46 protein-coding genes and 1 pseudogene (1 of these 47 running past the window's edge) are annotated in these 57,671 nt (G+C 64.8%); 27 read left to right on the forward strand and 20 right to left on the reverse strand.

Features of this window, described 5'->3' with window-relative positions; translation table 11 throughout:
• The first annotated feature begins 191 nt into the window (after positions 1-191).
• Together AYB31_RS05305 and AYB31_RS05310 are read left to right on the forward strand one after the other, a co-directional pair.
• Positions 192-959, forward strand: a complete 768-nt coding sequence (locus AYB31_RS05305; RefSeq protein WP_068826494.1) for a hypothetical protein — start codon at positions 192-194, stop codon at positions 957-959.
• A 17-nt stretch (positions 960-976) separates the two neighbouring features.
• On the forward strand, positions 977-1,639 hold the full coding sequence (locus AYB31_RS05310) for a glutathione S-transferase family protein (protein WP_068826496.1): 663 nt from the start codon (positions 977-979) through the stop codon (positions 1,637-1,639).
• A gap of 42 nt (positions 1,640-1,681) precedes the next feature.
• Here the strand turns inward: AYB31_RS05310 and AYB31_RS05315 are convergent, their stop codons facing one another.
• Positions 1,682-2,164: a GAF domain-containing protein gene (locus AYB31_RS05315; protein ID WP_068826498.1), complete on the reverse strand. Its 483-nt coding sequence runs from the start codon at positions 2,162-2,164 to the stop codon at positions 1,682-1,684.
• Positions 2,161-3,051 carry an ATP-binding protein gene (locus AYB31_RS05320; protein WP_068826500.1) on the reverse strand — a complete coding sequence of 297 codons (891 nt, stop codon included), beginning with the start codon at positions 3,049-3,051 and terminating at the stop codon, positions 2,161-2,163. Before AYB31_RS05320 ends, AYB31_RS05315 begins: the two co-directional genes overlap by 4 nt.
• Positions 3,052-3,145: 94 nt before the next feature.
• Here AYB31_RS05320 and AYB31_RS05325 point away from each other — a divergent pair, with 94 nt between their 5' ends.
• A complete protein-coding gene (locus AYB31_RS05325; protein ID WP_068826502.1) occupies positions 3,146-5,464 on the forward strand; it encodes an ATP-binding protein in 2,319 nt (772 codons plus the stop codon).
• On the opposite strand, the gene AYB31_RS05330 is transcribed toward AYB31_RS05325, so the two are convergent.
• From AYB31_RS05330 to msrB, 3 genes are all read right to left on the reverse strand, one after another.
• On the reverse strand, positions 5,448-5,915 hold the full coding sequence (locus AYB31_RS05330) for a MarR family winged helix-turn-helix transcriptional regulator (protein WP_068826504.1): 468 nt from the start codon (positions 5,913-5,915) through the stop codon (positions 5,448-5,450). The two genes, AYB31_RS05325 and AYB31_RS05330, sit on opposite strands and share 17 nt — an antisense overlap.
• The gene (locus AYB31_RS05335; protein ID WP_068826506.1) at positions 5,912-6,397 is read right to left on the reverse strand and encodes a glutathione peroxidase; all 486 of its coding nucleotides are present in this window, start codon (positions 6,395-6,397) and stop codon (positions 5,912-5,914) included. The genes AYB31_RS05330 and AYB31_RS05335 overlap by 4 nt, the downstream gene beginning before the upstream one ends.
• Positions 6,398-6,522: 125 nt before the next feature.
• Positions 6,523-6,918, reverse strand: coding sequence for a peptide-methionine (R)-S-oxide reductase MsrB (gene msrB, locus AYB31_RS05340; protein ID WP_068826823.1), 396 nt, complete (start codon positions 6,916-6,918; stop codon positions 6,523-6,525).
• A gap of 144 nt (positions 6,919-7,062) precedes the next feature.
• Here msrB and AYB31_RS05345 point away from each other — a divergent pair, with 144 nt between their 5' ends.
• The 5 genes from AYB31_RS05345 to AYB31_RS05365 all read left to right on the forward strand — a co-directional run bounded on the left by AYB31_RS05345 (position 7,063) and on the right by AYB31_RS05365 (position 11,897).
• Positions 7,063-8,274 carry a pyridoxal phosphate-dependent aminotransferase gene (locus AYB31_RS05345; RefSeq protein WP_068826508.1) on the forward strand — a complete coding sequence of 404 codons (1,212 nt, stop codon included), beginning with the start codon at positions 7,063-7,065 and terminating at the stop codon, positions 8,272-8,274.
• Between the two features lie 16 nt (positions 8,275-8,290).
• On the forward strand, positions 8,291-8,743 hold the full coding sequence (locus tag AYB31_RS05350) for a hypothetical protein (protein WP_068826510.1): 453 nt from the start codon (positions 8,291-8,293) through the stop codon (positions 8,741-8,743).
• Between the two features lie 89 nt (positions 8,744-8,832).
• On the forward strand, positions 8,833-9,705 hold the full coding sequence (htpX, locus tag AYB31_RS05355) for a protease HtpX (RefSeq protein WP_068826512.1): 873 nt from the start codon (positions 8,833-8,835) through the stop codon (positions 9,703-9,705).
• A gap of 107 nt (positions 9,706-9,812) precedes the next feature.
• A complete protein-coding gene (locus tag AYB31_RS05360) occupies positions 9,813-11,033 on the forward strand; it encodes a transporter substrate-binding domain-containing protein (RefSeq protein WP_068826514.1) in 1,221 nt (406 codons plus the stop codon).
• 96 nt (positions 11,034-11,129) lie between these two features.
• On the forward strand, positions 11,130-11,897 hold the full coding sequence (locus tag AYB31_RS05365) for a DODA-type extradiol aromatic ring-opening family dioxygenase (RefSeq protein ID WP_068826516.1): 768 nt from the start codon (positions 11,130-11,132) through the stop codon (positions 11,895-11,897).
• Between the two features lie 32 nt (positions 11,898-11,929).
• Here AYB31_RS05365 and AYB31_RS05370 read toward each other — a convergent pair whose 3' ends face one another.
• From AYB31_RS05370 to AYB31_RS05395, 6 genes and pseudogenes are all read right to left on the reverse strand, one after another.
• Positions 11,930-12,814, reverse strand: a complete 885-nt coding sequence (locus tag AYB31_RS05370) for an alpha/beta fold hydrolase (protein ID WP_068826518.1) — start codon at positions 12,812-12,814, stop codon at positions 11,930-11,932.
• Positions 12,811-13,242: an acyl-CoA thioesterase gene (locus tag AYB31_RS05375; protein WP_082805202.1), complete on the reverse strand. Its 432-nt coding sequence runs from the start codon at positions 13,240-13,242 to the stop codon at positions 12,811-12,813. Before AYB31_RS05375 ends, AYB31_RS05370 begins: the two co-directional genes overlap by 4 nt.
• Before the next feature lie 84 nt (positions 13,243-13,326).
• A complete protein-coding gene (locus AYB31_RS05380) occupies positions 13,327-16,128 on the reverse strand; it encodes an ATP-binding protein (protein WP_068826520.1) in 2,802 nt (933 codons plus the stop codon).
• Between the two features lie 162 nt (positions 16,129-16,290).
• Positions 16,291-18,019, reverse strand: a pseudogene (locus AYB31_RS05385) (DEAD/DEAH box helicase).
• A gap of 412 nt (positions 18,020-18,431) precedes the next feature.
• On the reverse strand, positions 18,432-19,187 hold the full coding sequence (locus AYB31_RS05390) for a spermidine synthase (protein WP_068826522.1): 756 nt from the start codon (positions 19,185-19,187) through the stop codon (positions 18,432-18,434).
• Complete coding sequence (locus tag AYB31_RS05395) at positions 19,184-20,152, reverse strand: AraC family transcriptional regulator (protein ID WP_068826524.1); 969 nt, start codon at positions 20,150-20,152, stop codon at positions 19,184-19,186. The genes AYB31_RS05390 and AYB31_RS05395 overlap by 4 nt, the downstream gene beginning before the upstream one ends.
• Positions 20,153-20,258: 106 nt before the next feature.
• Between AYB31_RS05395 and AYB31_RS05400 the strand changes: the two genes are divergently transcribed.
• From AYB31_RS05400 to arsJ, 9 genes are all read left to right on the forward strand, one after another.
• Complete coding sequence (locus AYB31_RS05400) at positions 20,259-21,602, forward strand: flavin-containing monooxygenase (RefSeq protein WP_068826526.1); 1,344 nt, start codon at positions 20,259-20,261, stop codon at positions 21,600-21,602.
• Position 21,603: 1 nt separating this feature from the next.
• Positions 21,604-22,530 (forward strand): bile acid:sodium symporter family protein, encoded by a 927-nt coding sequence (locus tag AYB31_RS05405; protein WP_068826527.1) that lies wholly within the window; start codon positions 21,604-21,606, stop codon positions 22,528-22,530.
• Positions 22,530-23,333 carry an SDR family NAD(P)-dependent oxidoreductase gene (locus tag AYB31_RS05410; RefSeq protein WP_068826529.1) on the forward strand — a complete coding sequence of 268 codons (804 nt, stop codon included), beginning with the start codon at positions 22,530-22,532 and terminating at the stop codon, positions 23,331-23,333. Before AYB31_RS05405 ends, AYB31_RS05410 begins: the two co-directional genes overlap by 1 nt.
• Positions 23,330-24,058 (forward strand): sulfite exporter TauE/SafE family protein, encoded by a 729-nt coding sequence (locus tag AYB31_RS05415; RefSeq protein WP_068826530.1) that lies wholly within the window; start codon positions 23,330-23,332, stop codon positions 24,056-24,058. Before AYB31_RS05410 ends, AYB31_RS05415 begins: the two co-directional genes overlap by 4 nt.
• A gap of 9 nt (positions 24,059-24,067) precedes the next feature.
• On the forward strand, positions 24,068-25,861 hold the full coding sequence (locus AYB31_RS05420; RefSeq protein ID WP_068826532.1) for an N-acyl-D-amino-acid deacylase family protein: 1,794 nt from the start codon (positions 24,068-24,070) through the stop codon (positions 25,859-25,861).
• 746 nt (positions 25,862-26,607) lie between these two features.
• Complete coding sequence (locus AYB31_RS05425; RefSeq protein WP_068826533.1) at positions 26,608-27,951, forward strand: class II 3-deoxy-7-phosphoheptulonate synthase; 1,344 nt, start codon at positions 26,608-26,610, stop codon at positions 27,949-27,951.
• A 145-nt stretch (positions 27,952-28,096) separates the two neighbouring features.
• The gene (locus AYB31_RS05430; RefSeq protein WP_068826535.1) at positions 28,097-28,441 is read left to right on the forward strand and encodes a metalloregulator ArsR/SmtB family transcription factor; all 345 of its coding nucleotides are present in this window, start codon (positions 28,097-28,099) and stop codon (positions 28,439-28,441) included.
• 38 nt (positions 28,442-28,479) lie between these two features.
• On the forward strand, positions 28,480-29,484 hold the full coding sequence (locus AYB31_RS05435; protein ID WP_068826537.1) for an ArsJ-associated glyceraldehyde-3-phosphate dehydrogenase: 1,005 nt from the start codon (positions 28,480-28,482) through the stop codon (positions 29,482-29,484).
• Positions 29,485-29,493: 9 nt separating this feature from the next.
• On the forward strand, positions 29,494-30,717 hold the full coding sequence (gene arsJ / locus AYB31_RS05440; RefSeq protein WP_068826538.1) for an organoarsenical effux MFS transporter ArsJ: 1,224 nt from the start codon (positions 29,494-29,496) through the stop codon (positions 30,715-30,717).
• On the opposite strand, the gene AYB31_RS05445 is transcribed toward arsJ, so the two are convergent.
• Complete coding sequence (locus AYB31_RS05445) at positions 30,714-31,610, reverse strand: LysR substrate-binding domain-containing protein (protein ID WP_068826539.1); 897 nt, start codon at positions 31,608-31,610, stop codon at positions 30,714-30,716. The two genes, arsJ and AYB31_RS05445, sit on opposite strands and share 4 nt — an antisense overlap.
• A gap of 105 nt (positions 31,611-31,715) precedes the next feature.
• Between AYB31_RS05445 and AYB31_RS05450 the strand changes: the two genes are divergently transcribed.
• From AYB31_RS05450 to AYB31_RS05460, 3 genes are all read left to right on the forward strand, one after another.
• Complete coding sequence (locus AYB31_RS05450; protein ID WP_068826541.1) at positions 31,716-32,672, forward strand: DMT family transporter; 957 nt, start codon at positions 31,716-31,718, stop codon at positions 32,670-32,672.
• 161 nt (positions 32,673-32,833) lie between these two features.
• Entirely contained in the window at positions 32,834-33,583 is a 750-nt protein-coding gene (locus AYB31_RS05455; protein WP_068826542.1) for a M48 family metallopeptidase, read from the forward strand.
• Positions 33,584-33,613: 30 nt separating this feature from the next.
• Positions 33,614-34,096 carry a hypothetical protein gene (locus AYB31_RS05460; protein WP_153020640.1) on the forward strand — a complete coding sequence of 161 codons (483 nt, stop codon included), beginning with the start codon at positions 33,614-33,616 and terminating at the stop codon, positions 34,094-34,096.
• 36 nt (positions 34,097-34,132) lie between these two features.
• Here the strand turns inward: AYB31_RS05460 and AYB31_RS05465 are convergent, their stop codons facing one another.
• From AYB31_RS05465 to AYB31_RS05480, 4 genes are read right to left on the reverse strand one after another with little or no spacing between them, the layout of a single operon-like run.
• Positions 34,133-35,338 carry a winged helix-turn-helix domain-containing protein gene (locus tag AYB31_RS05465; protein WP_068826546.1) on the reverse strand — a complete coding sequence of 402 codons (1,206 nt, stop codon included), beginning with the start codon at positions 35,336-35,338 and terminating at the stop codon, positions 34,133-34,135.
• Positions 35,335-35,805 (reverse strand): DUF3291 domain-containing protein, encoded by a 471-nt coding sequence (locus tag AYB31_RS05470; protein WP_068826548.1) that lies wholly within the window; start codon positions 35,803-35,805, stop codon positions 35,335-35,337. Before AYB31_RS05470 ends, AYB31_RS05465 begins: the two co-directional genes overlap by 4 nt.
• 20 nt (positions 35,806-35,825) lie before the next feature.
• Positions 35,826-36,776, reverse strand: coding sequence for a DMT family transporter (locus tag AYB31_RS05475; RefSeq protein ID WP_068826550.1), 951 nt, complete (start codon positions 36,774-36,776; stop codon positions 35,826-35,828).
• Between the two features lie 27 nt (positions 36,777-36,803).
• Positions 36,804-37,031, reverse strand: coding sequence for a DUF1127 domain-containing protein (locus AYB31_RS05480; RefSeq protein WP_068826827.1), 228 nt, complete (start codon positions 37,029-37,031; stop codon positions 36,804-36,806).
• A gap of 97 nt (positions 37,032-37,128) precedes the next feature.
• Between AYB31_RS05480 and AYB31_RS05485 the strand changes: the two genes are divergently transcribed.
• Positions 37,129-37,983, forward strand: coding sequence for a LysR family transcriptional regulator (locus tag AYB31_RS05485; RefSeq protein WP_068826552.1), 855 nt, complete (start codon positions 37,129-37,131; stop codon positions 37,981-37,983).
• A 126-nt stretch (positions 37,984-38,109) separates the two neighbouring features.
• On the opposite strand, the gene AYB31_RS05490 is transcribed toward AYB31_RS05485, so the two are convergent.
• Positions 38,110-38,862: a sulfite exporter TauE/SafE family protein gene (locus AYB31_RS05490; protein ID WP_068826554.1), complete on the reverse strand. Its 753-nt coding sequence runs from the start codon at positions 38,860-38,862 to the stop codon at positions 38,110-38,112.
• 99 nt (positions 38,863-38,961) lie between these two features.
• Between AYB31_RS05490 and AYB31_RS05495 the strand changes: the two genes are divergently transcribed.
• Entirely contained in the window at positions 38,962-39,918 is a 957-nt protein-coding gene (locus AYB31_RS05495) for a LysR family transcriptional regulator (protein ID WP_068826556.1), read from the forward strand.
• Between the two features lie 189 nt (positions 39,919-40,107).
• Here the strand turns inward: AYB31_RS05495 and AYB31_RS05500 are convergent, their stop codons facing one another.
• Both AYB31_RS05500 and earP read right to left on the reverse strand, forming a co-directional pair.
• Complete coding sequence (locus AYB31_RS05500) at positions 40,108-40,683, reverse strand: elongation factor P (RefSeq protein ID WP_068826558.1); 576 nt, start codon at positions 40,681-40,683, stop codon at positions 40,108-40,110.
• 34 nt (positions 40,684-40,717) lie between these two features.
• Positions 40,718-41,863, reverse strand: a complete 1,146-nt coding sequence (earP, locus tag AYB31_RS05505) for an elongation factor P maturation arginine rhamnosyltransferase EarP (RefSeq protein ID WP_068826560.1) — start codon at positions 41,861-41,863, stop codon at positions 40,718-40,720.
• A gap of 211 nt (positions 41,864-42,074) precedes the next feature.
• On the opposite strand from earP, the gene AYB31_RS05510 reads away from it, so the two are divergent.
• Genes AYB31_RS05510 through AYB31_RS05530 form a run of 5 tightly spaced genes read left to right on the forward strand, consistent with a single transcriptional unit; the run spans position 42,075 to position 57,646 of the window.
• Entirely contained in the window at positions 42,075-51,923 is a 9,849-nt protein-coding gene (locus tag AYB31_RS05510) for a VCBS domain-containing protein (protein WP_068826562.1), read from the forward strand.
• Positions 51,924-51,941: 18 nt separating this feature from the next.
• Positions 51,942-53,474, forward strand: coding sequence for a TolC family protein (locus tag AYB31_RS05515; RefSeq protein WP_068826564.1), 1,533 nt, complete (start codon positions 51,942-51,944; stop codon positions 53,472-53,474).
• A complete protein-coding gene (locus AYB31_RS05520) occupies positions 53,458-54,213 on the forward strand; it encodes an efflux RND transporter periplasmic adaptor subunit (protein WP_068826566.1) in 756 nt (251 codons plus the stop codon). Before AYB31_RS05515 ends, AYB31_RS05520 begins: the two co-directional genes overlap by 17 nt.
• Positions 54,210-55,550 carry an efflux RND transporter periplasmic adaptor subunit gene (locus AYB31_RS05525; protein ID WP_068826568.1) on the forward strand — a complete coding sequence of 447 codons (1,341 nt, stop codon included), beginning with the start codon at positions 54,210-54,212 and terminating at the stop codon, positions 55,548-55,550. The genes AYB31_RS05520 and AYB31_RS05525 overlap by 4 nt, the downstream gene beginning before the upstream one ends.
• The gene (locus tag AYB31_RS05530; RefSeq protein ID WP_068826570.1) at positions 55,550-57,646 is read left to right on the forward strand and encodes an HlyD family efflux transporter periplasmic adaptor subunit; all 2,097 of its coding nucleotides are present in this window, start codon (positions 55,550-55,552) and stop codon (positions 57,644-57,646) included. The genes AYB31_RS05525 and AYB31_RS05530 overlap by 1 nt, the downstream gene beginning before the upstream one ends.
• Here AYB31_RS05530 and AYB31_RS05535 read toward each other — a convergent pair.
• Positions 57,643-57,671, reverse strand: the 3' portion of a protein-coding gene (locus AYB31_RS05535; RefSeq protein WP_068826572.1) for a metal ABC transporter solute-binding protein, Zn/Mn family. Its footprint extends 850 nt past the window's final position; 29 of the gene's 879 nt are visible here — the last part of the coding sequence; the start codon falls outside the window, past its right edge; its stop codon occupies positions 57,643-57,645. The two genes, AYB31_RS05530 and AYB31_RS05535, sit on opposite strands and share 4 nt — an antisense overlap.

Below are 57,671 nucleotides of genomic sequence, written 5' to 3' on the forward strand. Positions count from 1 at the left end.
CTTTCTGCGTATTCGCTTGCGCTTATCCGCTGAAAGTGGCGCGCATTCTATGGAGCCTTTCGATAAGCGTCAACCTCCATTCAAAACTTTTTCTAAATCAAAGACTTCGCCCCATAAACTGACACAGTGCTATGAGCATCTCGGCCAACACACTACACTCGAAGAAAAAACAGCGTACGGGAGGTTCAACGGTGTCCCCACTCGTCATCACTGCCTTGATCATCAGCGGCATAGTGGTGTTGTTCGCCATCGGTTACATCAACCACATGGTGGAGAACAACAAGCTGGAAAAGGCCCGACTCAAGGCCGATCTGAATGATCGGGTGCGGCGTAGCCGTGATGTCTCCGAAAACATGCCGGGGCAATTGATGAACCCTGCGCTCAAGCTGCTGCTCAGCCGCTTCGAGTTGCAACATAGTGAGCGCCTGCAGGCACTGGACAAGCAAAATGCCAACCTGCGCAATCGCATCGCCGAACTGCGCGAGCAGGTGGCCAAGGGCGACGACATTCCCGTGCGCAACCCACCGCAGCAGATCATGACCGAAGCCAAGGCCAAGGACATTCGCTTCCTGCTGGAAAACTTCCACGGCCAGATCACTCGTGCGGCTCAGGAGCGCCTGCTGCCAGCCAACGAATGCAAGCGCTGGCTGGGCGAGATCCGCCACATGCTGGTGCAGGTGCATACCGAGTTCTTTGGCAACCTGGGCCAGCAGTCCATGCAACAAGGTCAGCCCGGCCAGGCCCGCCTGGCCTATGAGCGCGGTGTGCAGTACCTGCGCAAGCAACCGGACGCGGAGCGCTACAAGTCCCAATTGCAGAAGTTCGAGCAGTTGCTGGCACGCGCCAACGCCGTGGTACTGGAAAAAGCCAAGCCCGCGGAAGATGAATCCAGCGAACTGACAGAGGGCCTCAAGTCTCTCGAAGAAGACGACTGGAAGAAGAAGAACATCTACGACTGATCGCCCAAGGAATCCCGATGAGCCTGATCGTCTACGGCGCGCCGCTGTCGCCGTTCGTACGCAAGTTGCGCCTGTGCCTGCTGGAAAAGGGGCTGGATTACCAGCTGGAAATCATCACTCCCTTCGGCCAGCCTGACTGGTACTGCGAGCTCAACCCACTGGGCCGCATCCCCGCCTTTCGCGATGGCGACCTGACCCTGGCAGACTCCAGTGTGATCTGCCAGTACCTGGAAGAGCAGTATCCCCAGTGTCAACCACTGTTCGGCCACAGCGCTGCGCATAAGGCCCAGATACGCTGGCTGGAAAAATACGCGGACTATGAACTGGTGCCACTGTGCACTTTTGGCGTATTCCGCAATCGCCTGCTCAAGCCGATGCTGGGTCAGGTCTGCGACGAAGAAATCGTACTAAGCGCACTCAACGACAAGCTTCCCAGGCACTTCGACTATCTGGAGCAGTACCTGGGCGATGCTCAGTACTTTGTCGGCGATCGCCTCAGCCAGGCCGACCTGGCCATCTACTGTCAGTTGCAGAACATGGAACATGGCGGCGAAACGCCGGACGCCAGCCGCTGGCCGGCGCTGGTCGCCCACTATGCGCGGATCAAGGCCCGCGAGTCGGTACAAAGCGTGCTGCCCGGCGAACTCAAGGTCATCGCCAAGATGAGCGGCAAGGCCTGAGCGACCTTGCCATCAACATGCCCGGCGCAAAGCCGGACCAGGTCAGCAGTCGCTCAAGCGCAGGAAAATAGCCACCAGCTCCTCGATGCCCACCTGATCCTGCGCGCTGAAGCGCGCCAGGCTGGGACTGTCCAGATCGAGCACACCAATCAGCCGCCCTTCCTTGACCAAGGGCACTACCAGTTCGCTGTTGGAAGCACTGTCGCAGGCGATGTGACCTGGGAAGGCATGTACATCCTCGATACGCTGCGTCTGCCGCGTGCGCGCCGCCGCACCGCATACGCCCCGAGCAAACGGAATGCGCACGCAAGCCACCTTGCCCTGGAATGGCCCCAGCACCAGCTCCTCGCTGCGCGCCAGATAGAAACCCGCCCAGTTCAGCCCCTCCAGCTCATGGAACAGCAGCGCTGCGAACTGCGCGGCGTTGGCGATGAAGTCACGCTCATCGGCCAGCAACGCCTCCAGCTGCGCCGCCAACAGCTCATAGCCGTCGCGCCCCTGTGCAATCTGCTGCAGATCGATCATCGCGCCACCTCCAGCAACTGCTGGCCAACCCAGCTGCGCGCGAACTGATAAGCGCAGCGACCATTGCGATTACCTCGCCCGAGCGCCCAGCGAATGGCCAGGATCTCCAGCTCGTGACTCCACTGCCACTGCAGTCCGGCCTGCTTAGCCAGGGTACCGATCCAGTGGCGCACGACGGCAAGGAAGTGATCCTGAGTGAAAGGGTAGAAAGACAGCCACAGGCCGAAACGATCGGACAACGCGATCTTGTCCTCCACCGCCTCGCTCGGGTGTAGCTCGCCTTCGACCCGCTGCCAGTTGTCGTTGTCGCTCTCCTTTTCTGGCACCAGATGGCGCCGGTTGGAGGTGGCGTACAGCAACAGGTTGTCCGGCGCGCGCTCCAGAGAGCCGTCCAGCACGCTCTTCAGCACCCGGTAATCACCCTCGCCGGAGTCGAACGAGAGATCGTCGCAGAACAGCACGAAGCGCTGCGGCAGTCCGGCCAGGGCTTCGACCACCTTGGGCAGATCGGCCAGGTGGTCGCGCTCGATCTCGATCAGACGCAGCCCCGCCTGTGCATGCTCAGCCAGTAAGGCCCGCACCAGCGAGGACTTGCCGGTGCCACGCGCACCCCAGAGCAAGGCGTGGTTGGCCGGCAGGCCGCTGACGAACTGGCGGGTGTTGCGCGCCAACTGCTCGCGCTGTGCGTCCACGCCGACCAGATCGGAAAGGTCCAGATCCAGGCTGACCTTGAGCGGTTGCAGGTAACCGCCCCGCCCTTCACGCTGCCAGCGGGCGGCGATTACCTGCTGCCAATCCAGCGCCACCCGCACTGCGGGCAACAGCGGCTCGATCCGCTCCAGCGCCGCCTCGGCGCGCTGCAGAAAACTGTGCAACTGGGAATCCACGACTCACTCCTCATATCTAGCCAGACCCTGCCGGCGCAAGGGTCCGATGGGCTATGCTTGGCAGGCATCTAGTCAAGGATCAGATCAGCACTCCATGGATATTTCCCTCACCCACCGCCTGTCGTTCAAACAGGCCAGTCTGACGGTGCTGGTGGCCTTTATCCTGGGGACATTGCTGAGCGTGATCCAGATCGGGCTGGATTATGCCAGCGAAGACGCCTCCATCGACCGGGAAATCCATTCCCTGCTGGAAATCAGCCATAACCCGGCGGCGCGCATTTCCTACAACATCGACGCCGAGCTGGCCCAGGAGCTGGTGCTCGGCCTGCTGCGCTCCCCGGCGGTGATGCGCGCCGAAATCGTCGACAACAGCGGCCTGGTGCTGGCCTCGGTGGATCGGCCTCCGGCGCAGAGCGGCTACCGCGTGTTTAGCGACTTCCTGTTTGGCGAGCGTCGCCAGTTCGAAGATCCACTGTTCGTCAGCCATGCCCCTGGCGAAGCCCTCGGCGTTCTGCGCCTGGAGGTAGATACCTTCGCCTTCGGCAGCGACTTCCTGCGTCGCGCCCTGCTCACCCTGCTGACTGGTTTCGCCCGCAGTCTGCTGCTGTCGCTGATTCTGCTGGTGTTGTTCTACGCCATGCTGACCAAGCCCGTGGTCGGCATCATCCGCGCGCTCAGCGACCGCGACCCGCGCCGCGACCTCGGCCCGGTGCCCTGCCCGCCCGGCCACGAGCGCGATGAGATCGGCATCCTGGTCGCGGTAACCAACCAGCAACTGAGCAACACCCACCAGGAGATCAGCCAGCGACGCGAGGCCGAGGATCGCCTGACCCAATACCTGGCCGAACTGGAAAACATCGTCTCGGCCCGTACCGCCGAGCTCAAGGCGACCAACGCCCGCCTGACCCTGTCCAACCGCGAGCTGGAACAGGCCCGGGCCACCGCCCTGGAAATGGCCCATGTGCGGGCTGCTTTCCTGGCCTACATGAGCCACGAAATCCGCACCCCGCTCAACGGTCTGCTGGGCATGCTGGCGCTGTCTCTGGACGGACCACTGACCAGCGAACAGCGCCAGCAGCTGTCCATTGCCCACGACTCGGGCAAGGTACTGGTGGACCTGCTCAACGACATCCTCGACCTGTCCAAGTTCGAGGCCGGCCAGCTTGAACTGGAGCAGATTCCGTTCGATCTCGGCGCGCTGGCCGAGGACACCGCCAGCCTGCTGTCGCAGAATGCCGGCAACAATGTCGAGCTGACCTGCCTGATTGACCCTCAACTCCCGGCGCAACTGCTCGGCGATCCGACCCGGGTGCGCCAGGTGGTCAGCAACCTGCTGTCCAATGCCCTCAAGTTCACCCGCTTCGGTCGCGTCGACCTGCGCATCGAGCCTACCGCCAAGGGCATCCGCATTACCGTCAGCGACACCGGGATCGGTATCCCCGAAGAGGCGCAGAAGCGCATCTTCCAGCCCTTCATCCAGGCCGGAGCCGGGATCACCCGCCAGTTCGGCGGCACCGGCCTGGGCCTGGCCCTGACCCGCCGATTGTGCGAAGCCATGCAGGGCGAACTGACCTTCAACTCCCAGGAAGGCTTCGGCAGCCAGTTTTGCGCCGAACTCCCCCTGAGTAGCCATGCCCCTGCGAGCAGCTGGCCCAGACTGCAGGGACGAGTAGTGACCCTGTGCGCGCCCGGCAGCGGCCTGGCCGAGCAGCTGGCCAGCTGGCTACCGCACTGGGGGCTGGAACAGCAGCGGCGAGCCCCGGATACACCCGCCAGCGAGTTGCAAGCCGAACTGCTGATCTGCGATAGCGCCGAACGCCTGGCGCAACTGCGTCAACAACTGGCAACGCCCTTGCTGCTGGTTTCGCCCTATGGCGCCTTCATCCACTCCGAGCAGGCCGAACGCCTGGCGCCTTTCGCACAGCTGGCCAGACCGCTGGCCCGCAACACCCTGCATCAGACCCTGCAGAGCCTGCTGGAGCCGCTGCGGGCAGGTAGCAGCCAAGCACCAGCCGCACCCCAGGAGCGTATGCACCAGGCTCGCGTACTGCTGGTCGAGGACAATGCGGTGAACCAACTGGTCGCCAAAGGCATGCTCGGCAAACTGGGCTGCGAGGTAGCAGTTGCGGCCCACGGCGGCGAAGCCCTCGACTACCTGGAGCGCAATGCCGTGGACCTGGTCTTGATGGACTGCAACATGCCGATCATGGATGGCTATGAAGCCACTCGGCGCATCCGTCAGAGTGGCCGCTGGCCGAACCTGCCGATCATTGCCCTGACCGCCAATGCCTTGCCGGATGAGCGCGAGCGCTGCCAGGCGGCGGGCATGAACGACTACCTGGCCAAACCCTTCCGCCGCGAGGACCTGGCCGCCCTGCTGGACAGCTGGTTGCCGCTCACGACCGCGAGCTGAGTAGCTGCAATAGCTGCCCCAAGTCCTCGCGCAAGCCGTCAAGCTGCTCAAGTTCTACGCCGCTCTCGCAGAGCAGGCGAGTCTTCAGCGGCAGCACTCGTGCCTTCAACGCCACGCCTTCGTCAGTCAGGGCCAGACGCAGCTCACGCTCATCCGTCGCCGAACGTCGGCGCCGTACCAAGCCCAACTGCTCCAGACGCTTGAGCAGCGGAGTGAGCGTGCCGGAGTCGAGCATCAAACGCTCGCCCAAAGCCTTGACCGTGGCCTGCTCGGGCGGTTCGGCCTGCCATTCCCACAGCACCAGCATGGCCAGGTACTGCGGGTAGGTCAGGCCCAGCTCGTCGAGCATCGGTTTGTACCCACGGATCACCGCACGCGAGGCAGCGTAGAGCTTGAAGCACAGCTGGTTGTCCAGGCGCAGCTGGGCGTCGATGTTCAGCGGCTGGTTCATTGCAACAGGGCTTCGATCTCGCTGGTCAGCTCTTCAGGCTTGGTGGTCGGGGCAAAGCGCTTGACCTGGCTGCCGTCGGCACTGATCAGGAACTTGGTGAAGTTCCACTTGATGCCCTTGCTCCCCAACAGGCCCGGTGCGCGATCCTTCAGCTGCACATAGAGCGGATGGGCCTCGCTGCCGTTGACGTCGATCTTCTTGAACAGCGGGAAGCTGACACCGAAATTCAGCTCGCAGAACTCGCTGATGGCCCCCTCGTCGCCCGGCTCCTGCTTGCCGAACTGGTTGCAGGGGAAACCCAGCACCACCAGCCCCTTGTCCTTGTACTGCTGCCAGATGTTTTCCAGCCCCTTGTACTGCGGAGTGAAGCCGCACTTGCTGGCGGTATTGACCACCAGCACGGCCTTGCCGCCGAAGTCGGCGAGGGTTTTCTGCTCGCCTTTGATGGTGGTAACGGGGATGTCGAAAAGTTTGTCGCTCATGTCTGCCACTCCGCATGGACAAGAAAAGTCCCGACAAGATAGCGGGCAATTTAATTGCGTGCAATTTATCAAGCTCAACATAAGGCCCGGTGATACACGGGCCTCAGCAAGCCAACAGCAATGGGCTAAGCCCGCGGTACCAGCTTCAGCGAAACCGAGTTGATGCAGTAACGCAGCCCGGTCGGCCGTGGGCCATCAGGAAAGACGTGGCCCAGGTGGGCATCGCACTTGGCACACTTGACCTCGATACGGTGCATGCCGTGGCTGAAATCCTCCTTCTCGGCGATCACCTCGTCATTCACAGGCCGGAAATAGCTCGGCCAGCCACTGCCGGAGTCGTATTTGGCGTCCGAGTCGAACAGCGCCTCACCGCAGCAGGCACAGTGATAGATGCCCGGCACCTTGCTGTCGTGATATTCGCCGGTAAAGGCACGCTCGGTGCCGCCCAGGCGACAGACGTGGTACTGCGTCTCGGAAAGCTCTTCGCGCCAGGTTTCCAGGGGTTTGTCGATCTTTTCCACGGGGTACTCCTCATCGGCAGAAAAATGCCCGGTCGATACCTTTTCCGGGTGCCGGGCCACACGTATCATGCGTGCCTCTTTGGACGCCAGTCTGCCCGCAGCGTTACAGACAGGCGCGCAGCATTCGCATCGGGATACAGCATCATGCAGGTCAGCAAATCGAACAAGCTCGCCAACGTCTGCTACGACATCCGTGGGCCGGTGCTCAAACACGCCAAGCGTTTGGAAGAGGAAGGCCAGCGCATCCTCAAGCTGAACATTGGCAACCCGGCACCGTTCGGCTTCGAAGCCCCGGAGGAAATTCTCCAGGACGTGATCCGCAACCTGCCCACCGCGCAAGGCTACAGTGACTCCAAGGGCCTGTTCAGCGCGCGCAAGGCAGTGATGCAGTACTACCAGCAGAAGCAGGTAGAAGGCGTTGGCATCGAGGACATCTACCTCGGCAACGGCGTCTCCGAACTGATCGTCATGGCCATGCAGGCCCTGCTCAACAACGGCGACGAAGTGCTGATCCCGGCGCCCGATTACCCGCTGTGGACCGCCTCTGTAGCCCTCTCCGGCGGCAAACCGGTGCACTACCTGTGTGACGAGCAGGCCGGTTGGTTCCCCGACATCGCCGACATCAAGGCCAAGATCACCCCGAACACCAAGGCCCTGGTGCTGATCAACCCGAACAACCCCACTGGCGCGGTGTATTCCAGGGCCGTACTGGAAGAACTGGTGGAAGTGGCCCGCCAGCACAACCTAGTGCTGTTCTCCGACGAGATCTACGACAAGATCCTCTACGACGATGCCCAACACATCTGCACCGCCTCCCTGGCCCCGGACGTGCTGTGCCTGACCTTCAACGGTCTGTCCAAGAGCTACCGCGTGGCCGGTTTCCGCTCCGGCTGGGTGGTGATCAGCGGCCCGCGACACAAGGCCCAGAGCTACATCGAAGGCATCGACATGCTGGCCAACATGCGCCTGTGCGCCAACGTGCCGAGCCAGCACGCGATCCAGACTGCCCTCGGCGGCTACCAGAGCATCAACGACCTGGTGCTGCCCAACGGCCGCCTGCTGGAGCAGCGCAACCGCACCTGGGAGTTGCTCAACGACATCCCCGGGGTCAGCTGCGTCAAGCCCATGGGCGCGCTGTACGCCTTCCCGAAGATCGACCCCAAGGTCTGCCCGATCCACAACGACGAGAAGTTCGTCCTCGACCTGCTGCTCTCCGAGAAGCTGCTGATCGTCCAGGGCACCGCCTTCAACTGGCCCTGGCCCGATCACTTCCGCGTGGTCACCCTGCCCCGCGTCGACGACCTGGAACAGGCCATCGGGCGCATCGGCAATTTCCTCAAGACCTACCGCCAGTAACGGAAGACGGCAGCCCATGGACCTGCAGATCGACGAGTTCTACAAGGATGCCGCCGCCGGCATGCTGCTGCTCTACCAGGCCTTCCCGCGCAAGGTAGCGCTGTACGTGGAAGACCTGATCGGCCGCGAAGAGCCCGACGAATTCGGCCTGCCCAGCAAGCGCCACCAGGCCTGCCTGGGCGCCCTGCTATGGCTGGCCGAGGAAGGCTATATCCGCTACGACTCGACCATTGCCTACGACGCCCTGGATCAGGCCGTACTCACGGAAAAGGGCTTCATCCGCCTGTCCCGCGGCATTCCCCACGCCCTGCCGGAAGGCGACAGCCAGCCCGCCGGCGTACGCCGGGTGCGCGCCACCCTGGCCTGGCAACTGCGCGAAGCGCTGGCCCAGCAGAACAGTGAGAAGGTCGCGCGCCTCACCCGCCTGCTGTTCGAAAGCGCGCTGAGCCCGGCAAGCGACATAGTTTGAAATAGAGCCTTGGTTGAAGCCGGAGCGGTCGCCCCCTATATAGCTCGCATACTTAGACCGTCTCTCGCCCTGAGGAGAAATTTCCTACCATGATGCGCATCGTGTTGTTCCTGGCCACCAACCTGGCGGTGCTATTGATCGCCAGCGTCACCCTGAAACTGCTCGGGGTCGATCGCTACACCGGCCAGAACTACGGCAGCCTGCTGGTTTTCTGCGCCGTATTCGGCTTCGTCGGCTCCTTCATCTCGCTCTTCCTGTCCAAGTGGATGGCGAAGATGGGCACCGGCACCCAGATCATCACCCAGCCGCGCACCCGCCACGAACAGTGGCTGCTGCAGACCGTCGAGGAACTGTCCCGCGAGGCCGGCATCAAGATGCCGGAAGTCGGCATCTTCCCTGCCTACGAGTCCAATGCCTTCGCCACCGGCTGGAACAGGAACGACGCCCTGGTGGCGGTCAGCCAGGGCCTGCTGGAGCGCTTCTCTCCGGATGAAGTGAAAGCCGTACTGGCCCACGAGATCGGCCACGTCGCCAACGGCGACATGGTCACCCTGGCGATGATCCAGGGCGTGGTGAACACCTTCGTCATGTTCTTTGCGCGCATCTTCGGCAACTTCGTCGACAAAGTGATCCTGAAGAACGAGGAAGGCCACGGCATCGGCTATTTCGTCGCCACCATCTTCGCCGAACTGGTGCTGGGTATTCTGGCCAGCATCATCGTCATGTGGTTCTCGCGTAAGCGCGAGTTCAAGGCCGACGAGGCTGGTGCCCGCCTGGCCGGCACCGGCGCCATGATCGCCGCACTGGAGCGCCTGCGCGCCGAACAGGGCGTACCGGTGCAGATGCCCGACAGTCTCACCGCCTTCGGCATCAACGGCGGCCTGAAAAATGGCCTGGCCGGCCTGCTGATGAGCCATCCGCCGCTGGAAGAGCGCATCGCCGCGCTGCGTCAACAGCGCTGATTCACAACAGCAACGCAAGGGCGCCCCAGGGCGCCCTTGTCATTTCCGAGCAATGCCGAGGGCGCTTGCCTAGACTGGCGTGAGAACCTCGCCCACAAGAGGCCGGCATGCGCATATTTCTGTTCATCTGCCCCCTGCTGCTCAGCACCACATTGCACGCCACCCAAGCTTCACCCGTCCGTCTCGATACCAGCGCCGAGGAACCCTACCAGGTGGTGGTCGACGGCGAGCTCAGCGGCCTGTCGGTCGGTGTGCTCGAGTGCATCTTCGAGCGCCTGCAGCAGCCCTACAGCATTCGCCTCACCTCCTTCAGTCGCGCCCGACAGAACGTCAGCAAGCAGGTCGCAGACGGTTTCTTCAGTTCCGCACCCGACAGCCAGGTAGATGGCTACGCCCAGCTCTCCGCCCCGCTGCTGATCGAGAAGTGGTACTGGTATGCCCTGGATCCGCATCTTCTCAACCGCCCTATCTGGGACAACGACCTGCGCATCGGCAGCGTGCTCGGCAGCAACAGCCTGACCTGGCTGGAGTCTCGCGGTATCCCCGTAGTGCAAAAGGTGCCACGCCTGGAGCAACTGCTCGCCCTGCTCCAGCGCGGACGCATCGACCTGCTGCTGGCCGACGGTAATGTCATGAACAGCCTGCTCGAATCATCCCCCGAGGAGCCACGGGTGCTGCAGCGCTTCGTACGCTACTCGCCGCTGGGCGTGTATTTTTCCCATGAGTTCCTCAACCAGCACCCGGATTTCCTGAAAGCCTTCAACCGCCAGGTGGAAGGCTGCGCGCCCCGTGGCACGCCGCTGAGCGCTGCCGAACAGACTTATCTGAGCAAGCTGGTCAATCGCCACCTGGCCCGCTGGGGCAAGCACCCGGACCTGCTCGAAGCCCTGCGCCACAACGATCTCGGCAGCAACAGCGAGGAGCGCATCCGCGAACTGGATCGGCAATGGATGCGCGAACGCCTGCTGGAGGAAAAACCGCTGATCAAGCGCCTGTTGCAGGCACAACCGTCCAGACTGCTGGCCAATATCACCGAACAGTACCGGCCATTGTTCAACGAGATATTCATCAGCGACAGCAGTGGCCAGTTGGTGGCCATCAGCGAAGTCACCAGCGATTACTGGCAGGCTGACGAGGAGGACTTCCAGCAGGCCAGTCGTCTGCCGCCAGGCCAGGTATATATCAGCGACATCGAGTACGACGGCTCGACGCAAAGCTTCCAGAGCAAGGCTTCTGCACCGCTGTACGATCCGGATGATGGCCGCCTGCTTGGTGTCATCAGCCTGGGCATCAATATTGAAACGGCCTTCGGTGACAACCTGCCCTGAGCCAACCATCGAACCTATCGATCAAAAAGCCGAGAAACCTGCGTTATTCATCGAAGGTCTAGCGCGAGACAATGGCGTCACTCAGAGGAGAACGCCATGCCGCCCAGCCTTTTCATATCCCACGGCTCCCCCATGCTTGCCCTGCAGCCGGGCGCCAGCGGACCGGCCCTGGCCAGACTGTCCGCCGAACTACCCCGCCCACAAGCGATAGTGGTGGTTTCCGCACACTGGGAGAGCGACGAACTGCTGGTCGGCAGTGCCGCGCAGCCAGCCACCTGGCACGACTTCGGCGGCTTCCCCGCCGAGCTCTATGCCGTGCGATACCCGGCCCCGGGCTCGCCGCATCTCGCCGAGCAGGTTCGTCAGCTACTTGCTGCCGCTGAACTCCCGGCGCGCCTGGATGAGCAGCGCCCACTGGACCATGGCACCTGGGTGCCACTGTCGCTGATGTATCCCGAGGCCGACGTTCCCGTGGTCCAGCTATCGCTCCCCAGCCGCCATGGCCCAGCCCTGCAGGAGCGCGTCGGCCGCGCCCTGCGTAGCCTGCGCGAACAGGGCGTGCTACTGATCGGCTCCGGCAGCATCACCCACAACCTCGGCGAGCTGGATTGGCGCGCCGGCCCGGAAGTCATCGAACCCTGGGCAGGCGAATTCCGCGACTGGATGGTCGCCAAGCTACAGGCTGGCGATACGGCCGCCCTGCTCGACTACCGCCGCCAGGCACCCCACGCCAGACGCAGCCACCCCAGCGAGGAACACCTGCTACCGCTGTATTTCGCCCGCGGCGCCGGGGATGCGGTGCGCATCGAGCACAGCGGTTTCACCTATGGCGCGCTGGGCATGGATATCTACAGCTTCGCCTGAGCCGCCAAGCGCGGCGCCGGGCACCGCAGGCGCTAGGCATGAGCAGCCAGGAAGTCCGCGAGAAACAGCTCGGCGCAGTTCCACAGAATCGACAGATGACCTTCGTCCGCAAAGAAGCGATAGCGAGCCTGCGGCAGTTCGCGCGCCATATGCTCGGCCATGACTGGCGGCACATTGCGGTCCTGCCCGCCCTGGTACAGATGCACCGGCATCGCGATTTCGCTGGCGGCAAAACCGCGCGGCAAAGCGATCAACCGTACCTCCTGCTGAACACCGGCGACACCCGGCCGATAGGCCTCGGCCAGGCTGCTGGCGAACAAGTCGGCCAAGTGCGTTTGAATCGATATGAAGCGCCGATCCGGCTCGGTCAGCATGCCTGCCAGCTTGTGCAGCGCCGCCAGCGGATCGCCAAGGAACATGCGCCGATCCAGCCCTAGCATCGGCGCCGTCAACGCCGGGTACAGACGAGCTAGGCCGAACAACAGCCTGAGCGCCGGATGTTGCCCGCGACGTAGCGCCGGTATGTCCATCGGCCCCATGCCTGCCACCAGGCCGGCGAAACTCAGTCGCTCGCGCAAGCGCAACGCGCACGCCAATGCATAGGGCCCACCGCAGGAAATACCGAGGACGCCAAACCGGGCCAGGCCGAGATGCTCCGCCAGCTGCTCCACGTCGGCGGCCCAGGACAGGATGCTGCGCTGCGGCTGCGGGCTGGAGCTGCCGACGCCAGGGCGATCGGCGGCAATCAGACGCACACCGAGACGGCGCGCCGGCTCATCGAGCAAGGCCGCCTGCAGGCGGCAACCGGGCAAACCATGAAACACCAGCAACGGCGCCCCATCCGCACAGCCGTACTGCTGATAGGCCAGCTCGCGACCATCCTCGAGCACAGCCATGGCCAGCGCTTCTCGGTTCATTGCGACTCCTCGCAGCTCCAGAACGGCTCGGCCAGCTCACGCACCCGCTCCGGTAACGCCAAGGACTGCCGCAGGCGCGTGTCGATATGCACACCCACCAGAGTGGCGACGGCGGCGAGACTGCCATCCGGTTCTCGGCGCATCTCGTGTCGAAAACGGATCGACTTGCAGCCCACCGCCAGCACGCTCGTGCGCACGCTCAGCAGATCACCCGCCAACAGCTCACTGCAGTAGCGGATGTGCTGATCGGCGGCCACCATTCCACGCCCGCTGTCGCGCAGAGCCGCCGGAGTCAGCCCCAGCTGGGCAAATAGAGCCCAGGTAGCCTCATCGAACCGGCCCGTGTACCACATGACATTCATGTGTCCCATATGGTCGCAGTGCCAGGGATAGACCGCACCGCGACAGGTCAGAAGCGCCTCACTCACTCGAACTCTCCTCACTGGCCACCCCGCCGAAGCGGGTGCATGGAGAGTTTGCAAGCCGCCCCCGACAAAGTCGTCAGCAAAGGGTCAGCTTTCGGTCAAAGCCTGGGCCTCGCACAGTACCGGCACCTGCGCTGCTGGCGGCAACGTGCGACAGAGGCTGCGCAGCGCCGCGATGTCATCTGCGGCCGGCTCTGGCAAACGACTCAGGGCCAGCAGCGCGAGTAACTGGGTCCCTGGCGCGCCCTGCCCACAGGCTTCGGCCAGGGCCTGACGCAGCCAGTGCTCAGCACTGTCGTGGTCGCCGCTCGCCAGCGCCGCGCGAGCCCGCAGCAGCCACAACTCCGGTAGACGCGCACGCTCGCCCAGGCGCAGCGCCAGCACCTCGGCCTCTTCGATCAGCGCTAGCGCAGCCTCCTGCTGCACGCCGAGCAGCAGGGCCTCGGCGGCGAAAGCCAGCATCTGAACGTGACCGGCAAGCATGCCGAGTCGCTGCAGGGTAGCCCCACCCTCGCGAATGCACGCATAGCCGGCTGCGGGCTCTCCAGTCTGCGCCATAACCCAGCCGGAGAGGATGCGCCAGGCTCCGGCTGCCTGGGGCAGGCCGTAGCAACTATGCAGGTGCGCCAACTCATCCGCTCGCCTGGCGACCCGCACAACATCCCGTCCGAGCAGCAGGTCGAGCATGCCGGCACAGCGGGTGGCCACCACCAGCGACACCGGCTGAGCCAGCTCCTGCGCCCGCACCAACGCTGCCTCGGCGAGCCCGGAGGCCTGCTCGAACAGCCCCAGCGGCAACAGGTGCAGGGCCAGGTGACCAAGCATGGTCACCAGCGGGTCGACCATGAAACGCTGCCGTGGCAACCGCTCAGCCAGGGCCTGGCCAAGCTCGATACCACGCTCCAGCAACTGCCGCCCGCGCTCATGCTCGCCCAGCACGGCACAGACCATGCCGCCCAGATGGCATGCCGCGATATCCAGAGCCGGTTCCGCCAGTCGATCCGCCAGCTCAGCCACACGCTCGCTCAACCGCCGCGCAGCCTGGTATTCGCCTCGGCCGTAGCGCACCTGGGCAATGCCAGCCAAGCCCCAACCAAGCTGGGCCGAATCGGGCATACGCTCGGCCAACGCCTGGGCGAGTGCATAGAAGTCGCTGGCCTGGTTCGAAGCCATGCCGTGCAGTTGCGCGCTAGCGACAGCGCCCTTGAGCAGCAGATCCAGCTGCTTCTCGGCCAGGCACTCGGGATTGCCGAGCTGCTCCAGCAGCCCCAGAGCATGTCGAACAAATTGCAGCGCCTGCAGCGGCGCAAAACGCTCGAACGCCCCTTCGGCGGCGTGAGCAAGCTGCTCTACGGCGGCGGGCAGATCCTTGCCCTGCTCGAAGTGCCCGGCCAATTCGGCCGCCATCGGCAGGCCCTTGGCCAGCAGCACCGCTGCCACGGCCCGATGTAGCTGCGCCCGACGTACAGCGTCGAGGTGCAGATAGAACACCTGACGGTAGAGTGCATGCCGGAAGGCGAAACGCCCCTCCAGCGTACCGTCGCTCAAGGCCACCAGCTCCTGCGCGACGAGCCAACCGTGCCCGCTGGTCAGCGCCTGACAGGCAGACTGCAGCCGGGCCTCGTCGCGACCGAGGACGGCGGCCAGCACGCCCACGCGAAACTCCGCACCACAGACGCTGGCCACTTCCAGCATCGCGCGCGCCTCGCCGCCCAGATGCTCGACCTGACGCCGCAGCAGGCCATCCAGATCGCCGGGTAGCGGCCAGTCCGGCCGCGTACCGCTGGCATGCAGATCACCCGCCAGACTCTCGACGAACAGCGGCAAACCACCGCTACGCTGGAAGAGCAGCCTCGCCATCTCGTCGCCCGCCTGCAGTCGGGGGTGGCGACGGGCGAGATATTCGGTCACTTCGTCGAGGGAAAAAGCTTGCAGAGCGACTTCCTCGCTCAGGCCTCGCAAGTTGAGATCGTGACGCACGCTGGCGAGCGGATGCCCGCTATCCAACAACTCACCCGCACGCAGACTGCACAGCAGCAGCAATTGCGCCGGCTCGCGGCGCCTCGCCAGGTATTCGAGCAGTCGCAGGCTGGCCGTGTCGCACCAGTGCAGATCCTCCAATACCAGCAACAGCCGCCGCTGACTGCTGTACCGGGCCAGCAGCTCGGCCATCTCGCGCAACATGCGCTGCGAATTGGCGCCGCCACAGGCGCTGCGCAGCGTCTCGTGCTCGCCCGCTGCACACAGCCAGGGCAACTGCAGCAGCCACATCGGCGCCACCGTGCGCAGCAGGGAGACAAACTGGCCATCACGGCGGCTCAGCTCGCCCAACAGCTCCAACCAGGGCAGATAGGGTTCACCACTGCCGAAATGCTCGAGGCACTGACCACGTACGCAGAGCGTGTCCGTGCACTCGGTGATGAAAGCTTCCAGCAAGCATGTCTTGCCGATGCCCGCCTCACCGGTGATCCATACCAGTTGCCGCCCCGTCAGGCTGCGCTGCCAGGCGCGCTGCAACTGCTGCAGCGCGGAGCCGCGGCCAATCAGCGGATGGTTGGTCGGCGGCAGTACCGGTAAGCCGATGAAGCGATACCCCTGGCGAGCGGCGGTCTCGATGAAGCGAGCCTGCCGCGGGTCGTCGCCCAACGCCTGACGCAGCGCGCTGACGGCGGTCTTAAGTGCTGACTCGCTGACGTGCCGATGCCCCCAGACAGCGTCCAGCAGCGCTTCCTTGCTCAGCAGGCGCCCCGGCTGGCGAGCCAGTTCACAGAGCAGCGCCAGAGCCCTGGGCTGCAGCGCGACCGGCCGCCCGTCGTGACTCAGACGCGCGTTGGCCTCATCCAGCTCGAAGCCGGCGAAACACAACTTCAGGGGCTTTTCCGCTGCCATCAATTCCGCTCTGCCTGGTCGATCCGGAAAATACTGTTGGCCACCCGCCGGACTGTCAACGCGCTCGTAACAAGGCCATTCCCCTCACGCCTCTTAGGCTCAGGGCGACACAGCGCCATAAAAAAGCCCCGCATAGGCGGGGCTCTCTTTACAGCACGAGGATCAATCCTCGCGGTAGCGACGCAGCTTCAGGGCCTTGCCGGCGACGCGGGTGTCCTTGAGCTTGCCCAGCAGGCGGTCGAGGCCGTCTTCCGGCAGCTCGATCAGGCTGAAGGTCTCGCGGATCTGGATGCGGCCGATGGCGTCGCGCTGCAGGCCACCCTCGTTGAGGATGGCGCCCAGCAGGTTCTTCGCGGCGATGCCGTCGCGAGTACCCAGGGCGGTACGGCAACGAGCCTTGCCTTCGCTCGGGCCGGCCATCGGGCGACGGTCGCGGAATTCGCCACGCTCGCCGCGCTCGTGCGGACGATCGCCACCGTCACGCTCGCGACGCTCGCGCGGGGCACCGACGCCCGGCACCAGCGGCTGCTCGCGCTCGACGCTGGCCAGATCCAGGGCCTGACCCTTGGTGGCCAACTTGAGCAGGGCCGCGGCCAGGGCGCGCGGGCTGCAACCGATGTCGCCGACCAGACGGTCCAGCAGCTCGCCGTGGCTGGCTTCGGCGTCGGCCACCAGCGGCGCCAGGCCGTTGGTGAGCTTCTTGATGCGGGCGTCCAGCACCTGCTGGGCGTTCGGCAGCTTGACCTCGCCGACCTTCTGCCCGGTGACACGCTCGATCACCTGCAGCATGCGGCGCTCGCGCGGGGTTACCAGCAGCAGGGCGCGACCTTCACGACCGGCGCGGCCGGTACGGCCGATGCGGTGTACGTAGGACTCCGGGTCGTACGGCATGTCGACGTTGAGCACGTGGGTGATGCGCGGCACGTCGATACCACGGGCGGCCACGTCGGTGGCGACGACGATGTCCAGACGGCCATCCTTGAGCGACTCGATCACGCGCTCACGCTGGTTCTGGGCAATGTCGCCGTTCAGCGCGGCGGCCTTGTAGCCCTTGGCTTCCAGGGCGGCAGCCAGGTCCAGGGTGGCCTGCTTGGTGCGCACGAAGGCAATCAGGGCGTCGAATTCCTCGACTTCCAGCAGGCGGGTCACGGCGTTGATCTTCTGATCGGCGTGAATCATCAGATGCGCCTGCTCGATGCGCGAGACAGTCTGGGTCTTGGCAGCGATCTTGACGTGCTGCGGCTCGCGCAGGTGCTTCTCGGCAATGGCACGGATGGAATGCGGCAGCGTGGCGGAGAACAGCACGCTCTGACGGCTTTCCGGCATGGCCTGGAAGATCACTTCCAGATCATCCATGAAGCCGAGCTTGAGCATCTCGTCAGCCTCATCCAGTACCAGGTGGCGGATGGTCTTGAGCAGCTGGTCGTTGCGGCTCAGGTGGTCGACCAGGCGACCCGGGGTGGCCACGATGATCTGGGCGCCCATGCGCAGAGACTTCAGCTGCGGGCCCATGGGCGCGCCGCCGTAAACAGCCACCACGGACACACCGGTCAGCTGCTTGGAGTAGGTTTCGAAGGCGGTGGCTACCTGCAGGGCCAACTCGCGGGTCGGCGCCAGGATCAGCGCCTGCGGCTCACGCTTGGCCGGGTCGATCTTGGACAGGATCGGCAGGGCGAAGGCGGCGGTCTTGCCAGTACCGGTCTGGGCCTGGCCGATCATGTCGTGGCCAGCCAGGATCATCGGGATCGCCTGGGCCTGAATGGGGGACGGCTCTTCGTAACCTACTGCGGTCAGTGCAGCGAGAATAGAAGGATGAAGGCCGAGTTCGGCGAAAGTGCCGGTTACTTCCTGGGTCATGGGTCTGCCTCTATGTGCATCCGCAAAGACCCAGGAACAAAGGCTGCACGTGCCGTGAAGGACCTTGTGGGTCAACCTGGCAGCCAATCGGCGGGTGTTTGCGAAAACGAAAATGGATTGAAACGTCAAGGGTAGTTCGCAGCGCGAACCAGCAGCGAAGCAGCGCTTCGTGAAATTGCATTACCTGAACGGGCCCGGTTTTGGCCGGGCGCGAATCATACAGGAAAAAACTGACAACATGGCAGGCTTTTTGCCAAGACAAGCGAAACTGCCGACGACAGGTGTGGCATTCGGGCTGGCAACGCGGCCCTGCTGGTAGGGTTCCGCAAGACCCTCGACGCGAAATGCTTAGAACGCTGAACGATCACTCATCGTCGCTCCCGCACAGGCGGAAGCCCAGGTACTGCCTGCCTGTGGATTCCCGCCTGCGCGGGAATGACGCGTACTCAACTGGCCGGACGCAAGACATCCAGCAGCGGCTGCAGTGAATAGCGCAGGCGCGGCGCCAGGGCTTCGGCACGAGCCTGCAAACCGTCCAGCTCGAGTGGCTGCTCCAGACCAGCCGGTACCAGCAGAATGACGTTGCCCTCCTTCACCGGAATCTCCCAGTAATGGCGGTGGAACAGCCCGCGCAGCAAGGCGGCGCCCAGTGGCTTGCCCTCGTCGTTGCCCCACTGGTTGATCACCAGCCAACCGCCGGGGTTGAGGCGCTGCTGGCAGGCTTCGAGGAACTTCCAGGCCAGGTGTGCGGCGGCCGGCCCGGTATCGGTGTAGAGGTCGACGAACAGCAGATCGCAGCTTTCCGCAGTGCTAACCAGCTCCAGAGCATCACCGATGCGGATGGTCAGGCGTGGATCGTCAGCCAGGCCCAGATGCTTGATGGCCAGACGCGGCACCTCCGGACGCAACTCGATCACCTCGACATCGTCGAGCTCGAGAAACTCCAGGCAGGCCTGGGTCAGGGTGCCACCACCGAGACCAAGGAACAGCGCCGACTCGGGCTGCTCATGACACAGCGCACCGATCAGCATGGCGCGGGTGTAGTCGTACTCCAGCCAGCTGGGATCGCGGGTGTAGGTACAGCTCTGTTCGATGGCCTCGCCGAACTCGAGGAAGCGATAGTCGCCCACCTCCAGTACGCGGATCACGCCCCAGGCGTCGCGCACTTCCTCCAACAGGACCTCTTCCAGCTCCGGATTCATGCGCCCAGCCCCTGGCGGAACTGGCCCGGCGTGATGCCGCTCCAGCGGCGGAAGGCCTTGGCGAAGGCGCTCTCGTCGGAGAAGCCCAGCGCCTCGGCCACATCGGCCAGGCGTGGCGAGTCGCGCAGCAGTTGCTCGGCCATCTGGTGCAGCACCTGGTCGCGCAGCAGCTTGAAGCTGGTGCCCTCCTCGGCCAGCTTGCGGTTGAGGTGGCGACCGCTCAGCTCCAGCTGTTCGGCGATACGCTCCTTGCCCCAGCGCGGCTGCTGACGCAGTTGTTGCTGCACCTGCACCGCCAGGCTCTGCTGCCCCAGGCGCTGCAACAGATCGTTGGCCAGGCCACGCAGATGCTCGCGCATCAGGGCATTGGCCTGAATCAGCGGAGTGGCCAGGTCCGCGCGCTCGAACAGCAGGGCGTTTTCACCACTGGCGAACGACAGCGGGCAGCCCAGCAACTCGACATAGCGCGCCTCGCCCGCCTGCGGGCCATGCGCGAAACGCAATTCCAGCGGCTGCGCCCGCTCACCGGTGATCCAGCGCGTCATGTGCGCCAGGCTGGCCAGCACGGCCTCCACCCGTTCTTCGCGGCGCACCCGGTAATGCGGCTGATAGGCCAGGCGCAGCGCGGCGCCCTCCTCACTCAGGCTGAACTCGCCACCCTCGCCGACGATGGGGTAGTACTCCAGCAGGGCTTCCAGCGCTTCGCCCAGGGTCTCGCAGCTCATCAATAGCGCGCCGACCATATCCAGATGGCCGACCTGCAGGGCATTGCCCAGGCGCAGGCCCACCAGCGGATCTTCAGCGGCGCTGCAGAAGGCCTCCCACAGGTCGTCCTGACGAGCCAGGGGGATACGCGCCTCGCGCCCAAGCTCGCGCAGGGCATCGGGCAACGGCAGAGCCAGGCGCTCGGCGGCCTGGAGGATGGCCTGGGCGTAGTGAACGGTGACGGAAGGCGTGCTGCTCATGAGGTCCTGAATTAACCGAGGAAGCGTCCTGATTGAGCCGTTACGACTCGGACGGGGCTGCATATGCTTGCGGAACAACTATAGAAACACAATCGAGACGCCTTGCATGCATGCCATCATCGGAGCCGGCCCCATGGGTCTGGCCGCTGCCCGCCAGCTACAGCGCTACGGTATTCCCTTCGTCGGCTTCGAGCTGAATACCGATGTTGGTGGCCTGTGGGACATCGCCAACCCGCACAGCACCATGTACGAGTCGGCCCACCTGATTTCCTCCAAGGGCACCACGGCCTTCGCCGAGTTCCCCATGGCCGACTCGGTGCCGTCCTACCCGCACCATAGCCAGATCGGCCAGTACTTTCGCGACTACGCCGAGCACTTCGGCCTGCGCCAGCACTACCAGTTCAACACCCGAGTCGTGCGCGTCGAGCGCCTCGACCGCGGCTGGCGCCTGGTCAGCGAGCATGAGGGACGCCAGCGCGAGTGGCTGTTCGATGGCGTGCTGATCGCCAACGGCACCCTGCACACGCCCAATCAGCCGCAACTGCCCGGCCAGTTCGCCGGCGAACTGCTGCATTCCAGCGCCTACAAGAGCGCCGAAATCTTCGCTGGCAAGCGCGTGCTGGTGGTCGGCTGCGGCAACTCGGCCTGCGATATCGCGGTAGATGCCGTGCACCGCGCCAAGTCGGTGGACCTCTCGGTCCGTCGCGGCTACCACTTCCTGCCCAAGTTCATCCTCGGCAAGCCCACCGACACCTTCGGCGGCGCCGTGAAGCTGCCACGCCGCCTCAAGCAGCTGATCGACGGCCTGCTGGTGCGTGTGCTGGTCGGCAAGCCCTCGCAGTACGGCCTGCCGGACCCGGACTATAAGCTCTACGAATCGCACCCGGTGCTCAACTCGCTGGTCCTGCACCACCTCGGCCATGGCGATATTCAGCCGCGCGGCGACATCCAGGCGGTCAACGGTCACGCCGTGACCTTCGCCAATGGCGACAAGGCCGACTATGACCTGATCCTGCAGGCCACCGGCTACAAGCTGGACTACCCCTTCATCGACCGCGCCGAGCTGAACTGGCCGCAAGATGCCGGTGCACCGCAGCTGTATCTCAACGTCTTCCACCCGCTGCACGACGACCTGTTCATGCTCGGCATGGTCGAGGCGTCCGGCCTGGGCTGGCAAGGTCGCGCCGAACAGGCCGAGCTGGTGGCGTTGGCGATTGTTCACCAGCAATACGCCACGCCGGCGGCCAAACGCCTGCGCGATACCGTGCAGGCCCAGGTTGGCCAGCGCCTGGATGGTGGTTTCGCCTACCTGAAGCTGGAGCGCATGGCCTATTACGTGCACAAGGACAGCTATCGCAGTGCCATCGCCCGGCATATCGCCGAGCTGAAGGCCGAACTCGACCAGGACACCCCCAAGGCACCAGCGGCCAACCTGGCGCGGGAGTCCTGAGATGGGTGACGTACACCTGCAGTTCGACCCCTCCAGCCTGGTGCTGATCAACCTGATCGTCGCATTGATGATGTTCGGCGTGTCGCTGGAACTGCGCGTCGACGACTTCCGCCGCGTGCTGCGCGAGCCCAAGGCTCCGATGATAGGCCTGCTGGCGCAGTTCATCCTGCTGCCCGCGCTGACCTGCCTCGCCACCTGGGCACTGGACATCGATCCGCAGCTGGCCCTGGGCATGCTGCTGGTAGCGGCCTGCCCGGGCGGCAGCTTCTCCAACATCATGACCTGGATGGCCCGCGGCAGCGTTGCCGTGTCGGTGAGCATGACCGCCGTCTCCAGCCTCGCGGCCAGCGTGATGACGCCACTCAACTTCGGCCTGTACGCCTGGCTCAACCCGCATACCCGGCCACTGCTCACCGAAATCGCCATGGACCCGCTGAGCCTGCTGCTGATGGTGTTGCTGGTACTGGGCGTACCGCTGGTGCTGGGCATGGTCGTCGGCCGCCGGTTCCCGCAGCTGACCCACAAGGTGGAGAAGCCGCTACGGGTCTTTGCCCTGCTGGTGATGCTGGCCTTCGTCGGCCTGGCCTTCGGCCGTAACTTCGACCAGTTCCTCAGCCACTTCCACCTGTTCTTCTGGCTGGTGGTGGCGCACAACGCCCTGGCGCTGTCGTGCGGCTACCTCAGTGCCCGCCTGGCCGGACTACCAGTGGCCGACCGCCGTGCAGTGACCCTGGAAGTCGGCATTCAGAACTCGGCACTGGGCCTGGTGATCATCTTCACCTTCTTCCCCCAGGCCAGCGGCATGCTGTTGATCGCCGCGTTCTGGGGCACCTGGCATCTGGTCTCCGGCCTTTCCCTGGCGCTGCTGTGGTCGCGCCGCCCCGTCGAAATCCCGGCCACATCGCTGGCCGCCGTGGGAGATAAATGATGCGCACCGTCCTCATCACCGGCGCCGCCAGCGGCCTCGGCTGGGAGCTGGCCAAGGCCTGCCATGCCCGCGGCGACAACCTGCTGCTCACCGACATCGACGCCGCCGGCCTGGCCGCGCGGGTCGCCGAGCTGGGCAGCGAACGGGTCGAAGGGCTGTCCGGCGACATCACCGATCCCGCGCTGCATCGGCAATTGATCGACGCCTGCCGCGCCGTATTCGGTCGCCTCGACCTGCTGCTCAACAACGCCGGCATCACCCACCGCTCGCCGACCGTGCAGACCGACCCGGCCGTGTTCCGCAAGGTCATGGCGGTGGACTACCACGCCCCGCTGGAGCTGACCCTGGCCGCCCTGCCGCTGCTGCGCGAAAGCCGAGGCCAGGTCGCCGCCATCGGCTCCATGGCCGGCTGGATGCCGGTGCTCGGCCGCGCCGGTTACTGCGCCGCCAAGGCCGCGCTGAGCCAATCCTTCGAGGTGCTGCGTGCGGAGCTGGCGCAGGATGGCATCGGCATGCTGATGGTATACCCGAGCTTTCTCGACACCCCCATCGATCGCAATGCCCTGGGCGCCGACGGCAAGCCGGCCGGCCATGCGCGCTCGACCATTGGCAAGGTGCGTGGTGCCGACTGGATGGCCGAGGAAATCCTCAAGGCCCTGGTGAGTGGCCGCGAACGCCTGTTCCCGGACCGCGGCAGCTGGCTGGCCAGCCTGCTCTGGCGCGCAGCGCCGGGCCTGTACTACCGCAAGATGAGCCAGCGCTTCGCCGGCGAACTGCCAGCCCCCGCAGGAGCGAGTGCATGATCGCTTCCTACGCCCTCGGCGGTTTCATCCTGCTGGCCTACACCCTGGAGGCCATCACCGGCTTCGGCAGCATCGTCATCGCCTTATCCCTGGGCGCGCTGCTGCTGCCCATCGACCAGTTGCTGCCGGTACTGGTGCCACTGAACATCTGCATGACCGGCTACCTGGTCAGCCGCCACTGGCGCCTCATCGACCGCCGCCTGCTACTCGGCACCATCCTGCCGGGCATGGTCGCCGGCACGCTGCTCGGCTACCTGCTGCTGCCCTGGCTGGACGCGGCGCTGCTCAAGGTCGGCTTCGGTGCCCTGATCCTGTGGTTCGCCGGACGCGAACTGTGGCGCCTGCAACGAGGCGCCACGGCCAAGGTGCGCCCCGCCTGGCTGACCCGCCTGATCACCCTCGGCGCCGGCATCAGCCATGGCCTGTTCGCCTCCGGCGGGCCTCTGCTGGTCTACGGCCTGGCCGGCACCGAGCTGGACAAGGCGCGCCTGCGCGCCACCCTGGTCACGGTCTGGTTCACCCTCAACAGCCTGCTGACTCTGGCCTTCCTGGCCGACGGTCGCCTGCTGCCGGCGCTGCCACAGGTCGCCGCCTACGCCCCGCTGCTATTGCTCGGCGTGTGGCTGGGCGAGCGCCTGCACCGCCGTGTCAGCGAGCAACATTTCCGCATCGCCATCTACTGCCTGTTGCTGGTCACCGGCGCCCTGCTGCTCTGGCCGCGCTGAGGAGTTCCCATGAGCTACGACATCATCATCAAGAACGGTCTCTACTTCGACGGCAGCGGCGCTCCCGGTGCGCAGCGGCATGTCGGGATCAAGGACGGACGCATCGATGTACTCAGCCTCAGCCCGCTGGATGAAAGCGGCTGTGGCGAGGTGATCGACGCCGCCGGCAAATGGGTCACGCCAGGGTTTCTGGAAATCCACTCGCACTACGATGCCGAAGTGATCGCCGCGCCGGCGCTGAAGGAATCGGTACGCCACGGCGTGACCAGCGTAACCATCGGTTCCTGCTCGATCAGCATGGTGCTGGCCGACGCCGAGGACTGCTCGGATCTGTTCACCCGCGTCGAGGCGGTGCCGCGCGAATACGTGCTGCCGATCCTGCAGGAGAAAAAGACCTGGCGCGATGCCGCCGGTTACCGCGCCTTCTACGACCAGCTGGCGCTGGGCCCCAACGTCAATTCCTTCCTCGGCCACTCCGAGCTGCGCGTGGCAGTGATGGGCCTGGAGCGCGCCACCAGCAAGGTGATGCCGACCGAAGCCGAACTGCAGCGCATGGAGCAGCTACTGGAAGAGGCGCTGGACGCCGGCTGCATCGGCCTGTCGGTGATGACCACCCGCCTGGACAAGATGGACGGCGACCGTGCCTGGTCCAGCCCGCTGCCTTCGACCTTCGCCAGCTGGAAGGAATTCTCGCGTCTGTTCGCCATCCTCCGCCGCCGCGGCGCGGTGATGCAGGGCGCGCCCAACGCGGTAACCAAGGTCAACGTGTTCGCCTTCCTCTGGCAGGCCCACGGCTGGTTCCGCAAACCGCTCAAGTGCACCATGCTCACCGCCCTGGACCTCAAGTCACAGCCGCTGCTGCACCGTTTCACCCGCCTCTCCGGCTGGCTGGCGAACAAGGTCCTGCGCGGCCACTTCCGCTGGCAGACCCTGCCGGGGCCGTTCACCCTGCGCCTGGAAGGGCTCAACGTGAACGCCTTCGAGGAGTTCGGCGCCGGCGAGATCCTGCGCGACATCAAGGACCCGGACGAGCTGTACAGCAAGGTCAAGGAGCCGGAGTTCCGCGCCCTGTTCAAGAAACAGGTCAAGGCCGTGCTGACCAAGGGCCTGTGGCACCGCGACTTCTCCGACTGCTGGGTGACCGAGTGCCCGGACGCCTCGATGGTCGGCAAGAACTTCAAGCAGCTCGGCGAAAGCCGTGGCCTGGACGCGGTGGACGCCTACTTCGAGCTGGCCTGCCAGTACCGCGAGGCGCTGAAGTGGACCACCTGCTACGGCAACCAGCGCGAGCCGATCATGCGCAAGCTGCTGTCCAGCCCCTGGACCCACCCCGGCTTCGCCGATTCCGGCGCGCACCTGCGCTCCATTGCCCAGTACAACTTCCCGCTGCGCTTTCTCAAGTACGTGCGTGACGCCCAGCTGGCCGGCGAGCCCTTCATGGAACTGGGCCAGGCCGTGCGCCGCTGCAGCGGCGAACTGGCGGACTTCATCGGCGTCGACGCCGGTCATATCCGCGTCGGCGACCGCGCCGACCTGGTGGTGATCAACCCCGAGGGTCTGACCGCTGAGCTGGATGAAATCAGCGAAGCGCCCATGGAAGTGATCGGCCTGGAGCGCGTGGTCAAGCGCAACGACGCGGCGGTGGACGTCACCCTGATCAACGGCCGCATCGCCTACCGCCGTGGCCTGGAATACCCGGAAGACCTGGGCAAGACCCGGGGCTATGGAAAATTCCTGCCGGCCCGCGACGTACTGCCGCGCCAGGCAGCGGCCGGGGCCTTGCAGCCGGCCAGCGCCATGTAACCCAAGGGCAAAGCTGCCGGCTTCCGGCCGGCATCTGCGCCTGCGGGCCATGTACCAGTTCCTCTGCCGTTCACGGGAGAGGGACTGACAGAGGGGTAAAGCCCTCGACACTCATCAGGTGCCAGCAAGAGCACCGTCCCGGATGCAATCCGGGAGCGGGATCGCCTGGCTCGGGGTTCACCCCGAGTCCGGACAATCTCGTGTCCTCTCCCGCTCGCAGGAGAGGCTTAGGCAGAGGGCACTCCCTCGCCAGTCTGCAGGTGCCGTCAAGAGCACCGCACACCGGAGCCAATCCGGAAACGCAGTCGCCTGCCCTCCCAGCTGTGCTGTCGGGATGCAGACGCCGGTTACGTATCCGCCAGGGGCCTCCCTGCCAGCAGCCGAGTATTCGCTGGTAGGCAGGCCCCTGCGGATGCCCTCTCTCCCGTAACCAACAGGGTGATTCGCACGAACTTCCGGTGTGGGAGCGGCTTCAGCCGCGATCCGTACACGCAGCCCATCGCGACTAAAACCACTACCGAAGAGCCATAGCCGACACCCAAGCCGCTCTTGCTTTCGCAGGAGAGCCGGGCAGTACTCCGCTTTAGCCACGCCTGGAGCCGGCCCGATCAAGGCAACCGCGCCTACAAGGACATGCACCACCGACTGCGCCATTCAGCCGCTCTATCGCGCTTATCGGCTGACCTGCGCAGGCGCACGGGGTTACCATGCCCGTCCGCATGAACTAGCCGATAGCCGAGAAGCCGATGCACGCCTGGAGTCCCGATAGCTGGAGAGGCAAGCCGATCCAGCAACAGCCGCAGTACCCCGACGCCGCCCACCTCGCCCGCGTGGAGCAGACCCTGGCCGGCTACCCGCCGCTGGTATTCGCCGGTGAGGCCCGCGAGCTGCGCCGCCAGTTCGCCGAAGTGACCCAGGGCCGCGCCTTCCTGCTGCAGGGCGGCGACTGCGCCGAGAGCTTCGCCGAGTTCAGCGCGGCGAAGATCCGCGACACCTTCAAGGTGCTGCTGCAGATGGCCATCGTCATGACCTTCGCCGCCGGCTGCCCGGTGGTGAAAGTCGGGCGCATGGCCGGCCAGTTCGCCAAGCCGCGCTCGGCCAACGACGAGACCATCGGCGGCGTGACCCTGCCCGCCTACCGTGGCGATATCGTCAACGGCATCGGTTTCGACGCCGCCAGCCGCGTGCCCGACCCGGAGCGCCTGCTGCAGGCCTACCACCAGGCCACCGCCAGCCTCAACCTGCTGCGCGCCTTCGCTCAGGGCGGCTTCGCCGACCTGCACCAGGTGCACCAGTGGAACCTCGACTTTATCAGCAATTCGGCACTGGGTGAGAAATACAGCCAGCTGGCCGACCGCATCGACGAGACCCTGGCATTCATGCGCGCCTGCGGCATGGACGCCCAACCGCAAGTGCGCGAAACCAGCTTCTTCACCGCCCACGAGGCCCTGCTGCTCAACTACGAACAAGCCTTCGTACGCCAGGACAGCCTCACCGGGCGCTGGTACGACTGCTCCGCACACATGCTGTGGATCGGCGACCGTACCCGCCAACTGGACGGCGCCCATGTCGAATTCATGCGCGGCGTGGAGAACCCCATCGGCGTCAAGGTCGGCCCGAGCATGGACCCGGACGAGCTGATCCGCCTGATCGACATCCTCAACCCGGACAACGATCCGGGCCGCCTCAACCTGATCGTGCGCATGGGCGCCGACAAGGTCGAGGCCAACTTCCCGCGCCTGCTGCGCAAGGTCAAGGCAGAAGGCCGCCAGGTGCTGTGGAGTTCCGACCCGATGCACGGCAACACCATCAAGGCCTCCAGCGGCTACAAGACCCGCGACTTCGCGCAGATCCTCTCCGAGGTGAAGCAGTTCTTCCAGGTGCACCGCGCCGAAGGCACCCATGCCGGCGGCATTCATATCGAAATGACCGGGCAGAACGTCACCGAGTGCATCGGCGGCTCGCGGCCGATCACCGAGGACGGCCTGTCCGACCGCTACCACACCCACTGCGACCCGCGCATGAACGCCGACCAGTCGCTGGAGCTGGCCTTCATGATTGCCGAGACGCTGAAACAAGCACGAGCCTGATCCACACTCAGGACAGCACGGGGCCCCAGGGCCCCGTTTTTTTTGGGCTGGCGTTGCATGGGAAAAAGAGCCTTCACAGCACATGCGAATTTCCATATATTCGCCAAAACATATATTCATCCTCCAGCCAGCCCTGGAAACCCGCATGACTCCCACCGACGTTTTCAAATGTCTGGCCGACGAGACCCGCGCTCGCCTGATGCTGCTGATCGCCCGCGAGAACGAGCTGTGCGTGTGCGAACTGACCTGCGCACTCGGTGAGAGCCAGCCCAAGGTCTCCCGCCACCTGGCGCAGCTGCGCACCAGCGGCCTGCTGGCGGACCGCCGGCAAGGCCAGTGGGTCTACTACCGCCTGCACCCCGAGCTGCCGAACTGGGTCAGCCAGATGCTGGCCGACGTGCTGGCGGCCAACACGCACTGGCTCGACGACGATGCCAGGCGCCTGGACACCATGGGCAATCGCCCGCAGCGCCAAGCGGCCTGTTGCTGAATCCCCGGTTCCCTCCCCCATCCCTAAAGAGCATGACCATGAGCATCAAAGTCGGTATCAACGGATTCGGCCGCATCGGCCGTCTGGCCCTGCGCGCAGCCTGGAGTTGGCCCGAGCTGGAGTTCGTGCAGATCAACGACCCGGCTGGCGACGCCGCCACCCACGCCCACCTGCTCAACTTCGACTCGGTGCATGGCCGCTGGCAACACGAGGCGGGCAGCGACGCCGACGCCGTGGTGATCGATGGCAAGCGCATCCAGGTCACGGCCAACAAGACCATCGCCGACACCGACTGGAGTGGCTGCGACCTGGTGCTCGAGGCCAGCGGCAAGATGAAGACCGTCGCCGTACTGCAGGCCTACCTCGACCAGGGGGTGAAGCGCGTGGTGGTCTGCGCGCCGGTGAAGGAAGCCGGCGCGCTGAATATCGTCATGGGCGTCAACCAGCAGCTGTTCGACCCGGCGCAGCACCGCATCGTCACCGCTGCATCCTGCACCACCAACTGCCTGGCCCCGGTGGTCAAGGTAATCCACGAGAACCTCGGCATTCGCCACGGCTCGATCACCACCATTCACGACCTGACCAACACCCAGAGCATCCTCGACCAGCCGCACAAGGACCTGCGCCGCGCCCGCGCCAGCGGCATGAGCCTGATCCCCACCAGCACCGGTTCGGCCACCGCGATTGCCGAGATATTCCCCGAACTGCGCGGCAAGCTGAACGGCCACGCGGTACGCGTCCCGCTGGCCAACGCCTCGCTGACCGACTGCGTGTTCGAGGTCGAGCGCGCCACTACGGTGGACGAGGTCAATGCCCTGCTCAAGGCGGCCGCCGCTGGGCCGCTGGCGGGCATCCTCGGTTACGAGGAGCGGCCGCTAGTGTCCATCGATTACCGTACCGATCCGCGCTCGTCGATCATCGATGCGCTGTCGACCATGGTGGTGGGTGGCACCCAGGTGAAGATCTACGCCTGGTACGACAACGAGTGGGGATACGCCAACCGCGCGGTGGCGCTGGCGCGAATGGTCGGCGCGGCAGGGTAATCGGCGATCATGAAGGCGTTGTCAGCTCTGTCTGCGGAAGTGCGCCAGTACCTGCTGGTCACCGGCAACTACTGGGCCTTTACCCTCACCGACGGCGCCCTGCGCATGCTGGTGGTGCTGCACTTCCACACGCTGGGCTACACGCCGCTGCAGATTGCCGCGCTGTTCCTGTTCTACGAGATCTTCGGCGTTATCACCAACCTGGTGGGCGGCTACCTGGGCGCGCGCCTGGGCCTGAACCGCACCATGAATATCGGCCTGGGCTTGCAGGTGCTGGCCCTGCTGATGCTCACGGTGCCCGCCGCCTGGCTGACCATTGCCTGGGTGATGGGCGCGCAGGCGCTGTCGGGTATCGCCAAAGACCTCAACAAGATGAGCGCCAAGAGCTCGATCAAGCTGCTGGTACCAGACAGCCAGCAGGGCACCCTCTACAAGTGGGTGGCGATCCTTACCGGCTCGAAGAACGCGCTCAAGGGCGTCGGCTTCTTCCTCGGCGGCGCGCTGCTGGCCCTGCTCGGCTTCACCGGCGCGGTGCTGGCCATGGCCGCCGTGCTGGCGTTGATCTGGCTGGCCAGCCTGGTGCTGCTGAAAAAGGACCTGGGCAAAGCCAAGACCAAGCCGAAGTTCCGCGACCTGCTGTCCAAGAGCCGGGCGATCAACATCCTCTCGGCCGCGCGCCTGTTCCTCTTCGGCGCCCGCGACGTGTGGTTCGTGGTGGCCTTGCCGGTGTACCTGAGCAGCGTGCTGGGCTGGGACTTCTGGTGGGTGGGCGGCTTCCTGGCTGCCTGGATCATTGGCTACGGCATGGTGCAGTCGCTCGCCCCGCATATCACTGGCAAGCAGCGCGGCCAGGTGCCCGACGGGCGCAGCGCCTGCGCCTGGGCGGCGCTCCTGGCAAGCCTGCCGGCGGCCATCGCCCTGGGCCTGACCGTCGGCGGGTCGCCACAGCTCGTGCTCATTGGCGGCCTGATGTTGTTCGGCGCGCTGTTCGCGGTGAACTCCTCGCTGCACAGCTACCTGATCGTCAGCTACGCCAAGGAAGACGGCGTCTCGCTGGATGTGGGCTTCTACTACATGTCCAATGCCCTGGGCCGGTTGATCGGCACCCTGCTGTCGGGCTGGGTCTACCAGCATCATGGCCTGGAAGCCTGCCTGTGGATCTCCACGGTCTTCGTCCTGCTGGCCGCGCTGATCTCCATCGCCCTGCCGAAGCACGCAGCCGCAACCAACTAGCTCGCCAGCTCGCCCCCCACCAGGCAGCCGACCAGATCCGCCGCAAAACCCGAGAGCAGCTCGCGTTTGCGCACGCAGACCTTGAGGTCGCGTTGCGCCCAGGACTCGTCCAGTTCGATGACCGCCAGCGGCACGCGGGAAGCACTCATCGTGATGGCGCTGCGCGGCACCATGCCGATGCCGACGCCGGCACTGACCATGCGGCACACCGCCTCGAAACTGCGCACCTGAATACGCACCTCCAGATGCCGCCCGAGCGCGGCCGCCGCGTTCATGGTGAAGGTATGGATGGCCGAGCCGGCATGCAGCATGACGAAAGGATGCGCCAGCACTGCGGCGAAGGGCGCGCTGGCACGTGCCGCCAGCGGATGCTCGGGCGGGGCGATCAGCACCAGGCGGTCGGCGCGATAGGGCAGCAGCTCGACTTCGGCACCCTCGATCAGGTCCGCCACCACGCCGACCTCCACCTCGCCGCGCGCCACCGCCATGACCACTTCCGGACTGGTGTGCTCCTCCAGCGAGATACTGACCTGCGGATGCTGGCGCAGGAAGGCCGCCAGGCTGTCCGGCAGGAAGGTGTGGGTGGCGTGGGTATTGGCCCACAGGCTGACATGGCCGCGCACGCCGTGGGCATAGGGCGCGAGGTCCGCGTGCATCTGCTCGAGCTGGGCGAAGACCTGGCGAGCGTGACGCAGCAAGGCATCGCCGGCGCGGGTCAGACTCACGCCACGGGGCTCACGCACCAGCAATGGTGTGCCGATGGCCTCCTCCAGCAGGCGCATGCGATGGCTGGCGGAGGACGGCGCCAGATGCACGCGCTCGGCGCCACGGGTCAGGTTCCGCGCCTCGGCAATCGCCACGAAGAGGCGCAGATCGGTCAGGTCGTATTGCATAGCGTTGGTCAAATCCGAACGATCAGTTGTGAAAAGGCCAATTTCAAACGGATTCTACACGGGCAATCATTCGTCCCAGGGAAACTCTTTGGGATGTACACGTCAATGCACTGGAAAACCTGGTCCGCCGAACGTATGGGTGTCGTGCTGGCCGTGCTGGCCGCCTTCGGCTTCTCCTTCAAGGCGATCTTCGTCAAGCTGGCCTACGCCGCCGCGCCGGTGGACCCGGTCACGCTGCTGACCCTGCGCATGACCTTCGCCCTGCCCTTCGCCCTGGTGGCCGCCCTCTGGCTGTGCCGCTCGGCACCGCCGCTCAAACCCCGCGACTGGGGCCTGCTGCTCGCCCTCGGTCTGCTCGGCTACTACGGCGCCAGCATCCTGGACTTCATCGGCCTGCAGTACATTTCCGCCGCACTGGAGCGCCTGATCCTGTTCATCTACCCGACGCTGACCGTACTGATCGGCGTGCTGTTCATGGGCAAGCGCCTGGAACCCCGGCAGATTGGCGCGCTGGTGCTGTCCTATGCCGGCATCGGCCTGGCGTTTACCCATGACCTGGAGCTCGCCGACGACATCGCCACGGTGCTGATCGGCGCGGCCTTCGTCTTCGCCTCGGCGCTGTCCTATGCCTTCTACAGCGCCGGTGCCGAAGTCTCCATCCGCAACCTCGGCACCCTGCGCTTCGCCGCGCTGGCGATTATCGTGTCCACCTTCGCCACGCAGATCCACTTCCTCGCCACCCAGCCACTCTCCGCCCTGCAGCAGCCGCTGGACGTGTACGCCTACGGTGCGGCCATGGCCCTGTTCTCCACGGTGCTGCCGGTGCTCTGGCAATCCGCCGCCGTGCAGCGCATCGGCTCGGCCCGCACTGTGCTAATCGGTACCCTGGGCCCGATTCTGACCATCTTCTTCGGCTGGCTGCTGCTGTCCGAACCGCTGTCGCTGGCGCAGCTGCTGGGGGCCGGCCTGGTATTGGCCGGGGTGCTGCTGGTGTCACGCCGCACTGTCGCACCCCGTCAACCTCAGCCACCTGCAACAGAGGCGCCTATCGCAGCCCGCTAGGATCAGGGCAAGAAGCGCTGGCCATGGACACGGCCAGGCGGGCCACCAATGTGACCCAGCGCACACTGCCACTCCCGCCATATCGCCGACAATGCCGCGCCGGCCGGGATGCCGACGCCTCTCGGCCATTTCTACAGGCTTACCTTTCAAGGACGATGACCATGAAACTGCAGTACTCCCTTTCCGCCCTCGCCTTCGCCACCCTGCTCGCCGGCTGCCAGAACATGAGCCCCGACGCCATGCTCAACACCGGACTGCAAGCCATGCAGGCCGCGACCCTCAGCGATGCCGAAGTGAAGACCATGGCCGACGATGCCTGCGTGCAGATGGATGCCCAGTCGCCCATCGCGCCGGCCGACAGCAAGTACAGCAAGCGCCTGGCAACCATCGCCGCCAACCTCGGCAGCCAGGTCAACGGCACCCCGGTCAACTACAAGGTCTACCTCACCGACGAAGTCAACGCCTGGGCCATGGCCAACGGTTGCGTGCGCGTCTACAGCGGCCTGATGGACCTGATGAACGACAACGAGGTGGAAGGCGTACTCGGCCACGAGATGGGCCACGTCGCGCTCGGCCACACCAAGAAGGCCATGCAGGCCGCCTACGCCACTTCCGTGGCCCGTGGCGCCATCGCCTCCTCCGGCAACAGCGCGGCAATGGCGCTGTCCAGCTCGCAACTGGGCGACCTGGGTGAGGCGCTGATCAACGCGCAGTTCTCCCAGTCCCAGGAAAGCGCCGCCGACGACTTCTCCTTCGATCTGCTGAAAGAACGCCAGATTCCGCTGCAGGGCCTGGCCAGCGCCTTCGACAAACTGGCCGAACTGGGCGGCGGCGACAGCAGCATGTTCGACTCCCACCCGGGCTCGGCCGATCGTGCCGCGCACATTCGTCAGCGCATCGCCGCCGAGTAACAACGGAGCAACAACCACATGGAGGTAAACATGCAGATCAAAGCCACGCTGATAGCGGCCCTGACCCTTTTGTTGGTGGGCTGCGGCAGCGACCACGACAAAGCCATAGGCCTGTACCAGTACGAGAACAAGTTCACCGGTTCGGAGAGAGTTGCCGAAATCAAGAAGGACGGCGATACCTACCTGTTCATCGAGAACGTCCTGAACAACACCGACGCCATGGCTCTGAGCGAGTCGGACGAGGGGCTGTCCTACCGAAACACGCCACTCAAACTCTCCGAAGACGGCAATACCCTGTACTTCGGCCCCATCAATGGCACCAGGATCAGTAGCGACGACCTCAAGGCCAAGCTGGCGGCCATCGAGAAGGACGAAAAGATCTGCGGGGAGTTGCAAGAGCAGGTTGCCGCGAACAAGTCTCTGCAAAAAGATGAATGGAACGCTTACGTTAAAACAGTCAGAGAAAAGATGCCTGAGGACTGCGACATAGTTGGAGCAGCTATGCGTTGGTAAACGCCTATACCCCTCTCCAATAAGGGCTTACGGTCGCTACCTCAACAGCGGCCGTAACAGCCCAGCCACCGGCGAACGACAGTTCAACGCCACCTCCACCAGCCCCAGCCACTGCGCCAATGCGCGCAGTTCATCAGCCAGGGCATGCAGCGCCTCCTCACTCAACACCGCCTCCTCCAGATGCACGGCATGCACCGCCAGGCGCCCGTGTGCCCGCTCGCTGCGCAGATCGAGGCGCGCCAGCAGGCGTTCGTGGTGCAGAAAGGGCAGCACGTAGTAGCCGTACACCCGCTTGGCCGGCGGGGTGTAGATCTCCAGGCGGTAGCGGAAGCCGAACAGGCGTTCGGTGCGCTCGTGCTCCCAGATCAGCGAGTCGAAGGGCGACAGCAGCGCACTGGCCTTCACGCGCCGCGGAATACTCGGCTCGCCATGGCAGTAGGCCGCTTGTTTCCAGCCTTCGACAGCCACCCGGCGTAGCTCGCCTGCCTCGACCAATTCGGCGATGCGCGTTTTGGCAGTGTCGGCATCCAGGCGGTAGTAATCACGCAGGTCGCGCTCCGTTGCCACGCCGAGGGCGGCGGCCGACTTCAGCAGCAACCTGCGCTGCGCTTCGGCTTCATCGATCTCGGGGTACTCGAACTGAGCCGCAGGAATCACCCGCTGCGGCAGATCGTACAGACGCTCGAACCCGCGTCGCCCAGCCACCGTCACTTCGCCAGCAGCAAACAGCCACTCCAGCGCATGCTTCTCCGCACTCCAGTCCCACCAGGGGCCAGCCTTCTCCCGGCGCGAGCTCAGGCTGCCGGCGCCCAGGGCACCCTGCTCACGCACGCTTTGCAGCACACGCCGGATCAGATCCTGCTGCTCGCGACCGAACTCGGCCAGCTGGCGATAGATGCCCTGCCCGGCCGCCGCACGGCGCATGCGCCAACGCAGCAACGGGTAGAGCTCCAGCGGCAATAGCGAAGCCTCATGCCCCCAGTACTCGAACAGGCGGCGCTGGCGCGCTGCGCCCCAGGCCAGGCGGTCGAGCAGCACGGGATCGTAGTGCCCCAGCCGGGAAAACGCCGGCAAGTAGTGAGAGCGCACCAGGGCGTTGACCGAGTCGATCTGCAGCACCCCGAGATGCTCTATCCGCGCCTGCAGCTGGCGCGCACCTACCACGCCGCGCGGCGGGCGGGTAAAGCCCTGTGCGGCAAGGGCCAGCCGCCTCGCTTCGGCAAGCGACAGTGTCAGGGTCAAACGCTAGACTCGCTCAGGGCAGCGGCCGGCGCAGCGAAGGCCTGACGGAAGCTGAAGGCAAACGCACTCGGGCCATGCTCATGCAGGTGAGCCAATCGCGCAGCGGCCTCCTCGACACTGGGCCGATGCCCGGCCGGCACCCACCAGAGCACCATGTGCGCCTGCCCCACCTTGGCGAACCACTCGCGACGACGCTTGAGCATTTCGGTATGGGCCGACTTGTAGACGTAATCGCTGAGCGCTTGCACGTCCCGCCAGACGGACATATTGACCAGTACCTCGTCGCCGAATGGGCGAATCGCGGTGGCGTCACCATCCTCGTCCTGCAGACGCCAGACATAGCCCGGCGCAGCCTCGGCCAGGGCATTGATGCGCTCCAGATTAGCGACGAAGTCAGCCAGCTGCGGCGAGTCCAGTGGTGCCAGCAAGGTGGCGATATTCAGTTGGGCCAGTTGATAACGGGACATGGCGACTCCTTGTCGATCCGTCAGGGTTGTCCGGTGATGCCACGCCAGGCGCCCAGGCGCCTGCGCAACCAGGCGTGGCTGCTGACCAGGCTGATACCCAGCAACACCAGCACGGCAGCGACCACGAAGTTGAGGGTCAGCGGTTCATCCAGCACCAGCACGCCAAAGGTAACGCCGAACAGGGGGGTCATGAAGGAGAACACCGCCATGTTCGAGGCCAGATAGCGCCGCAGTAGCCAGAACCAGGTCAGGTAGCTGAAGAAGGACACCACCACCCCCTGGAGCAGCACGCTGGCGATAGCCACCGGCGTCCAGCGCACCGGGCTCAGGGCACCGCTGTAGGCGGCAAAGGCCAGCAACAGCACGAAGGCCACCGCCAGTTGGTAGAACAGGGTCAGCGCCGGCGGCGCCTCGGATAGCCGCGAGCCACGCACCACCAGGGTGGTAGCGCCCCAGGCCATGCCAGCGCACAGGCCGAGGGCGTCGCCCAGCAACATGCGCGAATCGAGCAGTGCCCACTCACCGGCGCCACCGAAGGCCAGGGTCACGCCGCCGAAACACAGACCGATGCCCAGCCATTGCAGGCTGCGCAAGCGCTCGCTGGGCAACAACAGGTGCAGGCCCAACGCGGAGAAGATCGGCGCAGTGTAGAGAAACACCGCCATGTGCGAGGCCGAGGTGTACTGCAGGCCACGGGCGATAAAGAAGAATTCCAGAGCGAACAAGGCTCCGGCCAAGGCGCCGGCGGCCCAGGTAGTCCGCAGCCACCCGCGCCAGGTGCCCTGCCAGAGCAGCAGCATGCCGACCAGAGCTGCGGCGATAGCGGAACGCAGCGCCACCTGCAGCAGTGGCGAGATGTCCTCGGCCGCCAGCTTGATCGCCACCTGCTGACTGCCCCAGATGGCGCACAGCACCAGCATCAGTTGAAAGAGAAAACCATCGGCGCCCTTGCGCACAGCGGAACCACCCATCATCACTCCTCACCAGGGCCTGGCCCTTCAACGCTGCAGCGGATCATCCCAGAACGACCGCTCACTTTCCTGCATTACATCGCCGCGCGTCAGACCCATATCCTTGAGCGCCGCATCGTCGAGCATCGCCAACTGCCGGCGCTCACGCGCCAACTGCAAGCCGCGCTGCAACCGCTGCCACCAGCGCAGGCGTGGCCAATGCAGGCCGTCCAGTGAAATGGAATGTGCAATGGCAAAACCTTTTTGACCTTTCATCATCACGCCCTCCCTGTGGGGTTGGCGTCAGTTTCGGTTCGCGCTTAAGATCAATCCAACGAATGTTTCTTATGCAATGCATCTTGGAGATTGATGAATGGCCCACTACCCCAGCATCGATACCGAACTGCTGCGCAGCTTCGTCGCCATCGCCGACAACGGCGGCTTCACCCGCGCGGCGGAAGTGGTCAATCGCACCCAGTCGGCGGTGAGCATGCAGATGAAACGCCTGGAAGACGACGTGGTGCAGCGCTCGCTGTTCGAACGCGACGGCCGCCAGGTGCGCCTCACCCCGGAAGGCCAGGTGCTGCTGGGCTATGCGCGACGCATCCTCAAGCTGCACGGCGAAGTGCTCAACACCCTGCGCGAACCGCACATGGTCGGTGCCGTGCGCATCGGCACGCCGGACGACTACGTGATGCGTTTTCTGCCGGACATTCTCTCGCGCTTCGCCCAGGCCTATCCGCTGGTACAAGTGGAAGTGCACTGCGAGACCTCCGGCCAGTTGCTGCAGCGCCAAGACCTCGACCTGACCATCGTTACCCGCGAGCCCGGCAAGGAGATCGGCCAGCTGCTGCGCCAGGAGCGTTTCGTCTGGGCCGAAGCCCAGGGCTTCAGCCCGCACGAACAGAACCCCATGCCGCTGGCCATGTTCAACGCCGGCTGCTTTTGCCGCGCCTGGGCCTGCAACGCCCTCGACGCCATCGAACGCCCCTATCGCATTGCCTATACCAGCCCCAGCCTGTCGGCAATCTTCGCCGTGGTCGGCGCCGGCCTGGCGCTCACCGCCCAGTTGCAGAGCCTGATCACCCCGGACATGCGCATCCTCGGCGAAGCGGAAGGATTGCCCAGCCTGCCGATGACCAGCATCGTCCTGCTGCGCAATTCACAGCGCAGCTCACAGGTCATCGACACCCTGGCCGAACACATAGTCGAGGGGTTCCGCCTGTAGCGCTATTGGGGCATCGGCGGGTTGGGAACGGTTGGACGATACGTCACAGGGCGTCCCCACTTCGGCCCTGATTGAAACAGCGTAAGAGCATCGCGGCTAAAGCCACTCCCACAAAACCACAGCTGCCTACTCCAGGGCCAGCAACACCGCGCAGAGCACCAGAAAGCCACAGAACAGACCACGCAAGACCTTCTCCGGCAGCGCGTGGGCCAGCTTCACGCCCCAGGTGATGCTGAGCAGGCCGCCGACGGCCAGGGGAATGCCCATGACCCAGTCGACATGGCCATGCAGCGCGTAGGTCAACAGCGTCACGCTGGTGCTCGGTAATGCCAGGGCCAGCGACAGGCCCTGCGCCATCAGTTGGCCGGCGCCGAACACATTGGTCAGCACCGGCACGGCCAGCACCGCGCCACCGACACCGAACATGCCACCGAGCGCACCTGCCGCCCCGCCCACCACGCCGAGCCAGGGCCAGGGATGGCGCAACTCCTGAGACACCGGCGGCGTGCGCATGAACAGGCGCGCCAGGTTGTACAGCGCCAACGCCACGAGAAAAACCACGAAGGCCAGACGCATGCGCTCAGCCTGCAACTCGACGGCATACAACGAAGCCAGCCAGGCGCAGACGATGCCCGAGCCCGCCAGCAGCAAGGCGTACTTGGGCTCGATGCGATTGCGCTGGTTATAGCGCCACAACGCCAGCAACACGTTGGGTACCACCATCACCAGAGCCGTGCCCTGGGCCAACTGCTGGTCCAGGCCGAACAGCACCCCCAGGGCCGGAATGGCGATCAGCCCACCGCCGATGCCGAACAGCCCGCCAACAGTGCCAAGCGCCAGGCCGAGCAACAGGTTCACCAACAGATCGATAGGACTCATGCCACCTCCACAACGCAGGTCGGCATGCTAAGCCCTGGCGTATGGCACGGAAACGCATAGCCGCGCACAATGGCTTTGCATTTCACGCAAAGGCAGACCATGCAACCGGATCAACTCACCGAACAGCTCGCCCTCTATCTGGATGTGCTGGAGAGCGGCAGTTTCTCCGCCGCCGCGCGCCGCCAGCAACTCACGCCCTCGGCCGTGGCCCGACGCATCGACGCTCTGGAGCGGGCCATGGCCTGCCAACTGGTAGAGCGCAGTACCCACGCGGTGCGCGCCACACCAGCGGGCCTGGCCTTTGCCGAACGCGCCCGGCGCATCCTCGTTGAACTGCACCAGGCACGAGCCGAGGCGGTATCGCTGAGCAGTGCGCCGGAGGGCCTGATCCGCATCGATGCCCCGGCGCCCTTCGGTCGCCGCCATCTGGCGCCGGCCATCGCCGAGTTCCTCACGCTCTACCCCGGCCTGGACGTGCAGCTACGCCTGATCGACAGCTTCATCGACCTGCACGGCGAGCATCTGGGTGAAGTGGACCTGGTGCTGCGCATCGGCCCGCTGGCCGACACTCGCCTGGTCGCCACGCCACTGGCGCCACTGGTGCGGGTACTGTGCGCCAGCCCCGAGTACATCAAGCGCCGTGGCCTGCTGCGCGACGTGCGCGAACTGCCGCAGCACGACGGCCTGGACTGGGACGCCCTGTCGCCACCGCATGCCTGGCGCTTCGAGCTAGACGGCCGACCGCAACTGTTGCGCCCCGGACGCCTGCGCATGACGGCCAACAATGCCGAGACCCTGCTGTTCGCTGCCCTCGCCGGCCTCGGTATCGCCCACCTGCCGACCTGGTTGATCAGCGACTACCTGGTACGCGGCGAGCTGTTGCCGCTGCTCTGCGACAACGGCCTGCCAGCCCCCGAGCCCAGTGGCATCTACGCCCTGCGCCTGGCCAGCGGCGCCAGCTCGCGCAGCCGCCTGCTGCTGGACTTCCTGCAGGCCCGCTTCGGCCCGGTGCCGCCCTGGGACCTGGCCCTGCAGCGCGGGCTCAAGATGGATTGAACCGGAGAGGAAAACCTGCGGGAGCGGTTAGGCGGCCTTCCGCTTCAGCCACGAAAGCGCCATTCACCAGACCGAGGCGCCGCTGAAGCCGCTCCCACTAGCGCCCTGGTTGCCCACACAAAAACCCAGGCAACAAAAAGCCCGGCACTAGGCCGGGCTTTTTGCGTACTCGCGGTACAGGGCGTTGGCTTAGGCCGACGGCGCCTGGGTACGGCTCTTGTAGGAACCGTCGCGGGTGTCGATTTCGATCCAGTCGTCGATGTTGCAGAAATCTGCAACCTTGACTTCGGTACCGTTGGCCAGCTTGGCCGGCTTCATCACCTTGCCGGAGGTATCGCCACGGGCGGAACCTTCGGTGTACGCGATCTTGCGTACGATGGTGGTCGGCAGGTCAACGGAGATCACTTTGCCTTCGAAGAACACGGCTTCGCAGATATCGGTCATGCCTTCTTCGATGAACGGCAGAACGCTTTCCAGATCTTCGGCGCGCAGCTCGTAGGAGTTGTACTCCGGATCCATGAAAACGTAGTCCTCACCGCTGATGTAGGACAGGGTCACTTCCTTGCGCTCAAGGATGACCGGCTCCATCTTGTCGTCGGCCTTGTAAACGGTCTCGGTCTTGGAGCCGTTGATCAGGTTCTTCAGCTTCATCTTGACGATGGCGCTGTTACGGCCGGACTTGGTGAATTCGGCTTTCTGAATCAGCCACGGGTGGCCGTCGATCAGAGCCACGCTGTTGGGCTTCATTTCTTGTGCGGTTTTCATACGAGTATCCGGATTTGGATGGAGGTACAGATTTCTAGGCCGCGCATGATAGCCAATTTCGGTAAAACTGCACCAGTGCCGCAGCAAGATCAGGACGAGAGGCCTGCAGCCGGCACCAGGCTTCGGCCTGGGCGGCGAGCGGCTTGGCCCGTTCCTGCCAGACAACCCAGGCCCGAGCCATGTCGCCGCGTCCGTTCCAGGCTCGCCACAGCGCCCGTAGCGCGTCAGCCTCCACGGGCGCCAACGTGGCGCAATAGATGTCCAGGAAGGCTTCGAGCTTGTCCCAGTGAGCGCCCTCCTCCTGCTGGTAGATATGCCAGAGCAATGGCCGCCCCGCCCATTGCGCCCGCACGAAGGAATCCTCGCCGCGCACCGCATTGAAGTCGCAGCTCCACAGCAGCAGGTCGTAGTCGGCCTGGCTGAGAAATGGCAGCAGCTGCACGCGCAGGTTGCCGCGCTGCCAGTTGTCCCCCGCGCCTAGCTCGTCGACAGCGAGCCACTGACGCAGATCGGCCTCGATGCGCCCCTGAGGCACCAACAACAGTGTCTCCTGCGGATCGGCAGCCAGGGCGTCCAGCCAGCCAGCCAGCGCCGGGGTCTCGTAGGCGAACAGGGAAATCAGTCGCTCATGCTCCCGTGGGCTAACCCCAAGCCGCGCCAGGAACTCGCGCCGCGCCTGCGGAGCGCCTTGGAATGCCTGGCGCCGCGCCAGCAGATCGGCCTCGCGCAGCAATCCGCCCGTGCCTTCGACGAAACCGGGAAAGAAGAAGAACTTCTGCAAGCCGCTGGCTTGCGGTGACGGCAGCGCGTGGCAGCCGCTGACCCAGTCCTCCGCGCTGAGGTATTCCAGGTTCAACCACAGCGGCTTGCGCGGACGCGCCGCCATCGTCTCGACGTAGCGGGTCGGCAACGTGCAGGCAAAGGCCTCGATCACCACATCGGCCGCTTCTATCGCCGGGAAATCGGCCAGCCAGTGGCACACCTCGACACCTTCGACGTGCTGGCGCGCAGCCCCTGCATCGGCCTGCGGACACAGGCGCAGGAAGGCCGCCGGCTCATCCACCCAAAGGCGTACGGCCAGGCCATGCTCGGCAACCAGCTGGCGAGCCAGACGCCAGGTCACCCCGATATCGCCGTAGTTGTCCACCACGCTGCAGAAGATGTCCCACCGACCGCCCATCGTTAGCTCCAGGATGAATGCGCGGGCACCTTAGTCGTTAACGGCACGACTGCCCAGCCCGGATAGATGATCGACAGGTCAGCTTTACTGGCCAACTGCCATGCAGCCATTCATCCGAAACCCTATACATAGAGCGCCTCATGCGTTGCGGCATATTCCCATATGCCAACTATATTAATTCGCGTGCTGTTCGCGCCAAGGGAGATTGGCCATGTCAGGGTTATCGCCTCGTTCGATGTTCCGGCCGCAGAGTCACACGCTCGCACTCGAGCCACGGATTCTGTTCGACGGCGCTGCCGCAGTGGCGGTCGACCAGCAGCACGACACGGGCGATAGCGCCGACCACGCGCCAGCCACGCCGGTCGAGGCGCCCGCGGCCGCCCCCGCGCAACCTGGGGCACGTCATCTGCTGGTGCTCGACAGCCGGGTGGAAAATCGCGAACAACTGATCGACCAGCTACCGAGTGGCGTACAGGCGCTGGTGGTGGAACTGGGTCAGGACGGTATCGCCGCCATAGAGCAGACTCTGGAGGCCCTCGGCCAGGTCGACTCGATCCAGATCCTTTCCCATGGTGGCGCCGGCCAGTTCACCCTGGGCGCCACCACCATCTCGGCAGACAACATCGCCCAGCTAGGCGGCCGCCTGCAGCAGTGGAGCGACAACCTCAGTGCCGGTGCCGATATCCAGCTGTATGGCTGCAATATCGGCGCCGGCAGTGCCGGCCAGACCCTGGTAGCCGAACTGGCGCGCTGGACCGGGGCCGACGTGGCGGCTTCCGACGACGACACCGGCAGCCTCTCCGCCGGTGGCGACTGGGAGCTGGAGGTGCAGAGCGGCGACATCGACCAGCCCATCGCACTCGCTGCCGAGGCACTGAGCGCTTATGACGGCCTGCTCGCCGATGCCAGCCCAACCACCAGCCTGCCAGAAACCACTACCCAGGCGCTGCTGGGTGACGATTTCGAATTCACGGTGAATTTCAGCAACAGTTCCAGCCAGGCCGGCTTTGGGCCCTTCATCGACCTGTTCCTGCCCGCCACGGGCAAGGACGGTGCAGGCGCAGAAATCGACGACGGTATCACCTTCGTTTCCGCCAGCTATCTAGGCCAGGCGCTGACCGCCCATGTCATCACCTTCGATGCCAATGGCCAGGCCACTCATCCTCTGGCAGTGGATAGCAGCGGCAACGCGCTGGTGATCGATGCCGCCAGTTATGGCATGCAGGCAGGTGACCAGCTGGTGGTGCTGGAGCTGCCCTTCGCCAGCGTGATCAACGGCCAGCCCACCATCGGCATCAACGTTACCGCCCATCTCAGCAACCTGGCCGACACCAGTTTCTCCAATGGCACCCCCGAACTGACCATCCGCACCCGCAGCGGCTTCCAGTACGGTAACGACTCGCTGAACAATCCCGCAGCAGACCCCAGCCTGGTAGAGGCTGGCAGCCAGAGTCTGGTGGTGCGGCCCACGATCATCACCTTCGACCAGAGCGTAATCTCCCCGGAGGGCGAAACCGCCACCGGCCCCAACTTCGAACGCACCCTGCAGCTCAATGTGACGCCCGCCGATGGCCAGACCCTGACCAACGTGGTGGTCACTCAGCCTGTACCTGGCGATGTGATAGTCACAGGCATCACCCCCGGTGCCGGCGGCACCATCACCTCCATGACCCTGTACGACGGGCGGACCTCCTCGAACCCGGCGGACATTGCCGCCGTGCTCGCCCGCAACAGCGACGCCGACCTGAGCAATGACTTCTATATCAGCGAATTCGAAATCACCTACGCGACCTTGAGCGCGACCACCACCACAGATGTCACCTTCTTCGTACCCGACACCGATGAAAACGGCCAACCCATACTCGACCCGGTGACCGGCGACGACGTCACCATCACCTTCGGCGGCCCCAGCGCCACCGGCACATGGGTCCCCCTCGATGGTCGCGACCTGACGCCCCCGGCCACCCAGATCGATTTCGGCGGCACAGGTGCGGACACCAGCTTTGTCGCCAAATCGATCACCCTGCTCAAGGAAGCCACCATCACCACCGACAACGGCACCACCGGCCTGACCCCTGGCGATGTCATTCGCTACGATCTGAATATCGCCATCTCCGACTACTTCGCCTTCGGCAAGAGCTTCCTGGAACAAGGCCAGTTCACCATTGCCGACGCCCTCGGCGACGGCCAGACCCTGCAAGGCACCCCGACCCTCAGCGTGACCTTCAACGGCGCGACCCAGGTCATCACCCTGATTACCAGCAGTGTGGTCAACAGCGACGGCAGTACTTCGCTGAGTTTCGATATCGGTCAGTCGCTGCTCGACGCCTTCGGTGACCGCGGCTGGCTGAACGGCGACCTGGCCTTCGACAGCGCCCAGGAAGGCGCGACTACAGCGCTGATCAGCTACACCGCGCTGGTTGGCCAGAGCTATACCCCGCCCGCCGGCAACCCCCACAGCGAGATCAACGAGGGTGACCAGGTCGGCAACAGCGCCACGGTGACCGCCAGCATCCTCGAGGACTACATCAACCTCACCGGCAGCAGCGAGAGTGACGACTCCAGCACCGTCAGCAGCGTGCCCGTAGGGCATATCGAGCTCATCCTGTCCGATCTCAACGACGGCGGCGCACCGGCACCCGGCGCCGAGCTGAAGCCGGGTGACGAAGTGACCTTCCAGCTCACCTACGATCTGGTGACCGGCGACTACGAAAACCTCAAGCTCACGGCCTACCTGCCCCTGCCGCTGTTCGATGTCAGCGGTATCAACTGGCAGTTCGTCGCCGGCACCGAGGCCAATGTTGGCCAATGGGTGCTGACTGCCGGCAATACCAATGCCGACAGCAGCATCAGCGTCAGCAACGGCCCGGGTAACTCGGTGGTGTTCGACCTTGGCAGTTACGTCAAAGCCACCGACATCACCAACGGCAGCCGCATCCAGATCGAGTTCACCATGCAGGTCGGCGACCAACCCTATGCCGACAATCGCGAATTCGATGTACTGGCACAGTCCAGCCAGACCACGACTCTGGACAAGACCCTGCTGTCATCTGACAGCATCGCCATCATCGCCTCCATCGCCGAACCGGTGCTGAGCATCAGCCATGGCGTGGTCTCCAGCAGCAACGGCACGGTCAGCGGCACCACGGGCACCTGGAACGCCCCCGGTACAGGCGGGCAGCCCTTCACCGGCAACATCACCGATATCGCTTCGGTCAACGGCGATGTCATCGACATCGATGGCGGCGACGTCCTGCGCCTCGCCACGGCCATCGAGAACAGCGGTGGCGGCGCGGCCTACGACGTGAGTACCAGTGTCACCCTGCCCAGCGGGCTGGCCTTCGTGGGCGGCGGTCTGGCCAGCGCCAACCTGCAGATCTATCGCGGTGATGGCACCGAGCTGCAGCTGAACGTGGATTACAGCGTGAGTGGCAACACCATCACCTTCATCGATGGCGCAGGGGCAGGCGCCCTCCTGCCGGGCCGCTCCGGCACCGGCAACGATATCAGCGGCGCCAACCTGGTGGTGATCACCTATGACGTGGAAGTCAGTGACAGCATCGCCGCCAGCCGCACCCTGCAAAGCAGCGCCAGCCTGTCGCACTACGCCAGCACCGAGGGTGGCGACAACTTCATCGCCGGCGCCCCACTGTCCGACACCGCCGACCAGCAGGTCGCCGCGCCGGAGATCGACAAGGGTTTCGCTGGTGGCAGCCTGGATGACAGCGACTCCAGCGCCGAGCACACCACCGGCGCCAACCTGGTGATCGGCGAAAGCATGCTCTATGACATCGTCGTCACTCTGCCGGAAGGCACCACCCAGACCCTGCGGGTCGACGACCTGATCCCGCCTGGCATGCGCCTGGATACCAGTTTCAATGGTGGCCTGGGCTACGAAATCATCACCACCGCCGGAGGCGCACTCAGCGCCAACTTCGCCGGCACCCTGAGCGGCGATAGCGTTGGCGGCATTTCCGGCACCCTGGGCGCCGAGGGCGTCGATGCGCGCTTTACCTTCACCACCGCCAGTGCCGACGCCGATAACGACACCGGCAACAACAGCTTCGTGATCCGCGTGCGCCTGGTGGTCGACAACGTCACCAGCAATCAGGACGGCGTTACCCGCAACAACGACGCTCAACTGGTGTACAGCGACCCCGATGGCGACACCGCCAATGGCAGCACGGCAACGGATCGCACCGTAGATAGCAACGGCACCCCGACCATTACCGTGCGTGAGCCGACGCTGACCGTCAGCCAGCAACTCCTGACCGCCCCGCCCATCGGCGGCTTCGACCTGGGTTCGGTGATCGACTTCACCATCACCCTGACCAACAGCAGCAGCTATGACGCCTTCGACATCAGCCTGCTCGACAATCTACCCACCCAACTGGATGGGCTGACCCTGATCGGTACCCTGTACAACGGCGGTGCCACCAATAATGGTGGCGTAGATTTTGAATTAGTTGGCGGCCAGTTGCGTACCGCCAGCGGTGCCAATATCGATATCGGCGCCGGCGACAGCATAGTGCTGACAGTCCGCGGTACTGTTAATGCCACGGCCAACCTGGCCCCCGACTTCACCAACACTGCCACAGCACAATGGACCAGTCTGGATGGCAGTGCAGGCGGTACGGCAGACCCTAGCGGTGAACGCACCGGGGTCGATGGTCCCCTCAACGGTGGCGCGCTTAACGACTATCAGCACAGCGCCAATCTGGTCATCCCTGCCGCCACCGGATTCAGGATTTCCCGGGTGGGTGGCCTCGATGACACCGCCGCGGCCGTCCCTACCAGCGGTAGCAGCGAAACGGTCAGCATCGGCGAAATCGTACGTTACCGGGTTGTGGCCAACGTGCCGGAAGGTGGACGTGTCGGCTACCAGATTCAGATCACCCTGGATGACGGCCTCGAGTTCATTCCAGCCAACCTGAACAACATATTGATCGGTCTGATCTCCAACACCAGCCTGACCAGTAGCCTTGGCGGTGCCCTGGTCAGTAGTGGCGACCCGGCGATCACGGGTGATCAGGACACGCCCCAGTCAGGGCCGATTGCAGCGGACCTGAGCGATCCGCTGACCGCGGTGTTAAACGCTGCTCTGGTCTCTGTTTCCGCCGATGGGCGCACCGTCACTTTCAGTCTCGGCAACCTGACCAACAATGATTTCAACGACGGCAACCTCGAAGGCCTAGCGCTGGAGTTCAACGTACGGGTCAGCAATCAGGCATCCAACCAGGCCGGCGATGAGTTGGCGGTCACCGCGCGTGACTATGTGAACAACGGCGCAACACAGATCTCCAGCAGCGCGACGCTCTACGAGCGCATCGTCGAACCGGGCTTCAGCGGTATGGACAAGACGGTCACCGCCTTCGACCCCAACCCGACCGGCAATACCGGCGATGCCACGGTACAGATCGACTTCACCCAGAGCGGCACCCTGCCCGCCTATGACGTGGTGCTGACCGATGCCTTCCCCAGCGGCAGTGCCTACAACCTGATCAGCATCACCGTGGGCGCCACCACTTATCTGCCCGGTGACCTTCCGGCCGACGGCATCAACTTCAGCGAGGCTGGCGGCCTGACCGTCAACTTCGATCAACTGGATATCGGCACTCAGGTTCAGGTGATCTATGAAGTGACCGTACCTAACGACGCCCTGGTCGCTTCGGCCGATGCTCTGGCTACCCTGCGCTGGTCCAGCTTGCCGGAGGACTTCACCGACTGGGGTGACAGCACGGTCGGTACGGACGGCACAACAACGGGAGAGCGGGACGGCTCCGGTGGCGTCAACGACTATATCCTCAGCGCCGGTGCCGGCCTGGGCATCATCGCCGGCACCCTGTGGGACGACACCTCCACTGCTGCTGGTGCGCGCGACGATACTAGCCCTGACCCTGACCCCGTACCCGCCACTCCGGCGTACGAACTGGGCCTGAACGGCCAACAGATCGACCTGATCTGGGCCGGCGTTGATGGCCTGTTCGGCACCGGTGACGACAGCACCTTCAGCACCACGACCGACAGCAACGGACGCTTCACCTTTGGTGTGCTGCCGAGCGGCCTATACCAGATCGATGCTCCCACTAGCATCACCGGGTTGGGCGGGTTTGGCGATCTAAGGATTCGCATCGACAGCGACCAGAACGACCTTGGCCAAGTCGTCTTGAACCTGGGCGAAGGAGTGATGCGCGAGGCCAACAGCGGCTATGTGGAAAATAACGATGCTCCCGTCAACAGCCTGCCCGGCGGGCCGCTCAACGGCCTGGAAGATACCCTGCTGGCGATTGGCGGTGTAAGCATCAGCGATATCGACGCCGAGCATAATCCAGTGGTTTCCGACCGCCTCGTGCAGGTCACCCTCAGCGTCCTGCACGGCACTCTGAGTTTCACCGGTGCAACTACCAACGTAGGTGTTACCGGCGCAGGCACTGCTACTGTCGTGCTACTCGGTCGGGTCGGCGATATCAACGGAGCGCTTGCCAGCCTCAGCTACCTGGGCAATGCCAACTACAACGGCAATGACACGCTGACCGTACTGACCAATGACCGAGGCAACTATGGGGACGTCGATGGTGACGGTATCCCCGGTGAAGTCAGCGACGATGCCCTGACTGACCAGGACAGCGTCACCATAGTGCTGAGCCCCATCAACGACGCGCCGGTCGCCAACGATGACACCGCCCTGGCCACCGAAGCCGGCGGTCTGAACAACGCCACCGCTGGCATCGACCCACGCGGCACGGTACTGGATAACGACACCGACGTGGATATCGCCACCAATGGCGACGTGCTCAGTGTCGTCTCGGTAACGGCCCTGAAAGGTGCCGGCAATGGCGACGATGTGACCCAGGCCTTGGTCGACGATGGCACCGAATACGAGATCGTCGGCCTCTACGGCACCCTGAAGATCAACGCCACCGGCCGCTACGAATACGTAGTCGATAACGACAATGCCCTGGTCCAGGCACTGCGCACGTCCGGCCAGACCCTGAGCGAGAGCTTCAGCTACACCATCACCGACAGTGGTGTCCCGGCACCCACAGCCAACTCCACCGCTACGCTGACCGTGACCATTCGCGGCGCCAACGACACCCCGGTCGGCGTCGATGATGCCGGTACGGCCATCGAGGCTGGCGGCGTGGCCAACAGCTCCGGCGGCCAGGACGCCACCGGTAATGTGCTGCCCAACGATACCGATGTGGATACCACGATCAATGGCGAGACCAAGCGGGTTTCCGGGATACGCAGCATCGTCGAAGGCACTGCCGGCCCAACCGTGCCCGTCAGTACCGGCACCACCAGCGCCAATGGCACCTCGGTCGCCGGGCTCTACGGCACCCTGCGTATCGGCGCCGACGGCAGCTATCGCTACGTCATCGACAACGCCAACGCCACCGTTCAGGCCCTGGCCGACGGCGATACGCTGACCGAAGAATTCAGCTACACAGTGACCGACGCTGGCGGCCTCAGCGCCCTGGCGGCGCTGACCATCACCATTGAAGGCAACCAGGACAACCCGGTCGCCAACAACGACAGCAACACCGCCCAGGCCGGCTCGGTCGAACTCGGCATTGCCGAAGAGCTGGCCAGCGGCAATGTCATCACCGGGACCATCACCAGCGCGCTACCCGGAACCGGGGCGGCGGATACGGATGTCGACAGCATCGACAACCCCACCAGCACCGAGCTGCTGGTCAACGGCGCCCGCCAGGGCAGCGAAGCTGCAGGCGGCAGTTTCACCGCCTTAGGCGGCGCCACCGTCATCACCGGTCTGTATGGCAGCCTGACCATCAACCCCGACGGCAGCTACAGCTACGATGTCGACAGCAGTAACGCCACGGTCAGGGCCCTGGCTCCCGGCGCCACTATCAATGAGCTGTTCACCTACCGCATCGTCGATACCGCCGGCCTTACCGACCAGGCCCAGCTGACCATCACCATCCGCGGCGTCAACGATGCCCCGGTCGTGGTCGACGACACCGCGCAGGCCGTCGAGGCTGGCGGCGTCAACAACCAGACCCCAGGGGTCAATCCGACCGGCAACGTGCTGAGCAACGACAGCGATCCGGACGGCGATAGCCTCAGCGTCAGCGCCATCACCGGTGGCACCGTCGGCCAGGCCCTGGTCGGCACCTACGGCACCCTGACCCTCAATGCCAACGGCAGCTACACCTACGTGGTCAACAACGCACTGCCAGCCGTGCAGGCCCTACGCGTGAATACTGATCAATTGAGCGAAAGCTTTACCTACACCGTCAGCGACGGCCAAGGCGGCACCAGCCCTGCGCAGTTGCTGGTGGTGATTTCCGGCAAGAACGATGCTCCCGTGGCGGCCAATGACAGCATCACGGCACAGGAAGCCGGAGGCACTGCGAATGGCACGCCCGGCATCGATCCGGACTCGATCGGCAACCCCGGCAGTTTCGCCAACCTGCTGGCCAACGACACGGATGTCGATGCCGGCGACAGCAAGACCATCAACGGCATCCGCACCGGCAGCGAGGCCGCGGGCGGCAGCTTCACCAGCGTCAGTGGCAGTCAGGTGATCCAGGGCCAGTACGGCACCCTGACCATCTACGCAGACGGCAACTATTCATATGCGGTGAACAACAACCTGCCTGCGGTCGAGCAACTGCGCCAAGGCCAATCGCTGAGCGAAACCTTTACCTATCGCATGCGCGATACGGCCGGCCTAACCGATACGGCGCAGCTCAATGTCGTCATCCAGGGCGCCTGGGATGCGCCGGTGGCATATGACAACCTGGCCTATGCAGTCGCCACCACACCAGCCGCAGCCGGACTAGACGGCAGCGGCAATGTCCTCACCGACTCGCGCTTCTTCCCGGCCGACAGCGATATCGACCAGGGCGACGTGCTGGTCGTCAGCGGCATCCGCACCGGAAGCGAAGCCGGTAGTGGCACAGCTGGCACCCTGGGAGTAGCCCTGTCCGGCGCCAACAACTATGGCGAGCTGACCATCAATGCCGATGGCAGCTATACCTTTGTCGTCAACTCCCTGCATCCCGACATCTTGGCACTCGGCCCCACCTCGTTTGTCACAGAGACCTTCACCTACCAGATCACCGATCTCGGCGGCCTGACCGATGTAGCCCAACTGACCGTCTATATTCGCGGCCAGGACATAGCCCCGGTTGCCGTCGACGACAGCAACCTGGCCAGCGACCAGACACCGGAGCCACAGGCCCAGGGCAATGTACTGCCCAACGACTTCGACATCGATCTCGATGCCTCCATCGACGAGGAATTACTGGTAACCGCCGTGCGTACCGGCGCAGAGGCCAGCACCGGCACCAGCGGCACACTGGGTACACGTCTGCAGGGCCAATATGGCTGGTTGGTACTCAATGCCGATGGCAGCTACCAGTACTTCATCGACCTGACCAATCCGCAAGTGCTGGCCGCCGCAGGGCTCGGCCAGGTACTGCAGGATGTCTTCACCTACACCGTGGAAGACTTCTGGGGCGCCAGCGACCAGGCTGAACTGGTGATAACACTGGATATCGCCGCCCCCTATGTCCCGCCGCCAGACAACGGGGGACTGGATGGGCATGGCGGCTGGCGCCCCTATCAACACTTCGAGCAAACGCAGGAAGCACCGACTCTGGATTTCGAGCCAGCAATCTTCGTCACGCCTGTTGTACAGAGCAGCAACAAGCTCGAAGAAGTGTTCTCTTGGGAGTCCGATGGTAGCGACCTGCGCATGACGTTACCGATAGAGATGCAAAGCCCCTTCATGCAACGCCTGATGCCTGTCGTTCCCGGCCAGTTTGTGCAGCAGAGCATCAACGAAAGCCGCTTCGACAGCGAACTGGATCTGGCCTGGATCCTCGGTCGCCAGAGCCGCATCGAGCTGACCGCCGATGGTCTACTGAGTGACCCATCGCTGTTCACCAGCGATCCGGCGGACATGATCCATAATCAGCAGCAAGCGGGCGGTGAAGAGCCGCCAGCGCAGACCGCGCGCAGCTTCCAGCACCAGTTGCAGACCGCGGCCAAACGGCTGAGCCCTTTCAACCAGAGCACTCCGCGTAGCTAGTATGAATAAGGATTCTTCATGCCCAGCCACACACCGAAAGCCCTGAGTCTTGTCGTAGCTACCAGCCTGTTTCTCGGTGCCTGCTCGGCCATCAACCCCAGGCCGTACACCGAGGAGGAAAAGAGCGAGCGCATTCTGGATGATCGCGCCCAGATGTATGGTCAGCAGGAGCCGGTCAAGGCACCGATAACCTTCTACGAAGCCGCAGCCCGGGCCCTCAAGTACAACCTCGACTATCGCCTCAAGCTGATGGAAAGTGCGCTGGCGGCGGACCTGCGCGATGTGTCCAGCCACGAGATGTTGCCGCGCCTGGTGGCTTCGGCCGGCTACTCCGGACGCAACAACGACTCCGGCGGTACCTCCATCGGCATTCAAGATGGTCAGGAAAGCCTGCGCGCCTCGACCTCCCAGGAACGCTACCGTGACCTGGCAGGGCTTGGCGCCAGCTGGAGCCTGCTGGACTTCGGCATGGCCTACTACCGCACCCAGCAGAAGACCGACCAGATCCTCATGGCCGAGGAACGCCGGCGCAAGGTGGCCCAGAACGTCCTGCAGGATGTGCGCAATTCCTACTGGCGTGCGCTCGGCGCCCAACGCCTGCTGCCCGAGGTCAACCGCCTGCTGGCCCGCACCGAACAGGCTCTGGAGTCGGCACGCCAGGCTGAGATCAAGGGTCTGCTGCCGCGCCAGGAAATCCTCGCCTACCAACGCGCCCTGCTCGACTCGATTTCTCTGCTGACGGTGCGCCGCCAGGACCTGGAATTTGCCCAGGCCGAACTGGCCGCGCTGATGTCCCTGCCGCCTGGCACCCGTCTGGTACTGGCCGAAGAGACAGAGCCGGCCATGCAGCAACTGACCATCGATGGCGATCGTCTGGAGCAACTGGCCCTGAAAAACCGCCCCGAGATCATGGAGGAGTGGTATCGCAAGCGGGTCAACGAGAACGACCTGAAGATCGCCAAGGCCCAGCTGTGGCCCAACGTCAGCCTCAACTGGGGCTACCAGTACGACTCCAACAAATACCTGTACAACAATCACTGGTCCGAGACCGGCGTACAGGTGTCCCTCAACCTGCTGCGCCTGATGCAGCTGCCGGCCCTGCTCGACGCCGAAGGCACCCAGGGCGGTACCGACGACACCCGCCGCGTAGCGCTGTCCATGGCCATCCTCACCCAGGTACGGGTGGGTGCCTTGCGCTACCAGCTGGCGCTGCAGGAAGTCGAGTTCGCCGAAAAAGGCCTGCATGTCGACGAAGGCCTGCTCGACTATGCGCGCGCAGCCCGTAGCAGCTCGGTCGGTTCGGAGCTGGAGGTGATTCGCGCCGAAGGTCGCTACCTGCTGTCGCGCTATCAACGCGAAGCTGCGTACTCCAGCGCCCAGGCGGCCTGGGGTCGCCTGTACAACTCGATAGGCCTGGATGTGCTGCCGGAATCCATCGACAAGCACGATATCCAGACCCTGGCCCAGGAAATCCAGCACACGCTGGAGGCCCAGCAAGCGCAGAACCTGTTCACCGCGACACAAGGAAGTGCCGATGCTGCGCAGCCGTAAGCTTTGCCTGTTGCCCATGCTTCTGTTCGTCTCCCACTCCGCCTTCGCCGTTGAGGCCGGTGCCGTCTTCGCCGACCCTTCGGCGATTCGCGTGCTACTGGCCGCCGAGACCGAAACCACCCTGTCCAGTCAAATGACCGGCACCCTGGGTGAGTTACAGACCAGCCTCGGACAACGCGTGAAGAAAGGCGCGGTACTGGCCCAGTTCGATTGCCGCGAGGGGCAGGCGCGCGCCAAGGCGGCCAACGCCGAGCTGGCCATGGCCAAGCAGAACCTGCAGGCCAAGCGCCATCTGCGCAATCTGGAGGCCGTGGGCGATCTGGAAGTGGCCATGGCTGCCACCGAGGTGGAAAAGGCCGATGCCGCACGCAGCATGGCGCAGACCCAGAGCAGCTACTGCAAGGTTGTCGCGCCCTTCGCCGGGCGCATCGCCAAGGTGCATGCGCGTTCCTACCAGACCGTCAGCGCCGGCAGCCCACTCTTCGATCTGCTCAGCGATGGCGCGCTCAAGGTCCGCATGAACGTGCCCTCACGCATGCTCAGCAGCCTGCAACCCGGCACGCCGGTGCAGGTCAGCATCGCCGAAACCGGCAAGACCTACGCGGCCAAGGTCAGCGCGATCAACTCGCGGGTCGATGCCGTGGCCCAGACCATCGAGCTAGAGGCGACTCTCGACGCCGCCCACCCCGAACTGGTGGCCGGCATGAGCGGCGTGGCGCAATTCGCGGAAAATCCATGAGCGAACGCCTGCCGCACCCGCAGCTGCTGCTCAGCCTGGCCAGCCTGCGCGACCGCGCGCTGTCTTGCGACACCCTCAACGCCCTGGCCTTCAGCATGGCCAACGACCTGCATCCACTGCTGCACTTTCACCAGGCCCTGGTGCTGGCCCAGCATGACGACAGCCTGGAGCTCCTGTGCATCTCCGGTCTGGCCCGGCCTACCGAAGACTCGCCCTACCTGATCTGGCTACGCAACGCCGGGCGCTGGTTGAGTGCCCAGACCAAGGGCACACAACCACAGTGGTTGGCACGCGACGCCGTCGAGCCGACCAGCGAAGTTGCCGCAGGCTGGCAGGAGTGGTGGCCCAGCGGCGTCTGGTGTGTGCCGCTACACGACCGCCAGGGTAAACGTCTCGGCCTGCTGCTCTACCTGCTCGACACCGAACCTCAGGCGCCCCTACCGGAGCTGCTCGGCGGCCTGTTTCGCACCTGGGAGTACTGCTGGGCTGCGCTGACCCAGAAGCGCCAGCTGCTGGGCTGGCGGCCAACGCGCCGGCAACTGCTGATCGTGCTCGGCCTGGCCGCCCTGCTGCTGTTGGTGCCCGTACGCCAGAGCGTGCTGGCTCCGGCCGAAGTGGTGTCGCGCCAGGCGCAGATCATCAGCTCGCCCATCGACGGCGTGGTCGCCGACATTCACGTGCGCCCCAATCAGGAGGTGCAGACCGGCACGCTGCTGCTGTCGCTGGACGAAACCACCCTGCGCAACCGAGCCGAAGTGCTGGGCAAGGAAGTGGCGGTTGCCGACGCCGAACTGATCGCCGCCAGCCAGCGCGCCTTCGACAACCTGCAAAGCAAGGCCGAGCTGACCCTGCTCAACGGCCGCGCGCAGCAGCGCAGAGCTGAACTGGCCGCGGTCGAGGCACAGCTGGAGCGCACCCAGGTTCATGCGCCACGCAGCGGAGTAGCGGTATTCAGCGACCCCAACGACTGGCTGGGCAAGCCGGTATCCACCGGCGAACGCATCATGCAGCTGGCCGACCCCGGCCAGCCGGCCATGCGCATCCAGCTGCCGGTGGCCGACGCCATTGCCCTGGAGCCCGGCGCCGAGGTCACCCTGTTTCTCACCGCCTATCCCTTGTCGCCGCTCCAGGGACAAGTGCTGGAGACCAGCTACCAGGCCCGTCCCGGCGAAGACGGCGTCGCCTCCTATCGCCTGCTGGCCAGCATCGAGGGCCAGCCCGAGCACGCCCGCCTGGGGCTGCATGGCACCGCCAAGCTGTATGGCGACCGGGTACTGCTCGGCTACTACCTGCTGCGCCGTCCCCTGGCAGCCCTGCGTGCCTGGAGTGGCTGGTGATGCTCGAGCCCGCCGACCTGCCGACCCCGCCGCTGCGCGAAGACCTGCGCCTGAGCGAGGCGCTGCCCGGCAATGATGGCGAGCCCTGCTGGATGATTCACGACACCGTGGTCAATCGCTTCTATCGCATCGGCTGGCTGGAATTCGAATGCCTGTTGCGCTGGGAGCGCACACCCCGGCAGATCTGCAGCCAGATCAGCGAACAGACCCCACTCAAGCCCGAAGTCGAGCAGGTGCTGGGGCTGCGCCGCTTTCTCGAACAACATCAGTTGCTGCGCCCGGACGCCGATGCCCTGAAACGCCTGCGCGAGCAGAGTGAAGGCAAGCAGTGGCTGACCTGGAAATGGTGGCTGCACCACTATCTGTTCTTCCGTATTCCCCTGCTGCACCCGCAAACCCGCCTGCAGCGGCTGGCCAGCAGCCTGGACTGGCTGTTCCGTCCGATTACCGCCTGGCTGGTGTTTCTGCTCAGCCTGCTCGGCGTGGTCATGGTGCTGCAACAGTGGGACAGCTTCACCCACGCGGTAGTGGAATCCTTCTCTGCCGAAGGGCTGGTCAGCTTCGCCCTGGCCCTGTGCCTGGCCAAGACGCTGCACGAGCTGGGCCACGCCCTGGTGGCCACGCGCCTGGGACTGCGGGTGGCCCATATGGGCGTGGCTTTCGTGGTGCTCTGGCCCATGCTCTACACCGACACCGGCGAGAGCTGGAAGCTACGCAGCTCGCGCCAGCGCCTGGCCATTGCCGCCGCCGGCATCCTCACCGAGCTGTCGCTGGCCGGCCTGGCCACCCTCGGCTGGGCGCTGAGCGAGCCGGGCATGCTGCGCAACGCCCTGCTCTACCTGGCGACCACCAGCTGGATACTGTCACTGGCGTTGAATGCCAGTCCGTTCATGCGCTTCGACGGCTACTTCATCCTGTCCGACCTGCTGGATTTCCCCAACCTGCACGAGCGCTCTTCCGCGTTGGCCCGCGCCACCCTGCGTCGCACTCTGCTGGGCCTCGACGAGCCCTGGCCGGAGCGCTTCCCCGCCGGTAAACGACGCCTGCTGGTGACCTTCGCCATCATCACCTGGCTGTATCGCCTGGTGCTGTTCCTCGGCATCGCCGTGGCGGTGTACCTGCTGTTCTTCAAGCTGCTCGGGATCTTCCTGTTCGCGGTGGAAATCGCCTGGTTCGTGGTCATGCCGATGTGGCGCGAGGTGAAGCACTGGTGGGGCGCGCGGGCGCAGATCCCCGGCGCACGCAAGCGTGGGCTGTGGCTGGCCCTGAGCCTCTGCCTGCTGCTGCTCGCCATTCCCTGGCGCAGCCAGGTGCACGGCTACGGCGTGGCGCGCAGCGAGCAGCAGCTGCGCCTGTTCACCCCCTACCCGGCCTTGCTACAGCAGGTCCACGAAGCCGGCCCGGTCGAGCGTGGCGCGACCCTGGCGGTGCTGGACGAGCCCGATATCGCTGCCCGCCTGCGTGGCAACGAAGCCAGCATCCGCAGCTACCAGGCGCGCCTGCGAGGCCTGCTGGCCGACCCCACAGGCCTGGCCCAGCAGAGCTCGACCCTGCAACGCCTGGACGTGGAACTGGGGCAAGTGCATGCCGCTCGCTCGGAGATCGCCCGCCTCACCCTCAAGGCGCCCTTCGTCGGGCAATGGCAGGACGTCAACCCGCAGTGGCAGGCGGGGCAATGGGTCGGCCCCCGGGAGATGCTGGGCGTGCTGATCGACCCCGAGCATTGGCAGGTCGACGCCTATATCGCTCAGGATCAGGTACATCGCCTGCAGAACGGCGGCCGGGTGCGCTTCTACCCGCAGGGCCAACCGGCGCCGATCGACGGCAAGGTACTGGCCATCGGCAGCACGCGAGTCAACCACCTGAGCCATCCCATGCTCAGCGCGCGCCAGGGCGGCCCCGTCACCACCGGCAGCGAAGATGAAGGGTTGGCGCCCAGCGAATCGCTGTTCCACGTCTTGATCCAACTGGACAGCCCGCCCCCCAGTCTGCGCGAGACCCTCGGCCAGGTGCAGATCGAGGGCAGCCGCCGCAGCCTGCTGGGTGAAGGCCTGACCTACAGCCTGGCCGTACTGCTGCGCGAGAGTGGCTTCTAGCCGGCCAGCGCATCCAGCAGTTGGG

This window comes from Pseudomonas sp. BMS12 (genome assembly GCF_001592875.1).
In the GTDB taxonomy this organism is placed as follows: Bacteria; Pseudomonadota; Gammaproteobacteria; order Pseudomonadales; family Pseudomonadaceae; genus Aquipseudomonas.

Excerpts from the sequence above, each read along its gene's own strand:
- AYB31_RS05325 (WP_068826502.1), top strand. The coding sequence starts at position 3,146 with ATGGATATTTCCCTCACCCACCGCCTGTCGTTCAAACAGGCCAGTCTG.
- AYB31_RS05345 (WP_068826508.1), top strand. The coding sequence starts at position 7,063 with ATGCAGGTCAGCAAATCGAACAAGCTCGCCAACGTCTGCTACGACATC.
- AYB31_RS05395 (WP_068826524.1), bottom strand. The coding sequence starts at position 20,152 with ATGAGCAGCACGCCTTCCGTCACCGTTCACTACGCCCAGGCCATCCTC.
- AYB31_RS05350 (WP_068826510.1), top strand. The coding sequence starts at position 8,291 with ATGGACCTGCAGATCGACGAGTTCTACAAGGATGCCGCCGCCGGCATG.
- AYB31_RS05475 (WP_068826550.1), bottom strand. The coding sequence starts at position 36,776 with ATGGGTGGTTCCGCTGTGCGCAAGGGCGCCGATGGTTTTCTCTTTCAA.
- AYB31_RS05405 (WP_068826527.1), top strand. The coding sequence starts at position 21,604 with ATGGGTGACGTACACCTGCAGTTCGACCCCTCCAGCCTGGTGCTGATC.
- AYB31_RS05490 (WP_068826554.1), bottom strand. The coding sequence starts at position 38,862 with ATGAGTCCTATCGATCTGTTGGTGAACCTGTTGCTCGGCCTGGCGCTT.
- AYB31_RS05330 (WP_068826504.1), bottom strand. The coding sequence starts at position 5,915 with ATGAACCAGCCGCTGAACATCGACGCCCAGCTGCGCCTGGACAACCAG.
- AYB31_RS05335 (WP_068826506.1), bottom strand. The coding sequence starts at position 6,397 with ATGAGCGACAAACTTTTCGACATCCCCGTTACCACCATCAAAGGCGAG.
- AYB31_RS05430 (WP_068826535.1), top strand. The coding sequence starts at position 28,097 with ATGACTCCCACCGACGTTTTCAAATGTCTGGCCGACGAGACCCGCGCT.
- AYB31_RS05365 (WP_068826516.1), top strand. The coding sequence starts at position 11,130 with ATGCCGCCCAGCCTTTTCATATCCCACGGCTCCCCCATGCTTGCCCTG.
- AYB31_RS05530 (WP_068826570.1), top strand. The coding sequence starts at position 55,550 with ATGCTCGAGCCCGCCGACCTGCCGACCCCGCCGCTGCGCGAAGACCTG.
- AYB31_RS05420 (WP_068826532.1), top strand. The coding sequence starts at position 24,068 with ATGAGCTACGACATCATCATCAAGAACGGTCTCTACTTCGACGGCAGC.
- AYB31_RS05480 (WP_068826827.1), bottom strand. The coding sequence starts at position 37,031 with ATGAAAGGTCAAAAAGGTTTTGCCATTGCACATTCCATTTCACTGGAC.
- AYB31_RS05415 (WP_068826530.1), top strand. The coding sequence starts at position 23,330 with ATGATCGCTTCCTACGCCCTCGGCGGTTTCATCCTGCTGGCCTACACC.
- AYB31_RS05495 (WP_068826556.1), top strand. The coding sequence starts at position 38,962 with ATGCAACCGGATCAACTCACCGAACAGCTCGCCCTCTATCTGGATGTG.
- AYB31_RS05360 (WP_068826514.1), top strand. The coding sequence starts at position 9,813 with ATGCGCATATTTCTGTTCATCTGCCCCCTGCTGCTCAGCACCACATTG.
- AYB31_RS05470 (WP_068826548.1), bottom strand. The coding sequence starts at position 35,805 with ATGTCCCGTTATCAACTGGCCCAACTGAATATCGCCACCTTGCTGGCA.
- AYB31_RS05315 (WP_068826498.1), bottom strand. The coding sequence starts at position 2,164 with ATGATCGATCTGCAGCAGATTGCACAGGGGCGCGACGGCTATGAGCTG.
- AYB31_RS05500 (WP_068826558.1), bottom strand. The coding sequence starts at position 40,683 with ATGAAAACCGCACAAGAAATGAAGCCCAACAGCGTGGCTCTGATCGAC.
- AYB31_RS05390 (WP_068826522.1), bottom strand. The coding sequence starts at position 19,187 with ATGAATCCGGAGCTGGAAGAGGTCCTGTTGGAGGAAGTGCGCGACGCC.
- AYB31_RS05460 (WP_153020640.1), top strand. The coding sequence starts at position 33,614 with ATGCAGATCAAAGCCACGCTGATAGCGGCCCTGACCCTTTTGTTGGTG.
- AYB31_RS05515 (WP_068826564.1), top strand. The coding sequence starts at position 51,942 with ATGCCCAGCCACACACCGAAAGCCCTGAGTCTTGTCGTAGCTACCAGC.
- AYB31_RS05520 (WP_068826566.1), top strand. The coding sequence starts at position 53,458 with ATGCTGCGCAGCCGTAAGCTTTGCCTGTTGCCCATGCTTCTGTTCGTC.
- AYB31_RS05450 (WP_068826541.1), top strand. The coding sequence starts at position 31,716 with ATGCACTGGAAAACCTGGTCCGCCGAACGTATGGGTGTCGTGCTGGCC.
- AYB31_RS05445 (WP_068826539.1), bottom strand. The coding sequence starts at position 31,610 with ATGCAATACGACCTGACCGATCTGCGCCTCTTCGTGGCGATTGCCGAG.
- AYB31_RS05485 (WP_068826552.1), top strand. The coding sequence starts at position 37,129 with ATGGCCCACTACCCCAGCATCGATACCGAACTGCTGCGCAGCTTCGTC.
- AYB31_RS05435 (WP_068826537.1), top strand. The coding sequence starts at position 28,480 with ATGAGCATCAAAGTCGGTATCAACGGATTCGGCCGCATCGGCCGTCTG.
- AYB31_RS05400 (WP_068826526.1), top strand. The coding sequence starts at position 20,259 with ATGCATGCCATCATCGGAGCCGGCCCCATGGGTCTGGCCGCTGCCCGC.
- htpX (WP_068826512.1), top strand. The coding sequence starts at position 8,833 with ATGATGCGCATCGTGTTGTTCCTGGCCACCAACCTGGCGGTGCTATTG.
- AYB31_RS05380 (WP_068826520.1), bottom strand. The coding sequence starts at position 16,128 with ATGGCAGCGGAAAAGCCCCTGAAGTTGTGTTTCGCCGGCTTCGAGCTG.
- AYB31_RS05370 (WP_068826518.1), bottom strand. The coding sequence starts at position 12,814 with ATGAACCGAGAAGCGCTGGCCATGGCTGTGCTCGAGGATGGTCGCGAG.
- AYB31_RS05425 (WP_068826533.1), top strand. The coding sequence starts at position 26,608 with ATGCACGCCTGGAGTCCCGATAGCTGGAGAGGCAAGCCGATCCAGCAA.
- AYB31_RS05455 (WP_068826542.1), top strand. The coding sequence starts at position 32,834 with ATGAAACTGCAGTACTCCCTTTCCGCCCTCGCCTTCGCCACCCTGCTC.
- AYB31_RS05525 (WP_068826568.1), top strand. The coding sequence starts at position 54,210 with ATGAGCGAACGCCTGCCGCACCCGCAGCTGCTGCTCAGCCTGGCCAGC.
- AYB31_RS05510 (WP_068826562.1), top strand. The coding sequence starts at position 42,075 with ATGTCAGGGTTATCGCCTCGTTCGATGTTCCGGCCGCAGAGTCACACG.
- earP (WP_068826560.1), bottom strand. The coding sequence starts at position 41,863 with ATGGGCGGTCGGTGGGACATCTTCTGCAGCGTGGTGGACAACTACGGC.
- AYB31_RS05410 (WP_068826529.1), top strand. The coding sequence starts at position 22,530 with ATGCGCACCGTCCTCATCACCGGCGCCGCCAGCGGCCTCGGCTGGGAG.
- AYB31_RS05310 (WP_068826496.1), top strand. The coding sequence starts at position 977 with ATGAGCCTGATCGTCTACGGCGCGCCGCTGTCGCCGTTCGTACGCAAG.
- arsJ (WP_068826538.1), top strand. The coding sequence starts at position 29,494 with ATGAAGGCGTTGTCAGCTCTGTCTGCGGAAGTGCGCCAGTACCTGCTG.